The sequence below is a fragment of the Candidatus Polarisedimenticolia bacterium genome (assembly GCA_035764505.1).
Taxonomy (GTDB): Bacteria; Acidobacteriota; Polarisedimenticolia; order Gp22-AA2; family AA152; genus AA152.
Genome location: DASTZC010000029.1, coordinates 1 through 42127, shown reverse-complemented (window position 1 = coordinate 42127; position 42127 = coordinate 1). Strand labels below are relative to the sequence as shown.

The following is a 42127-nucleotide window of genomic DNA, read 5'->3' as shown; positions in this document are numbered from 1 at the left end:
CGGCGCTGTCCGACGACGATTTGACGGGGAGCGGCGTGGAGAGGCTCTGGAAAGCGGCACTCGATCCGTCGCTGCGGGAGGAAATCACCTATTCGCGGGTCGGATCGAAGCTCACGGAACCGGCCGATCAGGATCTGCTGTTGCGGCTGGCGGCCCTGCCCGGTCCGGAGCCCGGCCCGTCCGAGACGGAGGATTGTCTGAAACGCCTGAAGAGCGCGCGTCTGGCACGCAGGCTGCAGGAAGTGCAGGAGAGGCTGGAACGGGCCGTTGACGGGACTCCGGTGGATGACCTGCTGCGGCAGAAGATGGATTTGCGACGCGAGATTCATGCGCTGAGGAGCGCCACCGCCCCGTAGGGGGAGGGCGAACCGCCCAACACCGGCCCGGCGGCCGGTATCTCAGCAAGGAGGCCCTGGGTGGGCATCGAAGACAAGTACGAAGAAGTACGGCACCTGATCAACATCGGGAGGGAGAAGGGGTACCTCGTTTACGACGAGGTGAACGACATCCTTCCCGAGGAGGTCAGCTCCCCCGAGGAAATCGACGACATCTTCCTGCTCTTCGATCAGCTGGGAATCGAGGTCGTGGACTCGGAGGCCGGCTACAGCAAGCGCAAGGACGGCGAGAAGGTCGAGAAGGAGGCCGAGCCCGAGCCGGAGGCGGCCGAGCCCACCAAGTTCGAGATCACCCCCGGAATTCTCGACAAGACCAACGACCCCGTCCGCATGTACCTGCGGGAGATGGGGACGGTGCCCCTGTTGACGCGCGAGGGGGAGGTGGAGATCGCCCGGCGCATCGAGCGGGGCGAGAAGAAGATCGTCAAGGCGCTCTCGCGCAGCAACTACGTCATCAACGAGCTGCTGCGTCTCGGCAAAGGGCTGCGGGCGCGGGAGACTCGGCTGGCCGACGTGGTCACGGTCGCCATCGAGGAAGGGGTCGAGGAGAACACCGAGGTGGGCCGCAAGCGGGCGCTGGACGGGATCGCCAAGATTGCCCGTCTGCACACCCGCACCCAGAAGGTGGAGAAGCACCTGCAGCGGCTCACCGAGGGGTCCCGGATTTACATCAAGGAGATGCGCAACCTGACCCGCCTGCGGGTCCTGGTGGCGCGCGAGATCAAGGAGCTCGACCTCTCGAACAACCGGGTGATGGAGTTCTCCAAGCGGCTGAAGGAGAGCGCCGAGAAGGTGCGGCTCCTGGAAGAGGACATCAAGGGATACCGGCGCCGGCTCAAGCTGTCCAAGCTGGCCAAGGTGCGCAAGGAGCTGAAGGACAAGGTCGGGGTCGCCGCCCAGGAGATCCGCAACGCCGAGGCCGCCATGGAGACCTCCGCGCTGGAGCTGCGCGCCACCGCCGACTACATCACCCAGGGGGAGCGCGAGGCGGAGAAGGCCAAGACCGAGCTGGTGGAGGCCAACCTCCGGCTGGTGGTCTCGATCGCCAAGAAGTACACCAACCGCGGCCTGCAGTTCCTCGACCTGATCCAGGAGGGGAACATCGGGCTGATGAAGGCGGTCGACAAATTCGAGTACCGCCGCGGCTACAAGTTCTCGACCTACGCGACCTGGTGGATCCGGCAGGCAATCACCCGCGCGATCGCCGACCAGGCCCGGACCATCCGCATCCCGGTGCACATGATCGAGACGATCAACAAGCTGATCCGGACTTCACGCAGTCTCGTCCAGGAGATCGGCCGGGAGCCGACCCCGGAGGAGATCGCGAAAAAAATGGGGATTCCCGTGGCCAAAGTGCGGAAGGTGCTCAAGATCGCGCAGGAGCCGATATCCCTGGAGACGCCGATTGGCGAGGAGGAGGACAGCCACCTCGGAGATTTCATCGAGGACCGCGCCGTCGTCTCCCCGGTCGAGGCGGTCATCAACCTGAACCTCAAGGAGCAGACGCAGCGGGTGCTCAAGACGCTGTCGCCCCGCGAGGAGATGGTCCTCAAGATGCGCTTCGGCGTGGGCGACGGCAGCGAGCACACCCTCGAGGAGGTCGGGCAGTCCTTCGCGGTGACGCGCGAGCGCATCCGCCAGATCGAATCGAAGGCGCTGCGCAAGCTGCGCCACCCCTCGCGCAGCCAGAAGCTTCGCGCCTTCCTGGAGAATTCGGGGCTGTAAGAACCGGTGCCGCGGATCGGATAGGATGATGGGCCGGCCTTCGGGCCGGCCTTTTCTTTTCATCCGGGAGACGATTCGCATGCTGCGCTGGCTCTTCCAGTTTCTCCTGACGCTCGCCCTGTCGCTCTGGGTCGGCACTATCGCGTTCTTCTCCGCCGTCATCGCCCCCACCATCTTTCAGGCCATGGATCGTGCCGCCGCGGGGAAGCTGCTGGCGGAGGTCTTCCCGCGCTACTATCGGGCGGGCGTCGTGTGCGGCGTGTCGGCCCTGCTGTCGGTCCTCGTGCTGTTCCTTTTCGAGTCGGGCTCGCGCGGCCTGCGCTTCCTGCAAACCCTCCTCATGCTCGTCATGCTTTCCTCCACCCTCTACGCCGGCTGGATTCTCGAGCCGCGCATCCACCGCCTCAAGGAGGAGCGCGTCAGCGCGGCGACTCCCATCGCGCGCGCCGAGGCGCAGAAGCGCTTCGATGCGCTTCACGCGCGCTCGGTCCAGGCCAATCTGGCGGTTCTGGCGATGGGAATCGCGGGACTGGGAAGTCTCGCGGTCAGAAGCGGCAAGAACTAGAGTTCGACGGATTCACCCTAGCTTGCCGGCACGAGCCGCAGCTCGCGCAGCTTCTCCTCGATCCGCCGCGCGGCGTAGGCATGGGCGCGCGCATCGGGGTGGGTCTCGCCGGGGATCATCCATTGCGGGAAATCGGGCGGGGCGCCGGATCCCAGGTCCACCACCGTGGCCCCCAGCCCGGGAAACAGGCTCTCCGCCAGCTGCGACGAATCGAGTCGGTGCGGGTTGGTCCAAAGCACCAGGACGAAAGCCACGCCCTGCGATTCGACGTATTCCTTCATCGCCTTCACCAGGGCGCGCGTCAACTCGAGGCTGGGCGGAGGCCCCGACTTCGCCCAGAACAGCCCGACCACATCGCAAAGGTGGCAATCCACCAGATCCTCGTAGCGGCGTGGGGGACTTACCTCTATCAGCCGGCCCTCTTTAACCGCGAAGCGCGGCTTGGTTCCTGGAAAGCGGGCTTTCGGAAAGATGAATCGCCGGTCGGCGTTGTCGTTGCGCATCACATGGTCCAGGAGGAAGGTATAGACGACGACCTTGGTGTTGAAGCGCGGAAGCTCCTCTTTCAGCCGGAGCAGCGCCTGATCGGTCCCGTACCCCTGGACCCCCAGATTGACCGCCTGCAGCCCGAAGGCTGGATCGGCGCCGAGGCGCCCCACGAAGGTCTCCTCGTAAGGGAGGCCGTGCCCGAAGGTGTAGGAGCAGCCGGCGAACAGCGCGGACGGCCGCGTCGGATCGAATCGGACGCCCGGCGCCGCAATCCGAATCCCTTGATCGTCGAAGGCTATCTGCACGGGCCGCCCGGCCGAGCCAAAGCGCTGGGTGATGACCAGTCTCGGAACGTAGGACCATCCCAGGACCGGATCGAAGCGCGAGATCCGATACTCCATCGGCGTCCATCCGGTGCGGAAAGGGTAGCTCGTCCAGCGCAGGATGGCCTCGCCGGCGCCCAGGACGACCAGCACCGACAGGAGCAAAGCGGCCGCGGCATAGAGTAGATGACGCCCGGTCGGGAAAGTCCGCGCGGCCAGGGCCGCAATCCGATTACGTCGAAGCCATGCGACCAGCGCCGCCGCCAGGCAGGCAACGCTCAGGACCAGGCAGTAGGGGGCCAGGTTGCCGATCTGCCAGACCAGGGGAACGAAGCTCCCCAGCACCTGCGGCCACAGCAGAATGGCGAGGACCAGGAGGGAGGCGGGGAGCAGGGTGGCGAAGAGGGATCGTCCCTCGGAAGACGCGATCATCGAGGCAGGGCGCTGACCCCGCTGAGCCGCCGGCAGGCTTCCTCGAGCGCGGCGTCCTGCTTGGCGAAGCAGAGGCGCACCTGGCTCCTCCCATCCGCCGGATCGGCGTAGAAGGAGCTGCCCGGCACCGACGCGACGCCGCCCCGCTTCAGGAGGAAATCGGAGGCGGCCTTGTCGTCGGATAGCCCGAGCGTCGCAACATCGGCCAGCAGGTAGTAGGAGCCGTGCGGCCGCAGCGGACGCAGCCCGCCGGTTTCGCAGGCGGCGCAGGTCATCTCGAGCTTGCGCGCGTAGTCCGCCCGCAGCTGTTCGTAATAAGACGCGGGCAGATCGAAGGCCTTGACCACCCCGTGCTGCAGCGGTGTCGGTGCGCAGATGTAGAGCAGATCGTTCAGAAGGCCGACTTTCTCCATCAGAGGGGCGGCCCCGACCGCGTATCCGAGGCGCCACCCCGTCATGTTGTAGGTCTTGGAGAAGCCAGAAAGCGTTATCGTCCTGTCTTCCATGCCGGGAAGCGACCCGAGGCTCACGTGCCGGCGTCCGTCGTAAAGGATGTACTCGTAAATCTCATCGGTGATGGCCAGAACGTCGTGACGCTCGCACAGCTTCCCGATGAGATCCAGCTCTTCCCGACTGAAGACCTTGCCGCACGGATTCGAGGGGGTGTTGATGACGATGGCGCGGGTCCGTTCCCCGAAGGCCTGCTCCAGCTCGCGCGGGTCAAAGCTCCAGTCGGGCGGCCGGATCGTCACGAACCGGAAGCTCGCCTGGCAGAGCTTGAGAATGTTCAGGTGGTAGCCGTAGAAAGGGGAGAAGAGGATCACCTCGTCGCCCGGCTCGACGCAGGCCAGCGCCGCCGCCACGAATCCCCCCGTCGACCCCACCGTCACCACCACCTCACGATCGGGATCGCAGCGGATGCCGTTGTAGCGGTGCATCTTCTCGGCAATCTTCGCCCGCAGCGGGTCGATCCCCTCGAATTTCGAGTAGATGCTCCGGTCGGCGCGCACCGATTCGACCGCCGCCTCCTTGACCATATCGGGAACCGGCTGGTCGCAGATACCCTGCCCCAGGTTGATCCCCCCGGCAAGCTCGCACTCACGCGACATGCGGCGGATGTCGGATTGCACGAGACCACGGATGCGCGCGGCGAAAGAAGATCGCAAGGCTGGCTTCGAGGATTTCAACGCGCTTCCTTGAGGGTGGCGACGATCTCACGGCAGAAGGCGGGAATGTCGTCCGGCTTGCGGGAGGTGATCAGGTTGCCGTCGCGCACCACCTCGCGGTCGACCCACTCCGCCCCCGCATGCACCATATCGTCCTTGATGGCGATGTAGGAGGTCAGGCTCCGCCCGCGGGCGATCCCGGCGGAGGCCAGGACCCAGCCGGCATGGCAGATGGCGGCGACCAGGCGGCGCTTCTCGTACAGCTCCTTCACCAGCCGCAGGACTCCGGCATCCTGGCGCAGCCGGTCGGGGGCCCAGCCGCCGGGGATGACCACCCCGAGAAACTCCTCGGAGCGCGCCGCCGACGCGGCAACGGTGGCCTGGATCGGAACTCCATATTTGGATTTGTAAGTGGCGGCGGCAGGGCCCACCACCACCGTCTCATAACCCTCTTCTCTCAGGCGATACAACGGGACCCAGACTTCCTGGTCCTGATAGTCGTTCTCCACCAGAATCGCGATCTTTCCCATGCTCATGGCTTTTCTCCGACGGTTGATGCCTCGCCCGGTCCGGGCGTCCCGCAGGCGCGCGGGGGTCCCGGGCCCGATTCATCATACCGCAGGGGCAGTATCCCGGTCCGATCTCCATGGGGACAGGCCTCGAAGCCGAGATACCGCGAATCAGGAAAGGAGTCGGTCGAGGTGAGAACGGAACCGGCGGTAGTAGCGCTCGGACTCGGCGGAGGAAGCGGGAACCACCGACCGGGCCGGGCGCGGCGCTTCCCGATTCAGGTCGAGATCTCTCAAGAAGTGCCGGGCCAGCGCCGCGGCTCCGAGCGCCGTGGCCTCGGGTATCTCTGGAATCTCCAGCCTCCTCCCAAGAATCGCGGCCTGCAGGGCCACGAAGCGCCGGTCGCGCAGCAACCCGCCGGAAAGGACCATTCGGCGCGGCGCCGATTTCGCCGCCGCCATCCGCTCGACGATTTCGCGGACCCGGCACGCCACGCCGGCCAGCGCGGCTTCGTGCAGCTCCGCGGCCCCGGTATCGGGTCGCATGTCGAGAATCGCGGCCAGCCGATCGCTCCTCCAGTGCGGCGCGGCGATTCCGGTCAGGGCCGGAATGAATATCGGAATCCGGTCCAGACGGAGCCGATTCCCGGTGCCGGTGTTGCGGCCGCTTGCCAGCCTGTCGATCCAATCGACCGCGCTCCCTGCCGAGTTGACCGTCCCCTCCAGCAGGAAGCGGACCTCTTTCTCGGAGGACCAGGCGACCGAGGTCAGCAGACCGGGTACGCGCGCCACCCGGCGACCGGTGTTCAGCGCGGCGAACGCCCCGGTGCCGAAATTGATCACCATCTCGCCGGCGCGCCGGCAGCCGCTCCCCAGCAGTGCCGCCTGCTGGTCGCCCAAAGTCGCGGCGATCCGGAGCCGCGTCCCGCGCAGCGCGATCTCGCCTGCCGGGAAGGCGCCGGGCCGGATGGGCGGCAGAGCCCGCAAGGGAATGCCGAAGAGATCGAGGAGCTCCGCGTCCCATTCGCGGCGCGTCAGGTCCATCAGCAGCGTGCGCGCCGCGTGGGTCGGATCGGTCGAGAAGGAATCTCCGCCGGTCAGCCGGAAGAGAAGGTAGGCATCCAGCGTCCCGCAGCGCGCCTTTCCCTGCCGTGCCTTGCTCCTCAAGTCGGGATTGCGCCGCAAGAGCCAGCGCAGCTTGCTCGCGGCGTAATGCGGGCTCAGCCTCAGCCCTGTCTTCTGCTCCACGAGGCGCGCGTGTCGCGCCAGCTTGTCGCAGTGCGCGGCACCCCGCACGTCCCGCCAGGAGAGGGCAGCCGTCAGCGGCCGGCCGGATACGGCATCCCAGAACAGGCAGGTGGATCGCTGGCAGGCGATGCCGACGCCACGGACACGCTCGAGCTTTTCGCCCTCCAGCACGCGGCCCAGCGCGCGACGGACGGAGGCGGCGAGCGCCTCGGCATCCTGCTCGACCCATCCCGAGGCGGGAAACCGCGTCGCCACGGGAAGGGTGACGACGCGCACCACACGGCCGGCTCCATCGAGAAGGATCGCCTTGGTCGCCGTGGATCCCTGATCGATTCCCACCCAGCGATCGCTGCGCATGCGGTCCCCCCAGGCGCGCCGCGTCGCCGCAGCGCCGGCGGAGTATAGCACCCGCCCCGCAGCGCACTTCCGCTATGATCGGGCGCATGGAGACGCTGCAGCTCGGCTTGATCGGGATGGGATCGCACGGCGCGCGCTACGCCGCCCATCTCGCCGCGGGAGAAGTGGAAGGAGCACGCCTGGCGGTCACCTGCCGGCGCAATCGCGCCGCCGGAGAGGCGCAGGCGGAGAAGCTGGACGCCCGGTTCACGGCCGATTATCGGCAGGTTCTCGAAGATTCCGAGGTCGACGCGGTAATCATCGTCGTGCCTCCTGCTCTCAACGTTCCGATTGCCGCCGAAGCAATCGCCGCCGGGAAAGGCGTGCTGGTGGAAAAGCCTCTGGCTCCCGACGCCGTTTCCGCCCGCCGCCTGGTGGAAGCGGCCCGCGCGGCCGCCATTCCCGCCATGGTGGCCCAGACGCTGCGCTTCAACGCCGTGGTCCTCGCCGTCCGCGAGCGCCTCGCCTCCCTGGGACCTCTGCGCCTCATCTCGCTGAGCCAGCGGTTCGAGCCTTCTTCACGCGCCTGGCTGGACGAGCCGGAATCAGGCGGCATCCTGCGCAACACCGGCGTCCATTCCTTCGATCTGATTCGCTTTCTCACCGGGCGCGAGGTCGAGGAGGCGCTCTGCTTCACCCAGAGCATCATCACCCGGCACACCGAGGATGCCTTCGCGGCGGTGCTCCGCCTGTCGGGCGGCGCATTGGCCGTAGTGGAGAACGATCGCGCCACCGCCGCGCGCTCGGGCGGCATCGAGGTCGTCGGCGAGAGAGGACAGCTGCGTGGCGACCATGTCCGTCACACCCTGGAGGAAGGACGAGGCAACGAATGGACTCCGATCCCGCTCTCCCCGAAGGCCGCCACGGTCCGCGAATGCCTGAAAGCCTTCGTTGCGGCCCTGCGCGGCGAGGCGCCCGTCGCCATTCCCCTCGAGGAGGGGCTGCGGGCCGTCGCGATTGTCGACGCCTGCCGCGAGTCGGCCGAAAAAAAAGGGCCCCGCCGGGTGGCGGGGCCTGGATCGGTCGAGTCGGATTCGGTCAGCCGAGAATCTTGATGTCGTTGAGGACCTTCGCCACCGGCGAATCGGCCACCGAGAAGCTCGCGTCGGTCCCGATCAGGCTGAAGGTGTAGAGCTTATCGTTGGAAAGGTAGTAGAAGGTCCGCAGCAGCCCGGTTGTCCCCGAGGCGTCGGTGGTGCGCTGCTCGGCGCGGCGGATCCGCATGTCCCCTTCCTTGACCACCTCGTCCATCTGGATGTCCAGCTCGTAGCCGGGAACCGGTGCGTTGATCTTGCTGATGAAGATCTCCTCCACCGCGCTGCGGCTTTTCTCGGTGAACGGGTAGCAGGCGAAATCGAGCAGCGATTTCGTCTTCGGATCCTCCAGGCGAATCTTGTAGGCCGGGCGGCGTTTGCCGGGCTCCGGGGCAACCGGATCGGTCCACTCGATCACCTTCCAGCCGGCGGGTACCACCATCGAGAAGCCGTAATCGGACTCGAAAAAGGGCTGGTCCTTGTCCACCGTGTCCCCGGCGAGCGGATGGGCGCCCTTCGGCTTGGGAGCGAGCGTCCCGCCGCCCGGAGCCTTCTGGCCCTGCGGCGTGTTCTGCGCCGTCTGTTCCGGCGTGGAGGCTGGGGCGCGCAGGAGCCAGTAGTAGACGCCTCCGCCCACGACTGCGAGCATGATGACGAGAATCAGGAGCGGTTTGGCCCTTCCACTCACGTTTGTTCTCCTTCCGCGCGCACGCGGTTCCGGATTCGAATCCCCCACAGCCGGTTTCGCGTCGGCGCACCCGGACGCAGGGCGGGACCGGGGAAACTTAGGGCCGGCCCCGCGCGAAGGCAAGCCCGCCGGAAGCGAAAAAGAGGGATACAACCCCTGTGCTATAATGCGCCAAATCCCGCATCTGCCGGGGTTTGCCGCCACCTGCCGGGCCCATAGCTCAGGTGGTTAGAGCAGCTGACTCATAATCAGTTGGTTCCAGGTTCGAGTCCTGGTGGGCCCACCACGAAGACCCCGCACCGAGGAGTTCGCTTGGAGCCGCACCTCGAACAGCTTCTCCAGCTTCAGGAAGTGACCCTTTCCATCGACGACCTCAACCGCCGGCTCGCCGCCATGCCCGCGAAGATCCAGGACCTCGATCAGAAGCTGGCGCGCCATCGCGCCGAGGTGGCCAAGGCCAAGGATGATCTGGCCGGACACCAGAAGGACCGCCGCAAGCTGGAAGGCGATCTCCAGGCGATCGAGGCGAAGATCGGCAAGTACCAGACGCAGCTGATGGAGGTGAAGACCAACAAGGAGTACACCGCCATGCTGCACGAGATCGACGCCGCCAAAGGGGAGCGCGACGGGATCGACACCCGGATCCTGCAGGCCATGGAGTCGGCGGACGATCTGGAGGCGGGGATCAAGAAGAAGGAGGCGGCACTCGCCGAGGAGATGAAGCAGGTGCAGTCGGACCAGGCCCTGCTCGTGGGGGAGCAGAAGGAGATGGAGGCCAGGCGCCAGGACCTCGACACCCGCCGCCGCGCCATCGAAGCGCAGATCACCCCTGAGCTGGTGGCCGAGTTCGTGCGCATCGCCCGCTCGCGCGGCGGCCTGGCGGTATCGCGCGTCGTCAACGGCCTGTGCCAGGGATGCTCGGTCCGCCTGCAGCCCAGCGTCGTCCAGCAGATCCGTCGCGACGACGGCATCTTCCACTGCTACTCCTGCAAGCGCTTCCTTTACTACCTCGAGGAGAAGCGTGCCGAGCCCCCGGCCGGCGAGCAAGCCTAAAAGCCTGACGGGCCGGATCGACGGGGGCGCCCGCGGCAACCCGGGTCCCGCCGGCATCGGCGTACTCCTCGAAGACGATGCCGGCCGGCGCGAAGAGATTTACGGATTTCTCGGAGCCGCCACCAACAATGTCGCCGAGTATGTCGCGCTGCTGGTGCTCTTGCACCACGGCATCCGGCGCGGCGCAGCCCGCCTGGCGGTCCACTCCGACTCCGAGCTCCTGGTCCGTCAGATCAAAGGCGAATACCGCGTGAAGAACCCGCGCCTGCAGCAGCTGCACGCCGAGGCGCGCCGGCTCATGCGGCGCATCCCCGAAGTGACGGTCCGGCATGTCCGGCGCGAGGAGAACCAGGATGCCGATCGCCTCGCCAACCGAGCCATGGACGAGCGGCAATCCTCCGAGCCGCTGCCGGCCGAGATCCGGGAGCTGCTGGAAGCAGGGGCCCAGGGTACCCTTTTCGCCGGCCCTCCCGGCTGACGGCGATGTCGGAGATTGCCGGCAACCTGGCCGCGCTGCGCGGGCGGATCGCCCAGGCGGAGCGGCGGGCCGGCCGCCCCGCAGGAAGCGTCGCCCTGGTTGCGGTGAGCAAGACGGTCGAGCCGGAGCGGATCCGCCAGGCTTTCGAGGCCGGTCAGAGAGCTTTCGGCGAGAACCGGGTGCAGGAGGCCAGGAGCAAGCAGCCGGAAGCGCCGCCGGAAGCGATCTGGCACCTCGTCGGGCACCTGCAGCGCAATAAGGCGAAAGAGGCGGCCCGGCTGTTCGAAATGATCCACTCCGTCGATTCGATCGAGCTGCTGCGGGATCTGGACCGCCATGCCGCCGGCCGCGAGCGGCCTCTCGAGGTCCTGATTCAAGTGAACCTGGCCCTGGAAGCGGCGAAGCATGGCGCGCGAAGGGAGGATTTGCCCCAAATCCTGGCGGCCGGAAGCGATTTGCGACATATTAAGGTGGCCGGGTTGATGATCATCCCCCCTTACCACCCGGATCCGGAGCGCTCCCGCCCCCTGTTCCGGGAGCTCGCCGAGCTGGCGCGGGAGCTGGGCCGTGAATCCTGCGCGCGCACTCCCCTGCGGGAGCTGTCGATGGGGATGTCGGAAGATTTCGAGGTCGCGGTGGAGGAAGGGGCTACGCTGGTCCGGATCGGGAGGGCGCTGTTCGGGGAGCGCCCCTTAGCCGCACGGAAGGAGCCGGAATGAGAATCACGCCGCTGGATGTGCGCGGGCACCGCTTCGCGGTCAAGATGCGGGGCTACGACAAGGAAGAGGTGCACTCCTTCCTCAACTTCGTCTCGGAGGAGTTCGAGAAGGTGGTCAACGAGGTCAGCAAGCTGCGCGAGGAGACCTCGCTCCTCAAAGCCACCCTCGGAGACCTCACCGAGCGCGAGCGCATCCTGAAGGAAACGCTGTTCACCGCCCAGAAGCTCTCCGAGGAGATGAAGGAGGAGGCCAAGAAGGAAGGGCGCCTCCTGATGCGCGAGGCGGAGATGCGGGGCCAGCGGCTGATCGATCAGGCCCAGAAGAAGGTTTCCCAGCTGGAGGACTCGATCCGCGGCTTGAAGCTGGAGCGCGACACCTTCGAGCGCCGGGTCCGCAGTCTGGTGGAGCAGCACCTCAAGCTGCTGGAGATGCACCGCCAGGAAGAAGAGATCGCCGACAAGCTCACCTTCATCAAGCAGAAACCCCCGGAATCGCTGCCCGGCTCCTGAGAGCGATGCAGGAAGCGGACCTCATCCTGGAGCACGCCGCGGAGCTGGCAACGCCCGTCGGGCCTGCGCCGCGCACCGGTCAGGATCTGGCAGCGCTGCGAGTCGTTCCCGATGCCGGCGTGGCCATCGCCGGCGAGACGATCCTTTTCGCCGGTCCGTCGAGCGAGCTGGCCGCCAGAGTCACCCTCAAGCCGGAAGGCCGGCGCCTGGATGTTTCGGGCCGCACCCTAATTCCGGGATTCGTGGATCCGCACACCCATCTTCCCTTCGCCGGCTCGCGCGAGCGGGAGTTCGAGATGCGGCTGCGCGGCCGCAGCTACGAGGAGATTGCCGCCGCCGGCGGGGGCATCCTCAGCACCGTCGACGCGGTGCGCGGCGCCGGCGAGCAGGATCTCCTGAGCGGCTCGCTGGCCCGGCTCGACCGGATGCTGGAGTGGGGCACCACCACCTGCGAAGCGAAAAGCGGCTATGGATTGGACCTCGGATCGGAGATCAAGCAGCTGCGCGCGATCCGGGAAGCCGCGGCGCGCCACCCGGTGGAGATCGTGCCCACGTTCCTGGGGGCGCACACCGTACCGAGAGAGCACCGCGCCGCCCGCGACGTTTACATCAAGATCGTCGCCGAAGAGATGATTCCGGCCGTGGCCGAAGGGCGCTGGGCCGATTACTGCGACGTCTTCTGCGAGCGCGGCGCCTTCTCTCCGGCCGAGGCTGAGCGCATCCTGGAAGCGGGACGCCGACATGGCCTGCAGCCCCGGCTGCACGCCGACCAGCTCTCCTCCGGCGGCGGGGCCGAGCTCGCCGCCCGGCTGGGGGCCGCCTCCGCGGACCATCTCGAGTTCATCTCCGACGCCGGGATTGAGGCGATGGCTGCCGCGGGCGTGAGCGCCATCCTGGTCCCGGGCGCGGCCTTCTTCCTGATGTCCCCGCGTCATCCCCCGGCGCGCCGCCTGATCGAATCGGGCGTGCCGGTGGCACTGGCCACCGACTGCAACCCGGGGACCTGCCCGACCGAGGCGATGCCGCTCGTCCTCCTGCTTGCCTGTCTCACGCTGAAAATGAGCGTCGCCGAAGCGATCACCGCCGCCACGCTGAATGCGGCGCACTCCCTCGGATTGGCCGATCGGCTCGGAAGCCTCGAGGAGGGAAAGCAGGCCGACCTGCAGGTGCTCTCCGTCCCGAACCATGACCATCTCGTCTACCACTTCGGGGTGAACCACGTCGAGAAAGTGATCAAGAAGGGGCGGCTGGTCCGCGACCGCCTCGCGGCCGGAGGGCCCTGAGGGCGGCGGCCTCGCCCCTCACTGCCCGGTAGGTCTTGACAGACGCGGCTTCGGAGCCCTACTGTGAAATGAGGCTGTCTTTCTGGAGAAGGAGGCGAAGGCGTTCCATGCTGGTCGACATGAAGCTCAAGGAGTTCGTGGAGTCTTTGGGAGCGGGCACCCCCACCCCCGGCGGCGGCAGCGCGGCGGCGCTTTCCGGGGGGATCGCGGCGGCGCTCGGCGGAATGGTATGCGAGCTGACGCTCGGGAAGGCGAAGTACGAGTCGGTTACCGAGGAGATGCAGAAAAGCCGTGACGCTCTGTCGGGATTGAAGAAGGATCTCCTGGCGCTGGTGGATCGCGATTCGGAGTCCTACGACGAGGTTTCCAAGGCGATGCGGCTCCCCAAGGAGACCCCGGAGCAGAAGGCGGCGCGGCGCGAGGCGATCGAAAAGGCCAGCCGCTTTGCCACCGAGATCCCGGTCAAGACCGCCGAGACCTGCCTGGCGGTCATGGAGCAGATCAAGCAGGTGGCGAAGCACGGCAATCCGAACGCCGCGTCCGATGCCGGCGTGGCGGCGCACCTGGCGCACGCGGGAGTCTCCGGGGCGGCCATGAACGTTCGCATCAATTTGAAGAGCATTCCGGATGCCGATTTGAACCGGCGTCTCGACGAGCGGATGGACAAGCTCGAAGCGCAGGCGACGAAGCTCCTGGAGGAGACGCGCGGCATCGTCGCGCAGCGGCTGGAGAGGTAGGCCAGTCCCCTCGATGCATCAGATCTCGGCGCCCTCGGTGCTCAGGCGCACCGCGAGCAACGCCGCGTCGATGCTACGGATCTCCTCGCCTATCGGCTCGGAAGCCTGGTAGAAATCGCCGCGCAGCACCTTGAGTGCGTAGCGCTCCTGCTCGATCTCCGACGTCGTCCGTACCCCCAGGCTCCGCAGGAACGGCAGGGGGGGGCACCATCCCTGCAGAGCATGCTGCAGGAAAAACCCCTGGACAATCACCGGAAGGGCGAACCATTTCCGGTTGACCGTCAGCCCCAGCGCCATCCCGATCAGGGTCAGGCTCGGCGCCATCGTCTCCAGATAACGCTCGATGTCCCATTCATGGTCCAGTTGCTTCAGCCGGCGATCGATCGCATCGGGACCGCCGCAGGAGTAGCGGGCGATGTTCGCCTCGGTCATCCGGCGAATCCTTTCGTTCACATCGTCCGGCGTATTCCGGGTCACACGGTCCGTCGTTGCGGGCAGCATTCGCAGACTCCTATCTCCCACCTTGCCCGCGCTCCTGCAAGGGGTGTGCCGCGCGCAAGCGCCTCCCATAGAGGAGGCGCTCTCCGAAATCGACGGTAGAGGTTTTCGCGGAGCGAGTGCTAGAAGAGAGGCGAGGAGACCTTCTCGTCCCGCTTGTACTCGTAGGTGAAGACGGGAGTCACGATGGGGATCGAGTAGCTCACCGCGATGTCGAAGCGCGAGTTGCTGCGCTCGGTGTGAATCATTTCCTTGCTGATCGGCAATTCCAGCTCGCGCGCCTTGTTGTAGACCCGGCTGACGATTTCCTCGTCGTCGCGCCGCACCGAGGCGAAGCGCGCTTCTTCTTCGATGAAGTCCTTGAAGGTGTAGGAGTTCACCATCACGGGAACCACCTTGAACCCGAGGTAGATCATCGTCGCCACCAGCGCCAGGGCGAACAGAGTCCCCATGCGCCCCTCGCCCCGCTCGCCGCCGAACCGCTTCATCATGATCCTCCTCAGCATCCCAAAAGAGCATCGAGGGCAGAGCTTTACCTGACCCCGGGGGAATATAGGAATCGGGAGGGGAGGAATCAACCCAGGGGGGATTACAAAACCGGTATCTGCCGGGTCACTTTCCTCGTTTTTTCGTGGAACCAGATCTCTCGATCCGAGCAATGTATGGGAACAGGCAGTGATGGAACCGTCAGCAAGACATCGCAGGAATCCGGAGGATGTCCCTCTGGATTGCGCCGGTGGGCGTGATCTTCTCGCGCGCGGTGCCGACGCCGAAAGCTCTCTTCCTTCGAGAAGGCCACAGGGGATTCCACTTCGGGGGGGTCGAAATGTTTGTTACCGCCAAGCGAAGGATCGTTTGGACCACGGTCGCTTTCACCCTTGCCATGGTCGCAGTTGCGGTCCTGGCCAACGACAAGGCGACCTGGGTCCTGCAGACCTTTTCTGAAGGAAACCGGATTCTGTACACGAAGGGATTGAGCGGTAGCGGAGAGCTTGTGACGATGGCCGATGGCGGGCCCTGGATGGATCACCCTGGGCTCTCCGACCCAAACCGTCCTTTCGATTGCGCGAACCCCAATGGATCGGTTGGATCGCTGCACCGCAAAGTGCAGTCCTGGACCATTGCCAGCTGCTCCCCGGGAACCTGCATGAGCACGCACGGAACTCATGATGCCGGGACGATTCTGGGCGATGCCCCGAATGCAATACAAACCTACAACAGCTGGGAAGGAATGGATGGCCACGCCTATGCTGCAAGACTCGCCGTGTTCGATATCGGAGTTGGGCAGTGTCAGCCTACCGACCCAGTGACTGGCCTTCCGCGGCTCACGGCTGAGATCTTCCAGCCTTCATTTGATCTAGGTTCCAGAATTATCTCCGAGGGCTTTGGGACGGTAAATCCCGGAACCGGCAGCAACAGGAATTACAACAAGTCAGCCGAACAAACGGACCAGTTCGCGTGGGATCACAAAGACTATCTGATAGTAATCGGAGCGGGCAACGAAGATCATAATGTCTGTCAGGGCCACGGAACTGCGTGCTCGGTCCAAGCCGATTGTCCCCATGAAACCTGCCTTGGAGGAAACTGCGAAGGCGGAGCGCCGTGCCATGTGGACAGCGATTGCCCGCAAGGAACGGGACCCTGCCAGGTGCCACCCGAGGGGAATACGTGTCAAATCAGTGGCACAGCATGCACAGCCGACGTGAACTGTCCCCTCGAGACGTGCGGATCACCAGCCAACCTGAGCAACATAAGGTGCGAGGCACAAGCAAAGAACGTCATCACGGTTGGTTCATCGCAAAACGGAGACCAGGCCCAGAACGTCTCGACATTCAGCAGCTGGGGCCCTTCGGCCGACGGACGGATCAAGCCTACGCTCATGGTACCGGGTGAGGGCGTATGCACTGCGTCTCCGAACACCGGGGACGGTTGCCTTTCCGGAGCCACGAATTATGAGACGGTATCCGGAACCAGTTTTTCTCATCCCGCTGCGTCGGGCAATGCCGCCCTCGTACGCCAGTACTTCCGGGCGGGATACTATCCCGGAGGCACTTCTGGAGGATCGCCCACGCTTCTCCCTTCTGCCGCGCTGCTGAAGGCCGTAATGATCAACAGCGCCGAGGAGATGACCGGTTCGGGCGCCTATCCGAATCCTGCGGCTCCTCGCTATCCGAACAATGCCCAGGGATGGGGCAGGATGCGTTTGGATAGTGCCCTCTATTTCTCTGGGGACACGCGCAAGCTGGTCGTCTGCCAGGACAAGGCGGGAATGGACTCGGCCGCCGATCTTCGTCAGGTGTCGGTCAACGTGCCCAGCGGCGGCGGGACAGAGCCTCTTGAGGCGACCCTTGTCTGGACCGATCCGCCGCGCGTCACCTACGACGCCGATGCGACGCAGCTCGTGAACGATCTCGATTTGCTGGTGAAGAGCCCGAGCAACGGCCCCCAGTACAAGGGGAATGTCTTCACCACCAACAGCCCCCATCAGTCTGACACCGGCGGATCTGCCGATCACCTCAATGTCGAGGAAGACGTGCTGCGGTTCAATCCGTCCATCGGCGCCTGGACCGTCCAGGTCACCGCTTTCAACCAGCCCCTGAGCAACCAGCCCTTCGCGCTGGCCATTACGGGGAATATCAGCCTCATCGCCGGAGCCAACAAGGTTGCCTCGTCGGATTACTCGACGAATCCTGGCCAGATCTTCCAAAACAATTACACGGCGACGTTTACTTCGAATGATACATACGAGGTGCTGAAGGAAACCTCCGGGGGCCTGACCCATACCTGGAAGTTCACCAAGACCCCTTGTGGGACATCGCGACACTTGCTGCATATCGAGGCCAGTCGACCGAATAACCCGGATGGGGACAACTTCCAGTTCTATTACTCCACCGACGGAGTCAACTATTCGGCCATCAGTGGAGCCCTCGTCAATAAAGCTTTCGACATCGTCGGGGGAACTGACTACGCCTTCGACGATGCAGGGTTGATGGGGCATATCTACATTCAGGTGAGAGATACCGTCGCGGGCGGCGGCTCGTCGCTTGACACACTCAAGGTGGATTACCTCGAAATTCGCTAGGGCGAGGGGTGGAGTTGGAGCGCGGCTTCAAGGCCGCCGGGTAAGCATCTGCAAGGCAGCTCCATGGTCGTTGGAAATTCTCGACGAGATGATATGGAGTTTGTTCAGTCCTTCTGGGCCAGGAGCGCCAGACGGGCTTTCTCCAGCTCGCGCCGCTTGGCCTTGTCGACCTTGGGGAATTGCAGATCGAGGCCGTTCAGCCCGTCCACGATGGCGGCGGCCACCGCCAGCCGGGTGAACCACTTGTGGTCGGCCGGGATGACGAACCAGGGGGCGTGCGGCGCGCTGGTGCGGCGGATCATCCGCTCGTAGGCCTTCATGTATTCCTTCCAGTGCTCGCGCTCCCGGGCGTCGGCCAGCGAGAACTTCCAGTTCTTCTCGGGCTCCTCCAGGCGCGACAGGAAGCGGCGCTTCTGCTCCTCCTTCGAGACGTGTAGGAAGAACTTGAGGATGAAGACGCCGTTGCGCGACAGGTAGCGCTCGAAGCCGTTGATATCCTCGTAGCGCTCCTCCCAGATCTTCCGGGTGACCAGCCTGGGCGGCAGCCGCTGTGCGTCGAGGAAGTGCGGGTGGACCCGCACCACCAGGACCTCTTCGTAGTAGGAGCGGTTGAAAATCCCGATCCTCCCCCGCTCCGGCAGGTTGCGCGCGCAGCGCCACATGAAGTCGTGATCCAGATCCTCCGAAGAGGGGGCCTTGAAGGAGTAGACCTGGCATCCCTGCGGGTTGATGCCCGACAGGACATGCTTGATGGCGCCATCCTTCCCCGCGGCGTCCATCGCCTGGAATATCAGCAGGACCGCCCAGCGGTCCTGCGCGTAGAGCTTCTCCTGCATCTCCGCGAGCATGGTCACGCCGCGCCGGAGCAGCCCTTCGGCCTCCTCCTTGGATTTCACCCCTCGCGTGTCGGCGGGGTCGATGTCGTCCATCCGGAAACCGCTGCCGTCGGTAATCCGGAACGGGTCGATGAATCGCTCGACCCTGCGCTCCTCACGCGGCTTCATGATGGCTCCCCATGGTTCATATCCTCCACACCGGCCTGCCGGTACGCGGACAGGACCTCGTCGCTGAAACAGGCGAAGACGACCGTCTCGATCGACGAAGGGGCGCGCAGCGCCTCGCGAATGGTCGCGACCGCGACGCCGGTCGCTTCGGGTAACGGATATCCATAAATCCCGGTGCTGATGGCCGGGAAGGCGATGCTGCGCAGGCCGCGCTCGGAAGCCAGCCGCAGGGCGTTGCGGTAAGCTCCCGCGAGAAGCTCCGCCTCGCCGCTCCCGCCTCCCTGCCAGCGCGGTCCGACCGCGTGGATCACCCATTTCGCCGGCAGCCGGAAGCCCGGCGTCATGCGCGCTTCCCCGGTCGGACATCCACCCAGCGCCGCGCAGGCGCGCGCCAGCTCCGGTCCTGCGGCGCGGTGAATGGCACCGCAGACGCCCCCACCCGGAGCGAGCTCCTCGTTCGCCGCATTGACGATCGCATCGAGCTGAAGGGTCGTGATGTCGGCCACCCGGGCGGAAAGAGTCATCGGAGTGCTGTGCCCTCAGCGGACGACGTGGAAGGTCCTGCCCCAGCGGGTGCGGCCGTAGCTGTTGGAGAGCGAGTCCCACATCGCCGCCAGTCCGCCTTTCTCCGGCGCATTCTCCAGGGGCGGGGGCGGAAGGTCCACGGACCAGTAGACCATCAGCACCTTGCCGCGGATCTGGTCACGCGGCACGAACCCCCAGTCCCGGCTGTCGCGGCTGTCGTCCCGATTGTCGCCCAGGACGTAGTAGCTGTCGGCGGGGACCTTCAACGGCTCCCGGTTGTTCAAGTGATCGGGATCCGGCCCGTCGATCGGGTCGATGTGCTGGACGTATTGCTCGGACAGCGTGTCGAAGGTGGTGTTCCCGGCACGGCGGACCAGGACGACGCCGTTCTCGATCTTCACCTCGTCTCCCGGCTCGCCGATCACCCGCTTGACGTAATCTTTCTCCGGAGCGTCGGGGAACTTGAAGACGATCACGTCGAAGCGCTTCACCTCGCTCACCGGCAGGATGTCGTGTCCGACCCGGCTGGACAGCGGCCCGAAGATGAACTTGTTGACCAGGACGTGGTCGCCCACCAGGATGCTGCGCTCCATCGAGGCGGAAGGAATCTGGAAGGCCTGCACCAGGTAGGTGCGCACGAACAAGGCAATGATGATGGCGACGATGGCGGCCTGGAAGTAATCGTGCAGGTAGGAGCGGCGCGGCACCATCTACTCCAGCTTGAGGAGCGCCAGGAAGGCTTCCTGGGGGATGTCGACGCGGCCGATCTTCTTCATCCGCTTCTTGCCTTCCTTCTGCTTTTCAAGCAGCTTGCGCTTGCGGGTGATGTCGCCGCCGTAGCACTTGGCCAGCACGTTCTTGCGCATGGCGGAGACCGTCTCGCGAGCGATGATCTTGCTGCCGACGGCCGCCTGGATCGCCACCTCGAAGAGCTGCCGCGGGATGACCTCGCGCAGCTTGCTGGCCAGCGCCCGCCCCCGGAAGTAGGCGCGCTCCTTGTGGACGATCAGCGAAAGCGCGTCGACCGGATCGCCGTTCACCAGAATATCGAGCTTGACGAGGTCGGCGTCCCGCCACCCCGCCAGATGATAGTCCAGCGAGGCGTAGCCGCGGGACAGCGTCTTCAGCTTGTCGTAGAAATCCATCACCACCTCGTTCAGCGGCAGCTCGTAGGAGATCAGCACCCGCGTGGTGGTGACGTACTTGAGCTCCTTCTGGATGCCGCGCCGATCCTGGCACAGCGCCAGGATCGCCCCGACATATTCCGGCGGCGTCAGGATCAGCGCCAGAATGATCGGCTCCTCGTACTTGGCGATGCTGCCGGTCGGCGGCAGCTTCGCGGGATTGCTCACCTCCACGACCGAGCCGTCGGTGGTGGTCACCCGGTAGCGTACCGACGGAGCGGTGGTGATCAGGTCCAGGTCGTGGTGGCGCTCCAGCCGCTGCTGCACGATCTCCATGTGCAGCAGTCCCAGAAAGCCGCAGCGGTAGCCGAAGCCGAGGGCGTCGGAGGTCTCCGGCTCCACGGAGAAGGATGCGTCGTTCAGCCGCAGCCGGTCGAGCGCGTCGCGCAGGTTCTCGTAGGTCGTCTCGCCGTTGGGATAGACGCCGGCGAAGACCATCGGCTTCATCTCCTGGAAGCCGGGGAAGGGCTCTGAGGTGGGACGCGCCGCCTCGGTGATGGTGTCGCCGATCTTCGTCTCCGAAGCATTCTTGATGCCGGCGATGACGAAGCCGACTTCGCCCACCGACAGCTCGTCGGTCGGGCGCATCTTCGGCGTGAAGACGCCGACATCCTCGATCTCGTACTCCTTCCCCGTCGCCATGAAGCGCACCTTCGTCCTGCGCTTCATGGTGCCGTCCAGCAGCTTCACCAGGATGATGACGCCGCGAAACGAGTCGTACCAGGAGTCGAAGACCAGCGCCTTCAGCGGGCTCTCGAGCGATCCCTTGGGCGACGGAAGCCGCTCGATCAGCGCCTCCAGGACCTCGTGGACTCCCTTGCCATCCTTGGCCGAGGCGAGGATTGCCCCGGAGCAATCCAGCCCGATGATGTTCTCGATCTGCTCCTTCACCTTCTCCGGCTCGGCGCTCGGCAGGTCGATCTTGTTGATGACCGGGATGATTTCGAGGTTGTGCTCGGAGGCCAGATGCGTGTTGGCCAGCGTCTGCGCCTCCACGCCCTGCGAGGCGTCCACCACCAGCAGCGCTCCCTCGCAGGCCGAGATGCTGCGCGACACCTCGTAAGAGAAATCGACGTGCCCCGGCGTGTCGATGAGATTGAGGCGATAGGTCTTTCCGTCATCGGCCTTGTAGTCGAGCGCCACGGCGTGCGCCTTGATGGTGATGCCGCGCTCGCGCTCCAGGTCCATGTCGTCGAGGACCTGGTCCTCCATCTCCCGCTTCTCCAGCGCTCCCGTCAGCTCCAGGATCCGGTCGGCGAGCGTGGATTTGCCGTGGTCGATGTGGGCGATGATGCAGAAATTCCGGATCAGCTTCGAATCCATCCCCGTCCTTCGTAACCCAGGTTCGGATCGGCGTTCAGCGTCAGGTCGTCCGCTTCGCCGCGCTCCAGGCGGCGCTTGCCGGCAAAGGCGATCATCGCCGCATTGTCCAGCGCCAGCGCCGGGCTGACCGCGTGAAAGCGCCAGGCTTCCTTACGGGCGATCTCCCCCAGCTCGGCGCGGAGCCGGCTGTTGCAGGCCACACCTCCCGCCAGGCACAGGGTCGGGACCCGCTCGCGCCGCGCCGCCTTGACGGTGTTGTCCACGAGATATTCCACCGCCGCCTTCTGGAACGAGGCCAGGAGATCCTTCACGCCCTGATCGGGATCGGGCGCCGGATAGGCATTCTCCGGAAGGCCCTGCTCGCGCACGTAACGCAGGACGGCGGTCTTCAGACCCGAGAATGAGAAATCGAGCGTGCCGTCGGTCATTTTCGCTTTGGGGAGATGAACGGCGTCCGGGTTTCCATCGCGCGCCAGACGGTCGATCACGGGGCCGCCCGGATACCCCAGCCCCATCAGCTTCGCCACCTTGTCGAAGGCTTCCCCGGCCGCGTCGTCGCGCGTGCGCGCCAGGCAGGCGCACCCACCGTCCTCCCGCACCACATATAAAGAGGTATGGCCCCCCGAGGCGACCAGGCAAAGCGCCGGCAGCGGCAGGTCGGGCTGCTCGAGGAATGGCGAACGGACGTGCCCTTCCAGGTGGTTCACGCCGGTGAACGGGATCTCCAGCACGTAGCCGAGCGCCTTGGCGACCGAGATCCCGACCAGAAGCGAGCCCACCAGCCCGGGTCCGCGGGTGACGGCGATCCCTTCGAGATCCTGCAGCCCGACCCCGGCCTCCTTCAGCGCCAGGTCCAGGACCACGTCGATATTCTCGATGTGATGGCGCGAGGCCAGCTCCGGCACGACGCCGCCATACTTCTCGTGCACCTTGGCCTGCGAGGAGACGACGTTCGAGAGGATGGTGGCGTCGCGCAGGACCGCTACCGCCGTCTCGTCGCAGGAGGTCTCGATGCCCAGGATCAGCATCAGGAGGCCGCCTCGAACAACGCTCGCAGGCTCTTTTCGTAGGGAGCGCGCGCCACGCCCGCCTCGGTCACGATGGCGGTGATGTAACGCGCCGGCGTGACGTCGAAGGCGGGGTGCCGGGCCGCCACCTGCTCCGGAGCCATCCGGGTCGTGCCGGCCCGCTTCACCTCCTCCGGGTCTCTCTCCTCGATCGGGATCTGCGAGCCGGACGTCAGCGAAAGGTCGATGGTCGAGAGCGGCGCCGCCACGTAGAAAGGAATCTGGTTCTCGCGCGCCAGGACCGCCACGGTGTAAGTGCCGATCTTGTTGGCCACATCGCCGTTGGCGGCAATCCGGTCGGCCCCGACGATGGCCAGATCGACCTCGCCGCGCGCGATGAAATGCCCGGCGGCGTTGTCGGTGATCAGGGTGACGTCGATGCCGTCCTGGGCCAGCTCCCAGGCGGTCAGCCGCGCTCCTTGCAGGAAGGGCCGCGTCTCATCCGCCAGGACGCGCACCTTCTTGCCGCGCTCCACGGCCGCCCGGATGACTCCCAGCGCCGTGCCGTAGCCGGCCGTCGCCAGCGCGCCGGCGTTGCAGTGCGTCAGGACGCGGGAGCCCTCCGGAATCAGCGCTTGGCCATGACCGCCCATTCGCTTGTTCAGCTCCACGTCTTCGTCCCGGATCGCCACCGCGGCCTTCTCCAGCGTTCCCACCACCCCCACGGCGCCGCGCGCCGAGGCCTCTTCGTAGATCCGTGTCATCCGCTGAATCGCCCAGAACAGGTTGACCGCCGTCGGCCGTGTCGCCGCAAACAGCTTTCCCAGCTCGGCCATCCGGTGCTTCTGCTGCTCGACCGTGGCGCCGTCGAAATCCCTCATCCCCAGCGCAATCCCCATGGCCGCCGCCACGCCGATGGCCGGCGCGCCGCGGATCACCATCGAGCGGATCGCCTCGGCGACCTCCTCGGCATTCTCATAACGGCGGTAGATCACTTCTCCCGGGAGGCGGGTCTGGTCCAGCATGACGACCGCGCCGCCCTCCCAGTCGATGGTCTTGAACATCGGCCACCCCGGAGGATTGTTTCAGGAAAGCCAGATTTTAGAGGAAGATAGCCGCTCGTTCAACCTCGCAGGCTTCTCACGACGAGCCGGCGCCGCGCCGGCGCCCCTTGAGCGCGTAGACGAGGAACGAACCCAATCCGGCGAAGCGATAGCCCGGGTCGACGTACTTCTCGATCACGTAAAAGGCGAAGTAGTAGAAGCGGCAGGCCGCCCACAGGGCGAGGGCCAGCAGCGCCGCGGTCTTGAGGCTAGGCGCCTCGAGGAGAAGGAGGACCGAGGCCGCCATCGCGAGAATCAGGAAGAGAATCCCTTTCGTCCATATCAGCGCGGGACTCTTGAGGTCGGGCATCGACGCCTCCCATGTCTCGAACATCATCCACGAGGTCCGCGCGATGTTCCGGTGGACATCCGCATCCTAGCGGAATTGACCGGGCCGGTGGCCGCCTTTATCCTTCGCGGATGCAAAATGGCCACAGCTTGAACGACTGTTGCCTCGTGCAGCCTTCCGCATGACCGCGCCCAAGCCCACCTCGCACGCCATCGCCTTCGTCGCCATCACCGTCCTGCTGGATGCCATCGGCTTCGGACTCATCATCCCGGTCCTTCCTTCGCTCCTGGTGGGCCTGACCGGCGACACCCTGAGCCAGGCTTCGATCCATGGCGGTTATCTCGCCTTCGTCTACGCGGTGGCGCAGTTCCTCTGCGCGCCGATCCTGGGGAATCTCTCCGATCGCTTCGGGCGCCGCCCGGTCCTTCTCTACGCCGTGGGCGCGCTCGGAGTCGACTACCTGGTGATGGGAGCGGCTCCGACCTACGGATGGCTCTTCCTGGGACGGTTGATCTCGGGCATGGCCGGTGCGTCGTTCACCCCGGCCTACGCCTACGTCGCCGACGTCACTCCGCGCGAGAAGCGGGCCCAGAATTTCGGCATCATCAGCGCCTGCTTCGGTGTCGGCTTCGTCCTGGGACCGGCCCTGGGAGGCCTGCTCGGTGGGCTGTCTGCGCGCACTCCATTTTTCGTGGCGGCGGGATTGAGCCTGACGAACTTCCTCTACGGCATCTTCGTCCTGCCCGAATCACTTCCCGAAGAGCGCCGCCGTCCCTTCCAGTGGAAGCGGGCCAATCCCCTCGGGACGCTCCTGCAGATGCGCCGGCACCCGGTGGTGCTCGGCCTGCTGACCGCGCTGTTCCTGTGGAGCCTGGCGCACCAGGTGATGCCCTCCACCTGGAGCTTTTACACGAAATTCCGCTTCGGCTGGTCGGAAGCGATGATTGGGCTGTCGCTCGCCGCGGCCGGCGCTGTCATCGCCTCCAGCCAGGCGCTGGTGATGCGCCGGCTCATGCCGCGCCTGGGAGAGAAGCGCGTGGCGATGCTCGGGCTCACGCTCGGCGGGCTCGGGTTTCTCGGGTTCGCCACCGCCACGCAAGGCTGGATGATGTTCGCCTGGCTGGGCACCTGGCTGATGGCCGGCCTGGTGATGCCTTCGACCAATGCGCTGATGTCGCATCGCATCGCGCCCGACGCGCAAGGGGAGCTGCAAGGCGCCGTCGCCAGCCTGCAATCGCTGACGTCGATCCTGGGCCCGCCTCTGATGACGCAGCTCTTCGGCCGCTTCTCCGCTCCCGACGCCCCGATTCATCTTCCGGGCGCGGCCTTCCTGGCCGCGTCGATCCTGACCGCTTGCGCCCTCGCCACCTTCGCCCTCGCCGCCCGTCACGAAGCCACCGAGATACCCATTCAGCAGGCGGCGAATTCCTGACGGGCTACCTCCCTAGAGACTCGGTCCGGTTGATAGATCCGTGTGCCGTAGCGAAATATCCGCAACTGGAATCCGAAAACGGGCAATATCCAGGCGTAAGGGGCGGTCTCTCGACCTTGATTCCGACACGGTTCCCTGGGGGGCGCGTATAATGAGGTTCCCCCCGAAGAGACGGAGCTCATGAAGCGCCTTGGGCTGTTCCTGGCCGCCGTCGCTATCCTTTCCAGCCTGATGTTCGCCCGGGCCGGCACGTCCGACCCGGCGGGCCCGAAGTCCCCGGCCAGTCTCTCTTACGCGGATCGCCTTCTGGCCCAGGAGAAGATCGAGCGCGTCTACTACTCCCATCAGGAGGGAGCCAGGCAGCCGTTCGAGGAGGCGGTGCCGGCCTCTCTGATCGAGCGGAAGGTCTCCGACACCTTGAAGCAGTCGGAAGCGCTCGAAAGATACTGGGGCTCTCCCGTGACCGAGGAAGCCCTTGATCGCGAAGTCCGGCGAATGATCCGGACCACGCGCCTGCCGGAGCGGCTGCACGAGCTATTCGCGGCGCTGGACGATGATCCCGTCAAGATTCGGGAATGCCTGGCTCGTCCGGTCCTGGTGTCACGGCTGCTCAGGAATTTCTATGCATCCGACCCCCGATTCCACGCCGCGTCCCGTGCGGATGCCGAGTCCTTGAGATTCCGGCTCATTCAAAGCACTCCTCGAGCCGATCGGAAATCCATCCCGAGGCTCGTCCACCTGGTTCGCGAGGGCGCTGTCCCGGAGGATGGCTCGACTGCCGAAGCCCCCGGACTGCCGAAGGCACCCGGCCGGCAGACGGTCTCGAGCGAAGAGCTGAGCTCGTGGCGCTCCCGCTTCGCGGGCAGACCGGAGGGCATCGGCGAGATCCGGGAAGAGCCGGGCGAATTCACCGTCCCGGTACAGATCGAGGACCGCTCCGACGAACTGACCGTGGCGATCTACTCCGTCCCCAAGAAGCCTCTGGAGACCTGGTGGAAGGAGATCGAAGCCGACTTCGATCCCATCGTTCTGCCCGTTGCCTCGCAGGCGCCGGCCATCGGCATCGAGAGCGCCTCGAGCTATTCCTGCAATCCCGCGGGCACCTGGGATGGCGTGAACCTGTCAGGAGCCCCGGTGGAGCGGAACAATCACACCGCGGTGTGGACCGGAAGCCTCATGATCGTCTGGGGTGGAACTGATTTCGAGAATACCGTTCTCGGCTCGGGCGGGCGCTACGATCCGGCGACCGACACCTGGGAGCCGATTTCCACGCTCAATGCGCCCGAAGGTCGTACGCATCACTCGGCGGTGTGGACCGGCTCGAGAATGATCGTGTGGGGCGGATTCGGCGCGACCACTCTTGCCTCCGGGGGCGTCTACGATCCCTCCGCGGACACCTGGACGCCGACGCAGACGACAGGATCGCCGGTCGCGCGCCAGAGCCACAGTGCCGTCTGGACGGGAGGCGAGATGTTGATCTGGGGTGGAGTGGCCGATACCGGCAGCGTGACCAATACGGGCGGCCGTTACAATCCGGCAACCAACCTCTGGTCGTCGATTCCGACTTCGCAGGCGCCCTCGGCTCGCCAGTCCCATATCGCCGTCTGGACGGGAGCGAGGATGGTGATCTGGGGAGGCGTCACTTCGACCGGGCAGCAGACCAACACGGGAGCCCGCTATGACCCGGTCGGCAACGCCTGGCAAAGCACCGAGACCAACGGGGCGCCGGCGGCGCGGCAGAACGCCACCGCCGTCTGGTCCGGCACGAGGATGATCGTCTGGGGAGGGCTCGCCACGGGGGCCGTTCTGAATACCGGCGGCCGCTACGATCCCGTCGCGAATTCCTGGACGGCGGTTTCCACCACAGGCGCGCCGCCCGCAAGAGAGCTTCCCGCCTCGGTCTGGACGGGAGCCAGGATGGTTATCTGGGGCGGCCGGGCGAGCGGCAACCCTTTGAGCACCGGCGGCCGCTATGACCCTGCAACGGACAGCTGGAGCTCGACCTCAGGGACGGCGGCTCCCGTCGGCCGATTCGAGCATTCCGCGATCTGGACCGGAGCCAGGATGATCGTGTGGGGCGGGATCGATTCGACCAACCATCCCATCGACTCGGGCGGTCGCTACGATCCGGCCGGCGACAGCTGGACTCCCACGGCGCAGGGCGACGCTCCGGTGGTACGTCTCGACCCTCAGGCGATCTGGACGGGAAACCTCATGATTGTCTGGGAAGGTGACCGAGGTGGCCGCTACGATCTCAGTCTCAACGATTGGACGCCTGTCAGCACGATTTCGGCGCCTAACTTATGGTACATGTACTCGATGGTCTGGACCGGCAACCGAATGATTGTCTGGGGCGGCTACAACGGGAATCTTCCCGTGAACACCGGCGCGCGGTACGATCCCATTGCCGACACCTGGGCTCCAACCACCACGACCGGCGCTCCAATACCCAGGTACCTCCATACGGGCGTCTGGTCGGGAAGCCGCATGGTCGTATGGGGAGGAATCCAAGGGACCAATGCGGTGAATACCGGCGGCCTCTACGATCCGGGAACCGACAGCTGGCAGCCGACCTCGCTGGTCAATGCTCCCCAGGCGCGGACCGGGCATACCGCGGTTTGGACCGGCAGCAGGATGATCGTATGGGGAGGACAGGATTGGCCGGATGGTGACAATTACTTCAACACAGGCGCATCCTACGATCCTTCGAGCAACCTCTGGACTCCCATCTCCTCATCCGGCGCTCCGCTGGGCAGAGTCTTTCACTCGGCGGTCTGGACCGGCAGCCGCATGATCGTCTGGGGAGGATCGCAAACGTATGTGGGCTGTCCCGGCGTAATCTTCCTCGACACGGGTGGCCGTTACGACCCTGCGACCGACAGCTGGCTCCCCACGTCGATCTCTCCCCCTCGACGACGGGGACACACGGCCATCTGGAGCGGCACGCCGGGACTGGCCGGCATGATCGTGTATGGCGGCTTTTACGATACCGCCTATGAGCCTACTTTCTGCAGTCCGATCAGCAGCATTTTCCCGCCGGCAGTGCGTTACGATCCGATTTCCGACTCGTGGAATGAGATTTCCGCCGTCTCGGAACCGGTGTCACGTTCGGGGCACGTAACAGTTTCCACGGGGAATTACATGTTGGTTTGGGGTGGCGCGGGCACCGGAGGGCACGATCATCCGACCCGGCCGGAACGTTACCTTCGTGACGGCGGCCGCTTCGTGCTGATCGCGGACCACGACGCCGACGGCGACGGCATGTCGATCTGCGACGGCGACTGCAACGACGGCAATCCCGCCATTCATCCCGGCGCGTTGGAGGTTTGCGACGGCTTGGACGATGACTGCGACAGCCAGATCGATGAAGGGTTCCCGGACGGCGATGGCGACGGCTACCTCGGCTGCCTGGACGACTGCAATGACGCGAATGCTTCCATTCATCCCGGCGCGACGGAGATCTGCAACGGAATCGACGAAGATTGCGATGCCGTCATCGATGAGGGCTTCGATCAGGACGGCGACGGCTACAAGACTTGCTCGGGCGATTGCAACGACGCGAATGCCGCCATTCATCCTGGTGCGGCGGAAACGTGTAATGGGATCGACGAGGATTGCGATGCCGTTATCGACGAGGGCTTCGATCAGGATGGTGACGGTTACAAGACCTGCACGGGCGATTGCAACGACGCCAATCCCACGGTCCATCCGGGCGCCGCGGAAGTGTGCAATCAGATCGATGACAACTGCAACGGATCCGTCGACGAGGGACACGATCAGGACGGGGATGGATATTCCGGATGCATCAACGACTGCGACGACGCCAACGCTTCCGTTCATCCTTTTGCCGCCGAGGCCTGCAACCAGGTCGATGACGATTGCGACGGGACTATCGACGACGGGTTCGACCAGGACTCGGACGGGTTCACGACCTGCGCAGGGGATTGCAACGACGGCAACGCGACGGTTCATCCCGGCGCTCCCGAGATTTGCGATGATCTCGATGACAATTGCAACGGTGTTGTCGAAGACAATCAGGACCTGGACGGCGATGGAGTCACCGTCTGCCTGCAGGACTGCAACGACGCCGACCCTGCCGTCTGGGGTGCTCCCGTCGAGGAGGGTGATCTGGCCCTCGACTCGAGCGTTCCCACGAATCTCACCTGGTTCGGACAAAACCCCTACAACGGCCTCGGAGGCTTCTACGATCTGGTCTCAGGCACCATGGGTCCGACTGGGGGAATCAACACGGCGGCGGGAGCCTGCCTGCAATCGAGCCTGACGCAAGCCCAATACGCCGACAACCGGCCGAATCCCCCGAGGGGCACGGGAGCCTGGTACCTGGTGCGCGCCCGGAATTCCTGCGGCGCCGGCACCTACGGCGCATCGACCGGCGGACAGGATCGAGTCCTCCCCAGCTGTCCTTGAAGATCGCCTTCGCCCTCACCACCCGCCACGAAGCCACCGAGCTCCGCGGAGAACAAGTGGCGAATTCGTAAGCTGCGGCACCAATCGCCGCTTGTCTTGACGATCGGTCGTCCCCACGACTAGCTTCTGGATCGAGGCCGATCGCTGCGAAGGCGCGCCCAATCTGCTCCTGAGCAAGGTGCGCCGTCGACGAGAGCGGGAAGGGAGCTGAACCATGAAATCCAGCTTGACGTCATGCCGACTGATGGTGTGCCTGATGTTGGCGGGACTCTCCGGGCGCGGGGTACTGGGGATTGAGCCGCCGGCGGTCAAGAAAGGCGAGCCGTATTACGTGTCGATTCCCCTGAGCTATTGGGTTTACCAGTCGGACGCGAAGGCCTGCGGACTTCCAGCCGACAGGGTCAAGTGCGAGGGGAACGACGATCACACCATCTGCTTCTTTTCTCAAAACGCGTGTGAGCGAGCCTACATCGCCGAAACGGCCACGGACGAAAAGATCAGCATGTTTCCAAGTGAGACCAAATGCGCCGGAATCACCCTCGCTGGAGAATGGGGCCTGGTGGTATCCGCCTCCGCGGAAGAATGTCGCAGTGCGATCTCCGCCAACGGCGACATTATTGTTGAGAAGGTGTTCGGATACTACGGTTCCAAAATGATCGTGAGACGCGGAAAGAAGTAGCACATGTTGCATCGAGCGACCCGGGATGCGCTTCAATCCCGGGGGTCGGGATGGTAGGAGCGGGGGGGCCACTCCCTGACTGGTTTGCGGAAGTGAAACCCGATGAGGGTGGCCCAGGCGATGTAGGTGAGGGCGAGCAAGGCCAGGCTGTAGAACTGCGGGCGGTCGCAGGCGCAGAGGGTGAACGAGGCGACGGCGAAGCCGCAGAGCCAGACGATGAGCGCCAGACCTGACAGCAAGCCTGGGAGCTCGCGCCGGCCGGCCCAGGTGAGCATCAACCCGGCGGCAGCATAGAGGATTTTCGCGGCGAAGAGCGACAGCGCCGAAGCGATGTGCTCGGCAATCTCGAAGCCTCCTTCCCCCGGACCAGGCGCGACAACGATCCAGATCGCAATCCCAGCCAGATCGATCGCCAGCCCTGCCGTCCCAAGGCACAGCGCGAAGCGGCAGGCGCTTCCACCTTCCAGGATCCATCGCTCCGCGAGCAGCCGATAGAGATTCACCACCAGGATCGCGCCGAGGGCCGCGAGCAGCCATCCCCAGGTCCAGCACTTGTGATGCCTGACCACGTAGGAGGCCCGCTTCAATACATCGTTGCCGCCGAGAGGCAGCCCCGGCACCAACCATACCTTCACGGCGATGGCGCCGGCCAGACCGGAGATTGCCGACGCGAAGGCGCCCACCGCGACCGATCTCGAGGAAGAATCGACCATATCGGGAAGTTTACTCTCCGGCAGCGGGCCGCGCACGCCGCGACATCCCCCCGCGGGGGCCTGTTGCCCACTCCGGCCCGCTGTGCTACTTTACCGGCCAGTTTTGCGCGAAGTCCCGCCGGATCAGTCCCTTGCGAGGCGCAAAGGAGTGAAGAAGAAGCACCAGGAACGCAAGACCTCCTTCCGCAACAGCTCCGGGATCGAGATCCGTCCGCTCTACACCGCCGAGAGCCTTCGCAAGCTGGACCTCGAGGCCGACCTCGGTTTTCCGGGCGAGCCCCCTTACACGCGCGGCATCCAGCCCGGCATGTACCGCAGCAAGCTCTGGACGATGCGCCAGTACGCCGGCTTCGGCTCGGCACGCGAGACCAACCGGCGGCTGAAGTTCCTCCTGGAGCACGGGCAGACGGGATTGTCGGTGGCCTTCGATCTCCCCACGCAGATGGGCTACGACTCCGACAACCCGGTGGCCAAAGGAGAAGTCGGGCGCGTCGGGGTCGCCATCGACACGATCGAGGACATGGAGACACTCCTGGAAGGGATTCCGCTGGGTGAGGTCTCCACGTCGATGACCATCAACGCCACGGCCTCGATTCTTCTGTGCCTCTACGTGGCGGTGGCGAAGAAGCAAGGCGTCCCGTCCGAGAGAATCTCCGGCACCGTCCAGAACGACGTCCTCAAGGAGTACATGGCGCGCGGCACCTACATCTATCCGCCGCGCGCCTCGCTGCGCATCGCCACCGACCTGTTCGCCTGGTGCAAGGACCAGCTGCCGAAGTGGAACAGCATCAGCATCAGCGGCTACCACATCCGCGAGGCGGGGGCGACGGCGGCCCAGGAGATCGCCTTCACCCTGGCCAACGCGCTGGAGTACCTGCAGGCGGCGCGCCGCGCCGGATTGAAGATCGAAGAAGTCGCGCCGCGCATCTCCTTCTTCTTCAACTCGCACAACGACCTGTTCGAGGAGATTTCCAAGTTTCGCGCGGCGCGCCGTCTCTGGGGGCGGCTGATGCGCGAGCGCTTCGAGGTGAGCGACCCGCGCTCTTCGCTGCTGCGCTTCCACGTGCAGACGGCGGGCTCCACGCTGACGGCGCAGCAGGTGGAGAACAACGTCGTGCGCGTCACCTTCCAGGCGCTTGCAGCGGTGCTGGGCGGGGCGCAGTCGCTGCACACCAACTCGATGGACGAGGCGCTGTCGCTTCCCACCGAGCAGGGAGCAGCCCTCGCCTTGCGCACGCAGCAGATCATCGCGACCGAGACGGGAGTCGCCGACACGGTCGACCCGCTGGGCGGTTCGTATTATGTCGAGTCGCTCACCACCGAGCTGGAAGGAAAGGCGCGCGACTATCTGGAGAAGATCGATCGGATGGGCGGCGTCATCCCGGCAATCGAGAACGGCTTCATCACGCGCGAGATTCAGGAGGCGGCCTACCGCGCCCAGCGCGCCATCGAATCGGGCGATCAGGGAGTAGTCGGTGTCAACGTGCACCGCTCCGAGAAGGACGTGCCCCCCAAGATCCATCGAGTCGATCCCGCCCTGGAGCGCGACCAGGTGAAGCGCCTGGCGCGCTTCCGCAAGACGCGCGATGCGAAGAAGGCCGCCGCTGCACTCGCCGAAGTGGAGCGCCGCGCCGCCGGCGCCGAGAACCTCCTCCCCGCCATCCTGCAGGCGGTGGAATCGAAAGCGACGCTCGGCGAGATCTCCGATGCGATGCGCCGAGTCTTCGGCGCGCACCGTCCCGAGGCGAGCTTCTGATGGCCTCCACGACTCCGCTCCTCGAGGTCGACGACCTCCACGTCGAATTCAACACCCAGGATGGCAAGGCGCGGGTGATCAATGGCGCCTCGTTCAAGGTCTTCGAGGGGGAGACGCTGGGTCTGGTCGGTGAGTCAGGCTCCGGCAAGAGTCTGACGGCGCTCGCCACGCTGCGCCTCATCACCCCTCCCGGCAGGATCACCGGCGGGCGGATTCTCCTGCGCGGCCGCGATCTCCTCAAAGTGAGCGAGCCGGAGATCCGCAAGGTGCGCGGCAAGGAGATCTCGCTGATCTTCCAGGAGCCGGTGGCCGCGCTGAACCCCGTGTTCACCGTCGGCGATCAGATCGTCGAGGCCATCCGCGTCCACAACCGCGTCTCCAAGAAAGAGGCGCAGCAGCAGGCGGTCGGCCTATTGAGAATGGTCCAGATTCCCGACCCCCAGCGGCGCGTCCACGAATACCCCCACCAGATGAGCGGCGGCATGTGCCAGCGCGTCATGATCGCCATGGCGCTTTCCTGCAAGCCGTCGCTGCTGATCGCCGACGAGCCGACCACGGCGCTCGACGTCACGATCCAGGCGGAGATCCTGGATCTCCTGAAGCGTCTCAAGGGGGAATTCGGCCTGTCGATCCTGCTGATCAGCCACAACCTCGGCGTCATCGCCGGATCCGCCGACCGCGTCGCGGTGATGTACGCGGGCCGGATCGTCGAAGAAGCCCCGGTCCGCGAGATTTTCGCCTCCCCCAAGCACCCGTACACCATCGGATTGCTGCGCTCCGTGCCGAAGCTCGGCGACCGCGCCCACAAGCGCCGCCTCACCGCCATCCCGGGAGCCGTCCCCGATCCGCTGTCTCCCGCGCCCGGTTGTCCGTTCGCGCCGCGCTGCCCCGACGTGATGGAAGTCTGCTGGCCGCACGATCCGCAGCTGCTGCCGCTCGGCCCCGAGCGCAAGGTGGCCTGCTACCTGCACCATCCCGCGCCGGTCGACCGGAAGGCCGCCTCGTGAGCGTCGCCGGCAGCAACGGCCACCTCCTGGACGTCCGGGGCCTCAAGAAATACTTCCCGATCCGCCGCGGCGTCTTCTCGCGCGTCAGCGGCTACGTGCGCGCCGTGGACGGCGTCGATCTCCATCTGCGTCCCGGCGAGACGCTCGGACTGGTGGGGGAGTCAGGGTCCGGCAAGACCACCACGGGCCGCTGCATCCTGCGGCTGATGGAGCCGACCGAGGGGAGCGTCGTCTTCGACGGCGTCGATCTCCTCAATCTGCCGCCCGGCGACATGCGCCGGATGCGCCGTCAGATCCAGGTCATCTTCCAGGATCCCTACAGCTCGCTGAACCCGCGCATGCGCATCGGGACCATCGTCGGCGAGCCGCTGGCCATCCACAAGATCGCCAAGGGCCTGGAGCGCGAGCAGCGCGTCGCCGACCTGCTCAAGCGCGTCGGGCTCGACCCCTCCGCCATGAAGCGCTACCCGCATGAATTTTCAGGTGGGCAGCGCCAGCGCATCGGCATCGCGCGGGCACTCGCCCTCAAGCCGAAGCTGATCATCTGTGACGAGCCGGTTTCGGCCCTCGACGTCTCGGTACAGGCGCAGGTCGTCAACCTGTTGATGGATTTGCAGGAAGAGTTCTCGCTCACTTATCTGTTCATCGCGCACGACCTGAGCGTCGTGGAGCACATCAGCGATCGTGTCGCGGTCATGTACCTGGGCAAGATCGTGGAGGTCGCCGACGCCGAGGAGCTTTACAAGGACCCGAAGCATCCTTACACTCAGGCCCTGCTTTCGGCAGTCCCGGTGCCGGATCCCACGGCCACGCCCCGGCGGATCGCCTTGAAGGGGGAGCTGCCTTCCCCCGCCGCGCCCCCGCCGGGCTGCGCGTTTCATCCGCGCTGCCCCGTGGCGGTGGATATCTGCTCCCGGGAAGAGCCGAGATTGCTCGATTCAGGAAGGGGGCACCTGGCGTCGTGCCACCTGGTCCCCCCCGCCAACCCGGGGGAGACGGGGTGAACCCCGGGAGCCGCCTTTTCGTATATCCCTCTGTTTTCTCTTAGAGAACCCTGAAAGCCGCCGCCGAGCGGGCCCAGGGGGGCCTCCCGCGCGGGCGGTTTTTTTGCGGATTTTCGGCACAAGCGAGGAGAAAAAAGCGATGAATAGGATTCGGCGAGTCATTCTCGTGGCCGTCCTGTGCGCGTCGGTTCCTTTTCCGGGACTGCCGGTGCTGCGCGCCCAGACGCCTCCGCCTCCGGGGACCCCGCCGCCGACGACTCCACCCGGGACCGAGCCGACATCGGCCCCCGTGGCGACGCTGCTGGAGTACCAGTCGGCTCCCGTCACGCTGTCGCTCCAGGACATCCTGCGCTCCTCGCTCGAGAAGAACATCAACATCGCCGTGCGGCGCTACGATCCGCAGATTGCCGAAAGCCTGATCGAGACGCAGGAAGCCTTCTTCGAGCCGGAGATCAACCTCAGCGCCCGCGAGGACGAGAACACGCAGCCGACCAATACGCAGCTGGGCGGCGGCGCCATCGTCACCGACGGGAACCGCACCTTCTCCGGGACCTACACCGACCGCTTCCTCATCGGCAGCCGGCTCGATTTCACCGTCTTCACCAACCGCTTCAAGACCACCTCGACCTTCACGACGGTCAACCCGTCGTATTTCAGCCAGGCGCTGCTCACCTACGTGCAGCCTTTCCTGCGCAATTTCGGGATCGCGGTGAACAAGACGTTCATCACCATCGCCCAGAACAACGAGCGCATCAGCCGCTCGCAGTTCCGCCAGACGGTGATGGACACGATGGCCGCCGCCGAGAGCGCCTACCGCGACCTGCAGTTCGCCATCATGGACCAGCAGTCCAAGGAAGCCTCCCTCAAGCTCGCCCAGGACTTCCTGGATCAGACCCGCATCAAGGTGAGGGTAGGGACGCTGCCGCCCATCGAGATCACCCAGGCCGAGGCGGCGGTGGCGGATCGTGAGGAAGGGATCATCATCGGGCTGGACGTCATCCGCACCGCCGAGGACAACGTGCGGCGCCTCATGAACGTCCCCGCCGATTCGCCGCTGTGGCACCAGCCGATCCAGCCGGCCGACCAGCCGGAGGTGCTCGACAAGGTGGTGAGCGAAGAGGAGGCGATCAAGACCGCCTTCGCCCGGCGCCCCGACCTGGAGCAGGCGCGGCTGGACCTCGAAAACCGCGACACCGATCTCAACTATCGCAAGAACCAGAAGAAGTGGCGGCTCGATTTCATCGGCCGGTACGGCGCCCAGGGTCTGGCCGGGAACTTCCTGCCGCTCACCTTCTCCGTCACCGATCCCAACGCCCCGCCGGGCTGCGTTCCCGATCCCGGCGATCCGACCATCTGCACCTTCGACCCGGTGGACCGCAGCGTTGGGAACTCCTACACGCAGATCAAGGATCGCGACTTCGACACCTGGAGCGCCGAGCTGCAGCTCGGCATCCCGCTGGGGAACAAGGGCGCCGAAGCGGCCTACACGCAGTCGCAGTACTCCCAGGAGCAGTCCAAGCTCCTCATCCAGCAGGTCGAGCAGAACGCGGTGATAGAGGTGCGCGGCGCGGTGCGCCGCCTCGAGACCGACCTGAAGCGCTTCAAGGCGGCTCAGGTCAACACCAGGCTGCAGGTCGAGAAGCTCAACGCGGAGCAGAAGAAGTACGAGAACGGCATGAGCACCGCGTTCCAGGTGCTGCAGTTCCAGACGGATCTCACGGAGGCGAGGCGCCGCGAGAACCTGGCGGTGGTGGGCTATAATAAGTCGCTCGTGGAGCTGGACCGGGTGCTCGGAATCCTTCTGGACACCCGGAACGTGAACATCGCCGACTGAGCGCGACGCCGGGCCGGCGGGCTCCTTCACTCCCGGACGGATCACGGGCGCTCCGGGCCACCATCGGATAGGGATGACATCGGCGACGCCGCCGGCTGAGCGGTCGGACCTGGGTCCCTTCGAGGCTCTCAGCCGCATCTTTCGGGCTTTCTTCACCCCCCGCGCGCTGGCCGAAGCCATCCGCGCCCGCCCCAACTGGGTCTTCCCCCTTCTCTTCTCCATCCTGCTGTCGTTCTTCATCGCGGCGGAAGTCATAGGCCGCCCCGAATGGCAGGAGACGCTCCGCAAGGCACTGGAGCAATCGGGGCAAAAGCTCGGCGAGCTGGAGAAAGTGCAGCTCCTCTCCGCCATGCGGGCGGTGAGCTGGGTCGGCTTCCTGGCGGCGCCCGTCCTCGGGAATCTCTTCCTCGGATTGCTGCTGTGGCGGATCTCGGTGATGCTCGAGGGGAAGTCGGGCTTCCTGCCGGTCTTCTCGTTCCAGCTGCACGCGCAGATGGTGAAGACGATTCCCGAGACCGCGGTCCTCGGCTGGCTGCTGGCGCGGGCCGGCCCCGGGACGGTGGATGATCAGACGCCGCTGCCTCTGAACCTCGCCTATTTCCTGCCGACCGGCTCGATGGCGCCGCTGGCGAAGGCCATCCTCGAATCGGTGGAGATTCTCGGAATCTGGTACTGGGTGCTGGTAATCGTCGGGCTGTCGATTGTGGCCGGGATCCCCTGGCGCCGGCTCCTCGGCCCCGCCTTCTTCCTATGGGCCATCGGCGTCCTGATCAAGACTTCCTTCCGCGTCTTCTCCGCCGCGTCCTGATCCGGCGCTCGTGCCCGTCCGCCCTCCTGCCATGCGAAGGCGAGCTGCCTCCCGTGGAGACAGCGTCTCCGGAGACCAAGGATCGGGGCGCGTCCGCGACGCCGCCAGGTTGACATCCTGCGCGGAGTGATCCACTCTTTCGCCTCTTTTCCGACTCACGCCGCAGCGAACGCACCGTCGAGAGGAGCACGAGGCTCACGTTGGACGCCGTCCTGGTCGCGCTCCTCCTGCTCGCAGCCGGCGGAGTCGGGGCCCTCGCGGCGTCATCGCGCCCTCGCCTCGCCGCCGGCCTCGGAGTTGGCGGCTGCGTAGCCGGCTGCATCGTCGGATTGCTCGCCACCGCCTCGTCGCTCGAAGACCTTCCCCTTGCATGGCGCCGTCCCTGGCGGGTACCGTACGGCGAGATTGCCCTCGAGGTGGATTCCCTCTCCGCCCTCTTTCTCCTCGTTCTTTTCGGTCTCTGCCTCCTCGCCGCCATTTACGGCGCCGCCTATCTTGCGCAGGGCGGAGCGCGGCGCCGGCAGGGGCCCGTGTGGCTGTTCTTCAATCTGCTGGTGGCGAGCATGGCGCTGGTGGTCATGGCGCGCAACGCGGTGCTCTTCCTGGTGGCATGGGAAGTCATGGCCCTCAGCTCGTTCTTCCTGGTCACCTTCGAGGACGACACGTCCAGTGTGCGCGAGGCCGGACGGCTCTACCTGATCGCCACGCATGCGGGCACGGCATTCCTGATTGCGCTGTTCATGGCGCTGGCGGCCGGCACCGGCTCCGCCGATTTCGACTACTGGCGGGATGCCGCGACCCGCGCGGCTCCGGCGTCGGCGGGGTTGCTGTTCCTGCTGGCGCTCGTGGGGTTCGGCACCAAGGCAGGACTTGTGCCGTTCCACGTCTGGCTGCCGGAGGCCCACCCGGCAGCGCCGAGCCACGTCTCCGCGGTGATGTCGGGCGTGATGATCAAGATGGGGATTTACGGCTTGCTGCGGACCTTCACTTTCCTGGGTGCCCCGCCGCCCTGGTGGGGTGCCGCCCTGCTCGGCCTCGGAATCGCCTCGGCGATGGTCGGCGTCTTGTTCGCCCTGGTTCAGGAGGATATCAAGCGGCTGCTCGCCTACTCCAGCGTGGAGAACGTCGGACTCATCGCCATCGGCCTGGGTCTCGGGATGATCGGCCGCAGCTACCAGCTGCCGGCACTCGTGGCGCTGGGGTTCACCGGCGCGTTGCTCCACGTCGTGAATCATGCGCTGTTCAAGGGGGTCCTCTTTCTGGGGGCGGGCGCGATCGCCCACGAAGCCGGCACCCGGCAGATCGACCGGCTGGGCGGGCTGCTAAGGAAGATGCCCATCACCGGCGCCTGCATTCTCGCCGGATCGGCCGCCATTACGGCGCTGCCTCCGTTCAACGGATTCGCCGGGGAATTCCTGCTCTACCTCGCCTCGTTTGGCGGCGTCATGTCCCTCCAGGGCGCCCCGGGCCTGCTGCCGCTCGCGGCGTTGGTTGGTTTGGCGCTTTCCGGCGCTTTGGCGGGGGCCTGCTTCCTGCGCCTTTCCGGCTTGACGCTCCTTGGCCTTCCTCGCGCGGCGGTCGCGCAGACGGCCCGGGATCCGGCGGCGGCGATGCGGCTGACGATGGTGGTCCTCGCCGCGCTTTGCCTGCTGTTCGGCCTCGCGCCGGGCCTGCCTCTGCGCATCGTCGAGCCGGCGGCGGCGGTGGCATCGGGCGGAGTCACGCCCCATGGGCCTCTCGAGGCGTCCGCGGATCTGGCCGGCCGGATCCCGCGGATCTTCGTGCTGCTGATTGCTCTCGTCGCGTTGCTCGCGTGGTGGCGACGGCGCCTCCTGTCGCACCGCGACAGGAGCGTGGCCCTCACCTGGGACTGCGGCTACGAGCAGCCCACCCCCCGCATGCAGTACACCGCGTCGTCGTTCGGCGAGCCCATCCGCGAGATGTTCGCCATGCTGCTTCCCGCGCGCCGGCATGTGGTCGCGCCGGAGGGGTACTTCCCGTCGCGCGCCTCGTTCCGGTCGGAGGTCGTCCGCCCGTTCCAGGAACGTCTCTACGGGCCCGCCTTCGGCGCGGTGAGCCGTTGGATCTCGCGCTTGCGCTGGCTGCATCACGGCCGCGTGCAGCTTTACGTTCTCTACATCGTTGTCACGCTGATCCTCATGCTCTCGTGGTTCCTCGTGTCCCAGAAGGTTCCCCGGTGAGCGCGGTGTCGACGGCGCAAACCCTGATCGGCCCGCTGCTCGCGCTGTCGCTGGCGCCGTTGGCAGGCGGCCTCATCGCCCGCACGAAGTCGATCGCGGCCGGGCGCAAGGGGGCGCCCCTAAGCCAGCCGTGGCTCGATATCGGCAAACTGCTGCGCAAGGGAGAGGTCACCAGCAATGCCACGACCTGGGTGTTCCGCGCCGGGCCGGTCGTGGGGCTCGCCGCCGTCCTGACCGCCGTGGCGCTGGTCCCGTGGATGGGGGGCCCGGCCCCCCTTGCCTTCCCGGGAGATCTCGTCCTGCTTGCCCTTCTGCTCGCGTTGATGCGCTTCGTCACCGTGTTGGCGGCGCTCGACACTGGCTCGAGCTTCGAGGGGATGGGGGCCAGCCGCGAAGCGGCTTTCTCGGTCCTGGCCGAGCCGGCGCTGCTGCTCAGCCTCTCCACGCTGGCGCGCGGCACCGGCGCCTGGTCGCTCTCCGACATGCTCGGGCCGCCGGCCGGGCAGGCCTGGCCGGTGATGGGCCCGGCATTGGGCCTTCTCGTGGTGAGCCTGTTCGTGCTGCTCCTTTCCGAGAATTCGCGCATTCCCATTGACGATCCCAACACCCACCTCGAGCTGACGATGATCCACGAGGTGATGGTGCTCGATCACAGCGGTCCCAGCCTGGCCTTCATCGAGTACGCCGCCGCCCTGAAGCTCTGGGTTTTCCAGGCGCTGTTGGTGGGACTCGTGCTTCCCTTCCGCACCGGCAGCCTGGCGGCGGACCTCGTGCTCTTCCTGGCGGGAATGGCGGCGGTCTCCGTCGCCGTGGGAGTGGTCGAGTCGAGCATGGCCCGCCTGCAGCTCCCCCGCGTGCCGCAGCTCCTGCTGGGGGTGACGGTCCTTGCGGGTTTCAGCCTGATCCTCACCCTGAGGTGATGACATGGCGATGATCACCGAGCTGCTTCTGATTCTGGTCGTCCTGGTGGATCTCTACGCGCTGGCGGCCAGCCGGCTGGGCGCGCTGATTCGCATCGTCGCCCTGCAAGGGATCGTCCTGGGGATCGTCCCGCTCGTGGCCGATCCCTCCGAGTTGACGCTGCGCTCGGTGGTCCTGGCGGTCGTCAGCCTGGTGCTCAAAGGATTCGTCTTCCCGATCCTGCTGTTCCGGGCAACCCGCGAGGAGGCCGTGCGTCGCGAGGTCGCGCCCTACGTAGGATACGGCGTGTCCCTGCTGGTCGGCGCGGTGCTCATCGGCGGCAGCTTCATCGCCGGCTCCCGGCTACCGCTTCCCTTTCCCGCCGTCTCGCCCCTGCTGGTGCCGGTGGCGCTGTCGACCGCCCTCATCGGAATGTTCGTGATCGTCAGCCGCAAGAAGGCCGCTACCCAGGTGCTCGGCTACCTGGTGCTCGAAAACGGCATCTTCGTCTTCGGGCTCACGCTGGCGGGAAAGATGCCATGGCTGGTGGAGATGGGTGTGCTTCTCGACGTCTTCATCGGGGTTTTCGTCATGGGGATCGCGCTGCATCACATCCACCGCGAGTTCGATTCGATCGACGTAGATCGGCTGACGAGTCTGAGGGACGTGCCGTGAAGGTGCTCGCATTGGTGCTGCTGCCGGCGGCGGCGGGAGTGCTGGCCTTCGCGCTGCGCTCCGATCGGTTACGCCGGGGGCTGCTCGTCGCGACCTCACTGGCCCATGCCGGCCTGGTCGCCGCCTGCCTCAGGTCGGGCGGCGGGACGGGGCCGGGCAACTGGCTGCTGCTCGATGCGCTGGGGCTGGTGTTTCTCGCAATCACCAGCACGCTGTTCCTGGCGGCGGCGTTCTACGCCGTCGGCTACCTGAGACGGGAGGGGACCGGGCCGCGTCGCGATTTCGAGGAAGGGCAACTGTTCGCCGACGCGCCCGAGCGGGTCTTCATTGGATGCATGCTCTTCTTTCTGGCGGCCATGAGCCTGGTGATCGTCAGCCAGCACATGGGGCTGCTGTGGGTCGCCATCGAGGCCACGACGCTGGCCAGCGCCCCGCTCATCTATTTCCACCGCCATCACCGCTCGCTCGAGGCGACCTGGAAATACCTGTTGATCTGCTCGGTGGGGATCGCGCTGGCGCTCCTGGGCACGTTTTTTCTGGCGGTGGCGGCGTCCGGCCCCGGCGGAGGCCAGATACCCCTGGTCCTCGGCGATCTGGTCGCGGCCGCCCCACAGCTGAACCCGATTTGGCTGCGGGCCGCCCTCATCTTTCTGCTGGTGGGGTATGGAACGAAGATGGGCCTGGCCCCGCTGCACACCTGGCTGCCCGACGCCCACAGCGAATCCCCCTCTGTGGTCTCCGCGCTGATGTCGGGCGCGCTGCTGAATTGCGCCTTCCTGGGGATCCTGCGCGCCTTCCAGATCAGCGGCGCCGCAGGTGGCGGACGGTTCATGGCGCGGCTCATGGTGGTGCTGGGGTTGCTGTCGATGACCTTCGCGGCAGGATTGATCCTCGGTCAGTCCGACTACAAGCGCATGCTCGCCTAC

Annotated in this window: 38 protein-coding genes and 1 tRNA gene; 24 read left to right on the top strand and 15 right to left on the bottom strand. The window is 65.8% G+C overall.

Features of this window, described 5'->3' with window-relative positions; all coding sequences use genetic code 11:
• The 3 genes from VFW45_02135 to VFW45_02125 all read left to right on the top strand — a co-directional run.
• Positions 1–356: hypothetical protein (locus tag VFW45_02135; protein HEU5179564.1), on the top strand; the 356-nt coding region annotated here is incomplete at its 5' end.
• Between the two features lie 60 nt (positions 357–416).
• Positions 417–2120 carry an RNA polymerase sigma factor RpoD gene (gene rpoD, locus VFW45_02130; GenBank protein HEU5179563.1) on the top strand — a complete coding sequence of 568 codons (1704 nt, stop codon included), beginning with the start codon at positions 417–419 and terminating at the stop codon, positions 2118–2120.
• 79 nt (positions 2121–2199) lie between these two features.
• A complete protein-coding gene (locus tag VFW45_02125) occupies positions 2200–2685 on the top strand; it encodes a DUF4149 domain-containing protein (protein HEU5179562.1) in 486 nt (161 codons plus the stop codon).
• Between the two features lie 17 nt (positions 2686–2702).
• Here the strand turns inward: VFW45_02125 and VFW45_02120 are convergent, their stop codons facing one another.
• The 4 genes from VFW45_02120 to VFW45_02105 form a co-directional block, all read right to left on the bottom strand.
• Positions 2703–3929, bottom strand: coding sequence for a hypothetical protein (locus tag VFW45_02120; protein ID HEU5179561.1), 1227 nt, complete (start codon positions 3927–3929; stop codon positions 2703–2705).
• The gene (locus tag VFW45_02115; GenBank protein HEU5179560.1) at positions 3926–5116 is read right to left on the bottom strand and encodes an aminotransferase class I/II-fold pyridoxal phosphate-dependent enzyme; all 1191 of its coding nucleotides are present in this window, start codon (positions 5114–5116) and stop codon (positions 3926–3928) included. The genes VFW45_02120 and VFW45_02115 overlap by 4 nt, the downstream gene beginning before the upstream one ends.
• Entirely contained in the window at positions 5113–5631 is a 519-nt protein-coding gene (locus VFW45_02110) for a type 1 glutamine amidotransferase domain-containing protein (GenBank protein ID HEU5179559.1), read from the bottom strand. Before VFW45_02110 ends, VFW45_02115 begins: the two co-directional genes overlap by 4 nt.
• 144 nt (positions 5632–5775) lie before the next feature.
• Positions 5776–7209, bottom strand: a complete 1434-nt coding sequence (locus tag VFW45_02105) for an FGGY family carbohydrate kinase (GenBank protein ID HEU5179558.1) — start codon at positions 7207–7209, stop codon at positions 5776–5778.
• 86 nt (positions 7210–7295) lie between these two features.
• On the opposite strand from VFW45_02105, the gene VFW45_02100 reads away from it, so the two are divergent.
• Positions 7296–8303: a Gfo/Idh/MocA family oxidoreductase gene (locus VFW45_02100; GenBank protein ID HEU5179557.1), complete on the top strand. Its 1008-nt coding sequence runs from the start codon at positions 7296–7298 to the stop codon at positions 8301–8303.
• Here the strand turns inward: VFW45_02100 and VFW45_02095 are convergent.
• Complete coding sequence (locus tag VFW45_02095; protein HEU5179556.1) at positions 8287–8970, bottom strand: hypothetical protein; 684 nt, start codon at positions 8968–8970, stop codon at positions 8287–8289. The genes VFW45_02100 and VFW45_02095 overlap by 17 nt on opposite strands.
• A 209-nt stretch (positions 8971–9179) precedes the next feature.
• Here VFW45_02095 and VFW45_02090 point away from each other — a divergent pair.
• The 7 genes from VFW45_02090 to VFW45_02060 all read left to right on the top strand — a co-directional run bounded on the left by VFW45_02090 (position 9180) and on the right by VFW45_02060 (position 13749).
• Positions 9180–9256 (top strand) — tRNA-Ile (locus VFW45_02090).
• 26 nt (positions 9257–9282) lie between these two features.
• On the top strand, positions 9283–10023 hold the full coding sequence (locus VFW45_02085) for a hypothetical protein (GenBank protein ID HEU5179555.1): 741 nt from the start codon (positions 9283–9285) through the stop codon (positions 10021–10023).
• A complete protein-coding gene (locus VFW45_02080; GenBank protein HEU5179554.1) occupies positions 9992–10501 on the top strand; it encodes a ribonuclease HI family protein in 510 nt (169 codons plus the stop codon). Before VFW45_02085 ends, VFW45_02080 begins: the two co-directional genes overlap by 32 nt.
• 5 nt (positions 10502–10506) lie before the next feature.
• Positions 10507–11220: a YggS family pyridoxal phosphate-dependent enzyme gene (locus VFW45_02075; GenBank protein ID HEU5179553.1), complete on the top strand. Its 714-nt coding sequence runs from the start codon at positions 10507–10509 to the stop codon at positions 11218–11220.
• Positions 11217–11729 (top strand): DivIVA domain-containing protein, encoded by a 513-nt coding sequence (locus VFW45_02070; protein ID HEU5179552.1) that lies wholly within the window; start codon positions 11217–11219, stop codon positions 11727–11729. Before VFW45_02075 ends, VFW45_02070 begins: the two co-directional genes overlap by 4 nt.
• A gap of 5 nt (positions 11730–11734) precedes the next feature.
• A complete protein-coding gene (gene hutI / locus VFW45_02065; protein ID HEU5179551.1) occupies positions 11735–13012 on the top strand; it encodes an imidazolonepropionase in 1278 nt (425 codons plus the stop codon).
• A gap of 107 nt (positions 13013–13119) precedes the next feature.
• Positions 13120–13749: a cyclodeaminase/cyclohydrolase family protein gene (locus VFW45_02060; GenBank protein HEU5179550.1), complete on the top strand. Its 630-nt coding sequence runs from the start codon at positions 13120–13122 to the stop codon at positions 13747–13749.
• A gap of 18 nt (positions 13750–13767) precedes the next feature.
• Here VFW45_02060 and VFW45_02055 read toward each other — a convergent pair whose 3' ends face one another.
• Both VFW45_02055 and VFW45_02050 read right to left on the bottom strand, forming a co-directional pair.
• Positions 13768–14250, bottom strand: a complete 483-nt coding sequence (locus tag VFW45_02055; protein HEU5179549.1) for a hypothetical protein — start codon at positions 14248–14250, stop codon at positions 13768–13770.
• A gap of 119 nt (positions 14251–14369) precedes the next feature.
• On the bottom strand, positions 14370–14735 hold the full coding sequence (locus VFW45_02050; protein HEU5179548.1) for a hypothetical protein: 366 nt from the start codon (positions 14733–14735) through the stop codon (positions 14370–14372).
• 227 nt (positions 14736–14962) lie between these two features.
• On the opposite strand from VFW45_02050, the gene VFW45_02045 reads away from it, so the two are divergent.
• On the top strand, positions 14963–17329 hold the full coding sequence (locus VFW45_02045; GenBank protein ID HEU5179547.1) for a S8 family serine peptidase: 2367 nt from the start codon (positions 14963–14965) through the stop codon (positions 17327–17329).
• A 104-nt stretch (positions 17330–17433) separates the two neighbouring features.
• Here VFW45_02045 and VFW45_02040 read toward each other — a convergent pair whose 3' ends face one another.
• The 7 genes from VFW45_02040 to VFW45_02010 all read right to left on the bottom strand — a co-directional run bounded on the left by VFW45_02040 (position 17434) and on the right by VFW45_02010 (position 23785).
• Positions 17434–18333 carry a polyphosphate kinase 2 family protein gene (locus VFW45_02040; GenBank protein HEU5179546.1) on the bottom strand — a complete coding sequence of 300 codons (900 nt, stop codon included), beginning with the start codon at positions 18331–18333 and terminating at the stop codon, positions 17434–17436.
• Positions 18330–18857 carry an O-acetyl-ADP-ribose deacetylase gene (locus VFW45_02035; GenBank protein HEU5179545.1) on the bottom strand — a complete coding sequence of 176 codons (528 nt, stop codon included), beginning with the start codon at positions 18855–18857 and terminating at the stop codon, positions 18330–18332. The genes VFW45_02040 and VFW45_02035 overlap by 4 nt, the downstream gene beginning before the upstream one ends.
• 15 nt (positions 18858–18872) lie before the next feature.
• Positions 18873–19568, bottom strand: coding sequence for a signal peptidase I (gene lepB / locus VFW45_02030; GenBank protein HEU5179544.1), 696 nt, complete (start codon positions 19566–19568; stop codon positions 18873–18875).
• Positions 19569–21365 carry a translation elongation factor 4 gene (gene lepA / locus VFW45_02025; protein HEU5179543.1) on the bottom strand — a complete coding sequence of 599 codons (1797 nt, stop codon included), beginning with the start codon at positions 21363–21365 and terminating at the stop codon, positions 19569–19571.
• Positions 21350–22393, bottom strand: coding sequence for a tRNA (adenosine(37)-N6)-threonylcarbamoyltransferase complex transferase subunit TsaD (gene tsaD / locus VFW45_02020; protein HEU5179542.1), 1044 nt, complete (start codon positions 22391–22393; stop codon positions 21350–21352). Before tsaD ends, lepA begins: the two co-directional genes overlap by 16 nt.
• The gene (gene mtnA / locus VFW45_02015; protein ID HEU5179541.1) at positions 22393–23436 is read right to left on the bottom strand and encodes an S-methyl-5-thioribose-1-phosphate isomerase; all 1044 of its coding nucleotides are present in this window, start codon (positions 23434–23436) and stop codon (positions 22393–22395) included. The genes tsaD and mtnA overlap by 1 nt, the downstream gene beginning before the upstream one ends.
• A 76-nt stretch (positions 23437–23512) precedes the next feature.
• Complete coding sequence (locus VFW45_02010) at positions 23513–23785, bottom strand: hypothetical protein (GenBank protein ID HEU5179540.1); 273 nt, start codon at positions 23783–23785, stop codon at positions 23513–23515.
• Positions 23786–23945: 160 nt separating this feature from the next.
• Between VFW45_02010 and VFW45_02005 the strand changes: the two genes are divergently transcribed.
• The 3 genes from VFW45_02005 to VFW45_01995 all read left to right on the top strand — a co-directional run bounded on the left by VFW45_02005 (position 23946) and on the right by VFW45_01995 (position 30303).
• Positions 23946–25196, top strand: a complete 1251-nt coding sequence (locus tag VFW45_02005) for a TCR/Tet family MFS transporter (GenBank protein ID HEU5179539.1) — start codon at positions 23946–23948, stop codon at positions 25194–25196.
• Between the two features lie 180 nt (positions 25197–25376).
• The gene (locus VFW45_02000) at positions 25377–29624 is read left to right on the top strand and encodes a MopE-related protein (GenBank protein ID HEU5179538.1); all 4248 of its coding nucleotides are present in this window, start codon (positions 25377–25379) and stop codon (positions 29622–29624) included.
• Between the two features lie 214 nt (positions 29625–29838).
• Positions 29839–30303, top strand: coding sequence for a hypothetical protein (locus VFW45_01995; GenBank protein ID HEU5179537.1), 465 nt, complete (start codon positions 29839–29841; stop codon positions 30301–30303).
• Positions 30304–30335: 32 nt separating this feature from the next.
• Here the strand turns inward: VFW45_01995 and VFW45_01990 are convergent, their stop codons facing one another.
• Positions 30336–31016: a hypothetical protein gene (locus tag VFW45_01990; GenBank protein HEU5179536.1), complete on the bottom strand. Its 681-nt coding sequence runs from the start codon at positions 31014–31016 to the stop codon at positions 30336–30338.
• 148 nt (positions 31017–31164) lie between these two features.
• Here VFW45_01990 and VFW45_01985 point away from each other — a divergent pair, with 148 nt between their 5' ends.
• The 9 genes from VFW45_01985 to VFW45_01945 form a co-directional block, all read left to right on the top strand.
• The gene (locus VFW45_01985) at positions 31165–32772 is read left to right on the top strand and encodes a methylmalonyl-CoA mutase family protein (protein ID HEU5179535.1); all 1608 of its coding nucleotides are present in this window, start codon (positions 31165–31167) and stop codon (positions 32770–32772) included.
• Positions 32772–33779, top strand: a complete 1008-nt coding sequence (locus VFW45_01980; protein ID HEU5179534.1) for an ABC transporter ATP-binding protein — start codon at positions 32772–32774, stop codon at positions 33777–33779. The genes VFW45_01985 and VFW45_01980 overlap by 1 nt, the downstream gene beginning before the upstream one ends.
• Positions 33776–34783, top strand: a complete 1008-nt coding sequence (locus tag VFW45_01975) for a dipeptide ABC transporter ATP-binding protein (protein ID HEU5179533.1) — start codon at positions 33776–33778, stop codon at positions 34781–34783. The genes VFW45_01980 and VFW45_01975 overlap by 4 nt, the downstream gene beginning before the upstream one ends.
• Positions 34784–34922: 139 nt before the next feature.
• Positions 34923–36617 (top strand): TolC family protein, encoded by a 1695-nt coding sequence (locus tag VFW45_01970; GenBank protein HEU5179532.1) that lies wholly within the window; start codon positions 34923–34925, stop codon positions 36615–36617.
• A gap of 73 nt (positions 36618–36690) precedes the next feature.
• Positions 36691–37425 carry a YIP1 family protein gene (locus VFW45_01965; GenBank protein HEU5179531.1) on the top strand — a complete coding sequence of 245 codons (735 nt, stop codon included), beginning with the start codon at positions 36691–36693 and terminating at the stop codon, positions 37423–37425.
• Between the two features lie 200 nt (positions 37426–37625).
• Positions 37626–39626, top strand: coding sequence for a proton-conducting transporter membrane subunit (locus VFW45_01960; GenBank protein ID HEU5179530.1), 2001 nt, complete (start codon positions 37626–37628; stop codon positions 39624–39626).
• The gene (locus tag VFW45_01955) at positions 39623–40546 is read left to right on the top strand and encodes an NADH-quinone oxidoreductase subunit H (GenBank protein HEU5179529.1); all 924 of its coding nucleotides are present in this window, start codon (positions 39623–39625) and stop codon (positions 40544–40546) included. The genes VFW45_01960 and VFW45_01955 overlap by 4 nt, the downstream gene beginning before the upstream one ends.
• 4 nt (positions 40547–40550) lie before the next feature.
• The gene (locus tag VFW45_01950) at positions 40551–41201 is read left to right on the top strand and encodes a hydrogenase (GenBank protein ID HEU5179528.1); all 651 of its coding nucleotides are present in this window, start codon (positions 40551–40553) and stop codon (positions 41199–41201) included.
• On the top strand, positions 41198–42127 hold a 930-nt coding region (locus VFW45_01945), incomplete at its 3' end, for a proton-conducting transporter membrane subunit (protein HEU5179527.1). The genes VFW45_01950 and VFW45_01945, both read left to right, overlap by 4 nt.

What these genes read in the sequence shown, in the direction of transcription:
- VFW45_02125 (HEU5179562.1), top strand. Translation starts at nt 2,200, where the DNA reads ATGCTGCGCTGGCTCTTCCAGTTTCTCCTGACGCTCGCCCTGTCGCTC.
- VFW45_02120 (HEU5179561.1), bottom strand. Translation starts at nt 3,929, where the DNA reads ATGATCGCGTCTTCCGAGGGACGATCCCTCTTCGCCACCCTGCTCCCC.
- VFW45_02110 (HEU5179559.1), bottom strand. Translation starts at nt 5,631, where the DNA reads ATGAGCATGGGAAAGATCGCGATTCTGGTGGAGAACGACTATCAGGAC.
- VFW45_02105 (HEU5179558.1), bottom strand. Translation starts at nt 7,209, where the DNA reads ATGCGCAGCGATCGCTGGGTGGGAATCGATCAGGGATCCACGGCGACC.
- VFW45_02100 (HEU5179557.1), top strand. Translation starts at nt 7,296, where the DNA reads ATGGAGACGCTGCAGCTCGGCTTGATCGGGATGGGATCGCACGGCGCG.
- VFW45_02075 (HEU5179553.1), top strand. Translation starts at nt 10,507, where the DNA reads ATGTCGGAGATTGCCGGCAACCTGGCCGCGCTGCGCGGGCGGATCGCC.
- VFW45_02070 (HEU5179552.1), top strand. Translation starts at nt 11,217, where the DNA reads ATGAGAATCACGCCGCTGGATGTGCGCGGGCACCGCTTCGCGGTCAAG.
- hutI (HEU5179551.1), top strand. Translation starts at nt 11,735, where the DNA reads ATGCAGGAAGCGGACCTCATCCTGGAGCACGCCGCGGAGCTGGCAACG.
- VFW45_02060 (HEU5179550.1), top strand. Translation starts at nt 13,120, where the DNA reads ATGCTGGTCGACATGAAGCTCAAGGAGTTCGTGGAGTCTTTGGGAGCG.
- VFW45_02055 (HEU5179549.1), bottom strand. Translation starts at nt 14,250, where the DNA reads ATGCTGCCCGCAACGACGGACCGTGTGACCCGGAATACGCCGGACGAT.
- VFW45_02050 (HEU5179548.1), bottom strand. Translation starts at nt 14,735, where the DNA reads ATGAAGCGGTTCGGCGGCGAGCGGGGCGAGGGGCGCATGGGGACTCTG.
- VFW45_02045 (HEU5179547.1), top strand. Translation starts at nt 14,963, where the DNA reads ATGTCCCTCTGGATTGCGCCGGTGGGCGTGATCTTCTCGCGCGCGGTG.
- VFW45_02040 (HEU5179546.1), bottom strand. Translation starts at nt 18,333, where the DNA reads ATGAAGCCGCGTGAGGAGCGCAGGGTCGAGCGATTCATCGACCCGTTC.
- VFW45_02035 (HEU5179545.1), bottom strand. Translation starts at nt 18,857, where the DNA reads ATGACTCTTTCCGCCCGGGTGGCCGACATCACGACCCTTCAGCTCGAT.
- lepB (HEU5179544.1), bottom strand. Translation starts at nt 19,568, where the DNA reads ATGGTGCCGCGCCGCTCCTACCTGCACGATTACTTCCAGGCCGCCATC.
- lepA (HEU5179543.1), bottom strand. Translation starts at nt 21,365, where the DNA reads ATGGATTCGAAGCTGATCCGGAATTTCTGCATCATCGCCCACATCGAC.
- tsaD (HEU5179542.1), bottom strand. Translation starts at nt 22,393, where the DNA reads ATGCTGATCCTGGGCATCGAGACCTCCTGCGACGAGACGGCGGTAGCG.
- mtnA (HEU5179541.1), bottom strand. Translation starts at nt 23,436, where the DNA reads ATGTTCAAGACCATCGACTGGGAGGGCGGCGCGGTCGTCATGCTGGAC.
- VFW45_02010 (HEU5179540.1), bottom strand. Translation starts at nt 23,785, where the DNA reads ATGCCCGACCTCAAGAGTCCCGCGCTGATATGGACGAAAGGGATTCTC.
- VFW45_02005 (HEU5179539.1), top strand. Translation starts at nt 23,946, where the DNA reads ATGACCGCGCCCAAGCCCACCTCGCACGCCATCGCCTTCGTCGCCATC.
- VFW45_02000 (HEU5179538.1), top strand. Translation starts at nt 25,377, where the DNA reads ATGAAGCGCCTTGGGCTGTTCCTGGCCGCCGTCGCTATCCTTTCCAGC.
- VFW45_01995 (HEU5179537.1), top strand. Translation starts at nt 29,839, where the DNA reads ATGAAATCCAGCTTGACGTCATGCCGACTGATGGTGTGCCTGATGTTG.
- VFW45_01990 (HEU5179536.1), bottom strand. Translation starts at nt 31,016, where the DNA reads ATGGTCGATTCTTCCTCGAGATCGGTCGCGGTGGGCGCCTTCGCGTCG.
- VFW45_01980 (HEU5179534.1), top strand. Translation starts at nt 32,772, where the DNA reads ATGGCCTCCACGACTCCGCTCCTCGAGGTCGACGACCTCCACGTCGAA.
- VFW45_01970 (HEU5179532.1), top strand. Translation starts at nt 34,923, where the DNA reads ATGAATAGGATTCGGCGAGTCATTCTCGTGGCCGTCCTGTGCGCGTCG.
- VFW45_01965 (HEU5179531.1), top strand. Translation starts at nt 36,691, where the DNA reads ATGACATCGGCGACGCCGCCGGCTGAGCGGTCGGACCTGGGTCCCTTC.
- VFW45_01950 (HEU5179528.1), top strand. Translation starts at nt 40,551, where the DNA reads ATGGCGATGATCACCGAGCTGCTTCTGATTCTGGTCGTCCTGGTGGAT.